The organism is Methylophilus sp., from assembly GCF_008015755.1.
In the GTDB taxonomy this organism is placed as follows: domain Bacteria; phylum Pseudomonadota; class Gammaproteobacteria; order Burkholderiales; family Methylophilaceae; genus Methylophilus.
The window spans coordinates 1-49,070 of the sequence record NZ_SSGF01000014.1 but is presented as its reverse complement, the minus strand read 5'-3'; the positions used below and the strand labels follow the sequence as shown (position 1 = coordinate 49,070).

Annotated in this window: 47 protein-coding genes; 26 read left to right on the top strand and 21 right to left on the bottom strand. The window is 49.7% G+C overall.

The window, feature by feature from the left end:
* A partial coding sequence (locus E6Q52_RS05985) for a PQQ-binding-like beta-propeller repeat protein (RefSeq protein ID WP_292819749.1) occupies positions 1-1,238 on the bottom strand: 1,238 nt, incomplete at its 3' end.
* A 306-nt stretch (positions 1,239-1,544) separates the two neighbouring features.
* On the opposite strand from E6Q52_RS05985, the gene pip reads away from it, so the two are divergent.
* The 3 genes from pip to E6Q52_RS05970 all read left to right on the top strand — a co-directional run bounded on the left by pip (position 1,545) and on the right by E6Q52_RS05970 (position 5,430).
* A complete protein-coding gene (pip, locus tag E6Q52_RS05980; protein WP_292819746.1) occupies positions 1,545-2,498 on the top strand; it encodes a prolyl aminopeptidase in 954 nt (317 codons plus the stop codon).
* A gap of 24 nt (positions 2,499-2,522) precedes the next feature.
* Positions 2,523-3,815, top strand: coding sequence for a YhjD/YihY/BrkB family envelope integrity protein (locus tag E6Q52_RS05975; protein WP_292819744.1), 1,293 nt, complete (start codon positions 2,523-2,525; stop codon positions 3,813-3,815).
* Positions 3,816-3,924: 109 nt separating this feature from the next.
* Positions 3,925-5,430, top strand: a complete 1,506-nt coding sequence (locus E6Q52_RS05970; protein WP_292819741.1) for a tetratricopeptide repeat protein — start codon at positions 3,925-3,927, stop codon at positions 5,428-5,430.
* An 88-nt stretch (positions 5,431-5,518) separates the two neighbouring features.
* Here the strand turns inward: E6Q52_RS05970 and E6Q52_RS05965 are convergent, their stop codons facing one another.
* On the bottom strand, positions 5,519-5,674 hold the full coding sequence (locus E6Q52_RS05965; protein ID WP_292819738.1) for a hypothetical protein: 156 nt from the start codon (positions 5,672-5,674) through the stop codon (positions 5,519-5,521).
* Here E6Q52_RS05965 and E6Q52_RS05960 point away from each other — a divergent pair, their 5' ends adjacent.
* The 5 genes from E6Q52_RS05960 to E6Q52_RS05940 all read left to right on the top strand — a co-directional run bounded on the left by E6Q52_RS05960 (position 5,675) and on the right by E6Q52_RS05940 (position 11,296).
* Positions 5,675-6,202, top strand: a complete 528-nt coding sequence (locus E6Q52_RS05960) for a YfiR family protein (RefSeq protein ID WP_292819735.1) — start codon at positions 5,675-5,677, stop codon at positions 6,200-6,202.
* Between the two features lie 6 nt (positions 6,203-6,208).
* Positions 6,209-8,287 (top strand): bifunctional diguanylate cyclase/phosphodiesterase, encoded by a 2,079-nt coding sequence (locus E6Q52_RS05955; RefSeq protein WP_292819732.1) that lies wholly within the window; start codon positions 6,209-6,211, stop codon positions 8,285-8,287.
* Between the two features lie 81 nt (positions 8,288-8,368).
* A complete protein-coding gene (locus E6Q52_RS05950; RefSeq protein ID WP_292819729.1) occupies positions 8,369-9,640 on the top strand; it encodes an OmpP1/FadL family transporter in 1,272 nt (423 codons plus the stop codon).
* Positions 9,641-9,832: 192 nt separating this feature from the next.
* On the top strand, positions 9,833-10,381 hold the full coding sequence (locus tag E6Q52_RS05945; protein ID WP_292819726.1) for a hypothetical protein: 549 nt from the start codon (positions 9,833-9,835) through the stop codon (positions 10,379-10,381).
* Positions 10,382-10,393: 12 nt separating this feature from the next.
* Positions 10,394-11,296 (top strand): porin, encoded by a 903-nt coding sequence (locus E6Q52_RS05940; RefSeq protein ID WP_292819758.1) that lies wholly within the window; start codon positions 10,394-10,396, stop codon positions 11,294-11,296.
* 65 nt (positions 11,297-11,361) lie between these two features.
* On the opposite strand, the gene E6Q52_RS05935 is transcribed toward E6Q52_RS05940, so the two are convergent.
* The 6 genes from E6Q52_RS05935 to E6Q52_RS05910 all read right to left on the bottom strand — a co-directional run bounded on the left by E6Q52_RS05935 (position 11,362) and on the right by E6Q52_RS05910 (position 18,585).
* Positions 11,362-12,288, bottom strand: a complete 927-nt coding sequence (locus E6Q52_RS05935; RefSeq protein ID WP_292819723.1) for a choice-of-anchor A family protein — start codon at positions 12,286-12,288, stop codon at positions 11,362-11,364.
* A gap of 123 nt (positions 12,289-12,411) precedes the next feature.
* A complete protein-coding gene (locus tag E6Q52_RS05930; RefSeq protein WP_292819720.1) occupies positions 12,412-15,048 on the bottom strand; it encodes an EAL domain-containing protein in 2,637 nt (878 codons plus the stop codon).
* A gap of 187 nt (positions 15,049-15,235) precedes the next feature.
* The gene (locus E6Q52_RS05925; protein WP_292819717.1) at positions 15,236-15,895 is read right to left on the bottom strand and encodes a pyridoxamine 5'-phosphate oxidase family protein; all 660 of its coding nucleotides are present in this window, start codon (positions 15,893-15,895) and stop codon (positions 15,236-15,238) included.
* 148 nt (positions 15,896-16,043) lie between these two features.
* Entirely contained in the window at positions 16,044-16,844 is an 801-nt protein-coding gene (locus E6Q52_RS05920; RefSeq protein ID WP_292819714.1) for a hypothetical protein, read from the bottom strand.
* Positions 16,845-16,927: 83 nt separating this feature from the next.
* Positions 16,928-18,271 carry a diguanylate cyclase gene (locus E6Q52_RS05915; protein WP_292819711.1) on the bottom strand — a complete coding sequence of 448 codons (1,344 nt, stop codon included), beginning with the start codon at positions 18,269-18,271 and terminating at the stop codon, positions 16,928-16,930.
* A 146-nt stretch (positions 18,272-18,417) separates the two neighbouring features.
* Positions 18,418-18,585: a DUF3309 domain-containing protein gene (locus tag E6Q52_RS05910; protein ID WP_292819708.1), complete on the bottom strand. Its 168-nt coding sequence runs from the start codon at positions 18,583-18,585 to the stop codon at positions 18,418-18,420.
* Between the two features lie 398 nt (positions 18,586-18,983).
* Between E6Q52_RS05910 and E6Q52_RS05905 the strand changes: the two genes are divergently transcribed.
* Positions 18,984-20,612 carry an EAL domain-containing protein gene (locus E6Q52_RS05905; RefSeq protein WP_292819704.1) on the top strand — a complete coding sequence of 543 codons (1,629 nt, stop codon included), beginning with the start codon at positions 18,984-18,986 and terminating at the stop codon, positions 20,610-20,612.
* A gap of 42 nt (positions 20,613-20,654) precedes the next feature.
* Here the strand turns inward: E6Q52_RS05905 and E6Q52_RS05900 are convergent, their stop codons facing one another.
* Positions 20,655-21,125, bottom strand: a complete 471-nt coding sequence (locus tag E6Q52_RS05900; protein WP_292819701.1) for a hypothetical protein — start codon at positions 21,123-21,125, stop codon at positions 20,655-20,657.
* Between the two features lie 564 nt (positions 21,126-21,689).
* On the opposite strand from E6Q52_RS05900, the gene E6Q52_RS05895 reads away from it, so the two are divergent.
* Positions 21,690-23,915, top strand: a complete 2,226-nt coding sequence (locus E6Q52_RS05895; RefSeq protein WP_292819698.1) for an EAL domain-containing protein — start codon at positions 21,690-21,692, stop codon at positions 23,913-23,915.
* A gap of 91 nt (positions 23,916-24,006) precedes the next feature.
* Here the strand turns inward: E6Q52_RS05895 and E6Q52_RS05890 are convergent, their stop codons facing one another.
* The 3 genes from E6Q52_RS05890 to E6Q52_RS05880 form a co-directional block, all read right to left on the bottom strand.
* Positions 24,007-26,655, bottom strand: a complete 2,649-nt coding sequence (locus E6Q52_RS05890) for a methyl-accepting chemotaxis protein (RefSeq protein ID WP_292819695.1) — start codon at positions 26,653-26,655, stop codon at positions 24,007-24,009.
* 199 nt (positions 26,656-26,854) lie between these two features.
* Positions 26,855-27,649, bottom strand: coding sequence for a hypothetical protein (locus tag E6Q52_RS05885; protein ID WP_292819692.1), 795 nt, complete (start codon positions 27,647-27,649; stop codon positions 26,855-26,857).
* 106 nt (positions 27,650-27,755) lie between these two features.
* Positions 27,756-28,163 (bottom strand): hypothetical protein, encoded by a 408-nt coding sequence (locus E6Q52_RS05880; protein WP_292819689.1) that lies wholly within the window; start codon positions 28,161-28,163, stop codon positions 27,756-27,758.
* Between the two features lie 169 nt (positions 28,164-28,332).
* On the opposite strand from E6Q52_RS05880, the gene E6Q52_RS05875 reads away from it, so the two are divergent.
* Positions 28,333-28,581, top strand: a complete 249-nt coding sequence (locus E6Q52_RS05875; RefSeq protein WP_292819686.1) for a hypothetical protein — start codon at positions 28,333-28,335, stop codon at positions 28,579-28,581.
* 82 nt (positions 28,582-28,663) lie between these two features.
* Positions 28,664-28,999: a multidrug efflux SMR transporter gene (locus E6Q52_RS05870; protein WP_292819684.1), complete on the top strand. Its 336-nt coding sequence runs from the start codon at positions 28,664-28,666 to the stop codon at positions 28,997-28,999.
* Between the two features lie 31 nt (positions 29,000-29,030).
* Here the strand turns inward: E6Q52_RS05870 and E6Q52_RS05865 are convergent, their stop codons facing one another.
* A complete protein-coding gene (locus tag E6Q52_RS05865; RefSeq protein WP_292819681.1) occupies positions 29,031-29,372 on the bottom strand; it encodes a PilZ domain-containing protein in 342 nt (113 codons plus the stop codon).
* 184 nt (positions 29,373-29,556) lie between these two features.
* Between E6Q52_RS05865 and E6Q52_RS05860 the strand changes: the two genes are divergently transcribed.
* Positions 29,557-30,264: a hypothetical protein gene (locus E6Q52_RS05860; RefSeq protein ID WP_292819678.1), complete on the top strand. Its 708-nt coding sequence runs from the start codon at positions 29,557-29,559 to the stop codon at positions 30,262-30,264.
* Positions 30,265-30,498: 234 nt separating this feature from the next.
* On the opposite strand, the gene rnk is transcribed toward E6Q52_RS05860, so the two are convergent.
* Together rnk and E6Q52_RS05850 are read right to left on the bottom strand one after the other, a co-directional pair.
* Positions 30,499-30,858 (bottom strand): nucleoside diphosphate kinase regulator, encoded by a 360-nt coding sequence (gene rnk, locus E6Q52_RS05855; RefSeq protein ID WP_292819675.1) that lies wholly within the window; start codon positions 30,856-30,858, stop codon positions 30,499-30,501.
* Positions 30,859-31,008: 150 nt separating this feature from the next.
* The gene (locus E6Q52_RS05850; protein WP_292819672.1) at positions 31,009-31,914 is read right to left on the bottom strand and encodes a LysR family transcriptional regulator; all 906 of its coding nucleotides are present in this window, start codon (positions 31,912-31,914) and stop codon (positions 31,009-31,011) included.
* A gap of 125 nt (positions 31,915-32,039) precedes the next feature.
* Between E6Q52_RS05850 and E6Q52_RS05845 the strand changes: the two genes are divergently transcribed.
* Positions 32,040-32,369 carry a hypothetical protein gene (locus E6Q52_RS05845; protein WP_292819670.1) on the top strand — a complete coding sequence of 110 codons (330 nt, stop codon included), beginning with the start codon at positions 32,040-32,042 and terminating at the stop codon, positions 32,367-32,369.
* 45 nt (positions 32,370-32,414) lie between these two features.
* Here the strand turns inward: E6Q52_RS05845 and E6Q52_RS05840 are convergent, their stop codons facing one another.
* Positions 32,415-32,951: a DUF2127 domain-containing protein gene (locus E6Q52_RS05840; RefSeq protein ID WP_292819667.1), complete on the bottom strand. Its 537-nt coding sequence runs from the start codon at positions 32,949-32,951 to the stop codon at positions 32,415-32,417.
* Positions 32,944-34,479 (bottom strand): SulP family inorganic anion transporter, encoded by a 1,536-nt coding sequence (locus E6Q52_RS05835; protein WP_292819665.1) that lies wholly within the window; start codon positions 34,477-34,479, stop codon positions 32,944-32,946. The genes E6Q52_RS05840 and E6Q52_RS05835 overlap by 8 nt, the downstream gene beginning before the upstream one ends.
* Before the next feature lie 364 nt (positions 34,480-34,843).
* On the opposite strand from E6Q52_RS05835, the gene E6Q52_RS05830 reads away from it, so the two are divergent.
* From E6Q52_RS05830 to E6Q52_RS05795, 8 genes are all read left to right on the top strand, one after another.
* On the top strand, positions 34,844-35,101 hold the full coding sequence (locus E6Q52_RS05830; protein ID WP_292819662.1) for a hypothetical protein: 258 nt from the start codon (positions 34,844-34,846) through the stop codon (positions 35,099-35,101).
* A gap of 146 nt (positions 35,102-35,247) precedes the next feature.
* Positions 35,248-36,510: a putative Na+/H+ antiporter gene (locus E6Q52_RS05825; protein WP_292819659.1), complete on the top strand. Its 1,263-nt coding sequence runs from the start codon at positions 35,248-35,250 to the stop codon at positions 36,508-36,510.
* 104 nt (positions 36,511-36,614) lie between these two features.
* Complete coding sequence (locus tag E6Q52_RS05820; protein ID WP_292819656.1) at positions 36,615-37,880, top strand: chloride channel protein; 1,266 nt, start codon at positions 36,615-36,617, stop codon at positions 37,878-37,880.
* Positions 37,881-37,980: 100 nt separating this feature from the next.
* Entirely contained in the window at positions 37,981-39,351 is a 1,371-nt protein-coding gene (locus E6Q52_RS05815) for a TIGR00341 family protein (RefSeq protein WP_292819654.1), read from the top strand.
* 228 nt (positions 39,352-39,579) lie between these two features.
* Complete coding sequence (locus E6Q52_RS05810) at positions 39,580-39,852, top strand: hypothetical protein (protein ID WP_292819651.1); 273 nt, start codon at positions 39,580-39,582, stop codon at positions 39,850-39,852.
* A gap of 93 nt (positions 39,853-39,945) precedes the next feature.
* Complete coding sequence (locus E6Q52_RS05805; RefSeq protein WP_292819648.1) at positions 39,946-40,317, top strand: thioredoxin family protein; 372 nt, start codon at positions 39,946-39,948, stop codon at positions 40,315-40,317.
* 7 nt (positions 40,318-40,324) lie between these two features.
* Positions 40,325-41,047 carry a cytochrome c biogenesis CcdA family protein gene (locus E6Q52_RS05800; protein ID WP_292819645.1) on the top strand — a complete coding sequence of 241 codons (723 nt, stop codon included), beginning with the start codon at positions 40,325-40,327 and terminating at the stop codon, positions 41,045-41,047.
* A gap of 159 nt (positions 41,048-41,206) precedes the next feature.
* A complete protein-coding gene (locus E6Q52_RS05795) occupies positions 41,207-42,481 on the top strand; it encodes an MFS transporter (protein ID WP_292819642.1) in 1,275 nt (424 codons plus the stop codon).
* A gap of 113 nt (positions 42,482-42,594) precedes the next feature.
* Here the strand turns inward: E6Q52_RS05795 and E6Q52_RS05790 are convergent, their stop codons facing one another.
* Positions 42,595-43,011: an ester cyclase gene (locus E6Q52_RS05790; RefSeq protein ID WP_292819639.1), complete on the bottom strand. Its 417-nt coding sequence runs from the start codon at positions 43,009-43,011 to the stop codon at positions 42,595-42,597.
* A 182-nt stretch (positions 43,012-43,193) separates the two neighbouring features.
* Between E6Q52_RS05790 and E6Q52_RS05785 the strand changes: the two genes are divergently transcribed.
* Positions 43,194-43,631: a helix-turn-helix domain-containing protein gene (locus tag E6Q52_RS05785; protein WP_292819635.1), complete on the top strand. Its 438-nt coding sequence runs from the start codon at positions 43,194-43,196 to the stop codon at positions 43,629-43,631.
* Between the two features lie 73 nt (positions 43,632-43,704).
* Here the strand turns inward: E6Q52_RS05785 and E6Q52_RS05780 are convergent, their stop codons facing one another.
* A complete protein-coding gene (locus tag E6Q52_RS05780) occupies positions 43,705-45,828 on the bottom strand; it encodes a TonB-dependent siderophore receptor (protein WP_292819633.1) in 2,124 nt (707 codons plus the stop codon).
* 231 nt (positions 45,829-46,059) lie between these two features.
* Between E6Q52_RS05780 and E6Q52_RS05775 the strand changes: the two genes are divergently transcribed.
* A complete protein-coding gene (locus E6Q52_RS05775; RefSeq protein ID WP_292819630.1) occupies positions 46,060-46,737 on the top strand; it encodes a PepSY-associated TM helix domain-containing protein in 678 nt (225 codons plus the stop codon).
* Between the two features lie 11 nt (positions 46,738-46,748).
* On the opposite strand, the gene uraH is transcribed toward E6Q52_RS05775, so the two are convergent.
* On the bottom strand, positions 46,749-47,150 hold the full coding sequence (gene uraH / locus E6Q52_RS05770; RefSeq protein WP_292819755.1) for a hydroxyisourate hydrolase: 402 nt from the start codon (positions 47,148-47,150) through the stop codon (positions 46,749-46,751).
* Between the two features lie 269 nt (positions 47,151-47,419).
* On the opposite strand from uraH, the gene E6Q52_RS05765 reads away from it, so the two are divergent.
* Entirely contained in the window at positions 47,420-48,220 is an 801-nt protein-coding gene (locus E6Q52_RS05765) for an EAL domain-containing protein (protein ID WP_292819627.1), read from the top strand.
* A gap of 295 nt (positions 48,221-48,515) precedes the next feature.
* On the opposite strand, the gene E6Q52_RS05760 is transcribed toward E6Q52_RS05765, so the two are convergent.
* The gene (locus E6Q52_RS05760; protein ID WP_292819624.1) at positions 48,516-48,920 is read right to left on the bottom strand and encodes a PEP-CTERM sorting domain-containing protein; all 405 of its coding nucleotides are present in this window, start codon (positions 48,918-48,920) and stop codon (positions 48,516-48,518) included.
* A gap of 50 nt (positions 48,921-48,970) precedes the next feature.
* Here E6Q52_RS05760 and E6Q52_RS05755 point away from each other — a divergent pair.
* A partial coding sequence (locus E6Q52_RS05755; protein WP_292819752.1) for a transposase occupies positions 48,971-49,070 on the top strand: 100 nt, incomplete at its 3' end.

The following is a 49,070-nucleotide window of genomic DNA, read 5'->3' as shown; positions in this document are numbered from 1 at the left end:
GGCACACCTGTTTTCAGGTCAACATCAGTTGCCCAGTTAACGAATGGGTGTACTTTTTCAGCAGCAACTAAAGAACCGTTGTGTGCGTTCCATGTGTAGATGAAACCGTTACGGTCATGGTGCCATGCGTAAGTTTTGCCACCTTTGTCGAACAGGATTACTTCGTTAATACCATCGTAGTCCCACTCATCGTGTGGAGTCATTTGCATGCCCCATTTAGCCACGCCAGTGTCCAAATCACGAGCAAAAATTGTCATAGACCATTTGTTGTCGCCTGGACGTACATCTGGGTTCCATACGGATGGGTTACCAGTACCGTAGTAAACCAGGTTTGTACGTGCATCATATGGCCACCAGCCCCATACGGAACCGCCACCATGTTGCCAGCCATCTTTAACAGCTTGTGGTTTCAACCAAGTACGTGTACCCAGTTCTTTTTCACCAATTTTCAGGCTGTCGTTAGCTGCTTTTTTGAAAGAACCACCTTGTTTGTTACCGCCGTTTACATCTTCGTAAACTGACAGAGCGCTGTAGGATGGGTTTTCTTTGTTGAAGTCAGCACCGATCATCACTTCACTGTCTGGACCTGTAGAGAAAGCTTTCCATGCCAGAGAGCCGTCTTTCAGGTTGTATGCAGCGATAAAGCAACGTACGCCGAACTCAGCACCTGAGCAACCGGTCAATACTTTGTCTTTGATTACGTGTGGCGCGTTAGTGTTAGTTGCACCAACTTTTGGATCGGTGTTTTTAACATCCCATACTTTAGCACCGGTTTTTGCATCTAAAGCAACCAACATACCGTCGTTTTGTTGCAGATAGATTTTACCGTCGCCGTAGCCCAGACCACGAGAAACGTTGTCACAGCACAGAACTGCTTGAACGCTTGGGTCTTGTTTTGGGAAATAAGACCAAACGATTTTTTGATTGTCGTTCAGATCCAAAGCGTATACGTTGTTTGGGAAAGCTGTGTGAACGTACATCATGTTGCCAACAACAACTGGTGAACCTTCGTGACCACGGTTTACACCGGTTGCGAATGTCCAAGCTGCTTTCAGGTTTTTAACGTTGCCCTTGTTGATTTGTGCCAAGGCGCTGTAACCGTTGTTATTGTGTTGACCACGTGGATGTGCCCAGTTGTTGGCATCTTTCAACGCGGCTTCTTGGTCAGCTGCTGCGAAAGCAACCAATGGCAATGCTGCTACCAGACCCAAGGCCAGTTTGATTTTGTTAACTTGCATATTGATCTCCAAAGTTAGTACTAAGGGTTTAATATTAAGTACACGTTAAATTCTGCCACCACTAGGATTGGCAAACCAAATTTCCCGCATACTTTTCACTCCAGAGACAAGGGAAAAACTCCTGAAACACTTTAGAATTTATCACTTGCCGCATGTGAGGATTGCAATATAGAACAATTTGTTTTCAATTGCAACAGTTTAGTTACAAATTGGTTACAAATAGTTCTAAATATTTTTGGTTATTTTATCGCGAGCTTACGATAAAATAAATTATCATTAAAAATCATATAGTTAAGAAAACATTTCATGAGCACACTCTGTCTTTATGCTGAATGCCAGCCGTTTACAAATACACATATTGCTGTCAGTTCGTTACATTCTATTTATGTAGAACAGTGTGGCAACCCGGATGGCGTGCCTGTTATTTTTTTGCATGGTGGCCCTGGCAGCGGCTGCAATCCTGGCCAACGGCGTTTTTTTGACCCCAAGCACTATCACATTATCCTGTTTGACCAACGCGGTTGCGGCCGTAGCCAGCCACCAGGTGAAACCACTAACAATACGACCGCAGACCTGGTCGCCGATATAGAGACCATACGCCAGCACCTGAATATTCAGCGCTGGCATGTCTTTGGCGGCTCATGGGGCAGCACATTGGCATTAGCTTATGCCAACAGCCACAACGAACACGTGCTCAGCCTGACGTTGCGCGGCATCTTTTTGAGCAGGCAGCATGAAATTGACTGGTTTTTGGGCCAAGTGTCATTATTTTTCCCAGAAGCTTGGCAGACCTTACTGGCACCGGTGCCGACCAACCACCGGGAGAATGTCCTGGGTTACTACGCCACGCAGGTGTTTGATGAAGATACCGCCGTCAGTATTCCGGCTGCCATTCGCTGGAACGCGTTTGAATCCAGCATCATGAGCCTGGTCCCCAAAGCAGACAGCGCCGAAATCAATGGCAACGTCGAGTTAGCGCGTGCGCGCGTACAGATTCACTATATTCAGCATTTATGCTTTGTCGATGGCGCGCAAATGTTACAAGCAGCCGCGCAGCAGTTGCATTCGATTCCGACCACCATTGTGCAAGGACGTTATGACATGGTCTGCCCGCCCCAAACGGCGTGGGAGTTGAGCCAGGCATTGCCACAGGCAAACTTGATCATGGTGCCTGATGCCGGCCACTCGGCGATGGAACCTGGCACGTGCCAGGCGTTATTGCATGCAACGGAACAATACAAGCAACTCAGTCCCCAATAACGACCCCCAATGAAAGCGGAGTGTATGTCAGCATTATGGGCGACAGTACAAACACAGTGGCAAGCCCTGAAGCAACAGTTCTCAGCCTATAGCTACTGCACGCCGCTGTTCGTCCTCAAAACGACCTGGCAAGGTGTGGCCAGGCACCGGCTGATGGGGCTGTCTGCCGCGCTGTCTTTTTACGCCTTGTTCGCGCTGATCCCACTGATTGTGCTGATTTTCTTTTTAATCAGTCATTTGGTCTACTCATCAGACTACGCCATTGTGAAGCTGGCGATTCTCACCAGCAACCTGCTGCCTGAATTTAGCCAGCGCATCATGATCGAGGTCTACGACAACACGCGCACCAAGGCCGCCTGGGGGGCCGTCGGTTTTTTTGTGCTGCTGTGGACCATCACGCCACTGGCTACACACATGCGCGCCAGCTTTCACCTGATTGCCAGTCGCAATGACGTGCCCTCTTTCTGGCATAAAAAATTACGTGATGTGTTGGCTGTGCTGGGCGTGTTGCTGGTGTTTTTTCTGTTTACAGCCGCAGGATTCCTGCTGGAGTCGATTATTGTGTTCCTGGCCAACCACATGCCATCAGCCTTGATCAATGTGGTTGGAATCTTGTTGTCACTCATCTTAACCACGTTACTGATTGCGAGCTTCTATCACACGTTTTGTCCGCTCAATGTGGATTGGCGCCACCTGTTGTTATCCGCACTGCTCACCGCAAGTGTGTGGATGTTGATGCGCCCGGCCTTCGGCCTGTTTTTGAGCGTGAACAAACATTTTGGCGCCGTGTTTGGCAGTATGAAAGCCATGTTTGTGTCCATTAGCTGGCTCTACCTGAATTTTGCGGTATTTTTGCTCGGCATAGAACTAATGGTCACGCTGAGGCAAAAAGACGTGCTGCTGCTAAAAGGCCTGTTTGAAGACATTCCGAATCAGCAACACTATCTACAGGCATTGCTGCGCAAATACGGCAAAACTTATGTGCAAGGCAACTATGTGTTGAAACAGGGAGAGACCAGCCAGCACTATTATATGGTGGTTAATGGCACCCTGCATTTGACGCAACAGCAGGCTGATGGTAGCGAACACACCTTACGCATTTTGCAATACGGCGATTTCTTTGGCGACATTGCGCTGTTTTCGGCGCAACCCGTCACCGCCAGCGCAGTCGTTGTCTCAAAAGAGGCATCCGTGATTGAGATTTATGCCGAGTGCATGGAGAACTTGTTGCAAGAAGACCCTTATATTGCTGTGCGATTGCTCAAGCAACTCTCGCATCATGCGCAAGTGAAAAATGTGTTTATGCCCGCCGAATAAGGCATCAACAAGCCGCGATTACCAACATTTGCGCTAAATCAACGCACACAGTCATTGCAGAATTGTAAGATGTGTTACAAAATTGTAACTATCTTTGGAATTTTGCACGATGGCACGCTCACTTTCGCAAGAGATCAACACCCTGATACAACAGTTAAATCACGGACAATTTGTGGCTGTGATTGAACGCGCTCGCCCATTGGCGGCACAACATCCGCGAGAGTTTGTATTGCACCATTTGTTAGCGCTGTCACTAGATCAAACGCAGCAATATGCTGAAGCCGCCAAGGCCTATGAAACAGCGCTGCAACTCAACCCGCAGGCCGCAGAACTGTGGTTTAACTATGCCATTGTACAAACACAACTTGATGCACTCACTAGCGCCGAACAGGCTTATCGCAAAGCCATCGCACTGAATCCGCAATTTTTTGAGGCACATGGCAATCTGGGCACGGTACTGCAAAAACAAGGCAAACTGGACGAAGCTATGGCCAGTTACCAGCAGGGATTGCGCATCCAGCCACAAGATGCGCGTGGCCATTTCAACCTGGGCACGGTCCTGCGCGACAAAGGGCAATTACAGGCCGCCGTGCAAAGCTATGAGCGTGCCATTGCGCTGTTTCCTAACTACACCGACGCTTATAACAATCTGGGCGAAACCTGGCGCGACCAGGGCGACATGACCAAAGCAGTGCAGTATTATCAGCAGGCATTACAACGCAATCCGCAACATGCGGGCGCCAATTACAATATGGGCGAGTTTTTATATCTGGCCAAACGCTTTGAGGAAGCGATTCCTCACTTCGAGGCCTCGCAATTAGACGATTGGCAGTCGAGGGTGCTGTACTGCCTATACCGCGCAGAAAAATTTGCCGCCTTTAAACAGCTCAGAGATCGCATCATCCACCAGGGGCCGCATACCGCGCCGTTTATTGCCACCTTGTCTACCCATTACAGCCTCAACCATGGAGAGGCAGACCCCTATCAGTTTTGTCCTGATGGTCTGTCATTTGTGTATCACCGCAGCTTGCCAGAACTGGCGCCTGGCAGCCCCTTACTGGCAGAGTTACTCACGCATATTGCACAAGCAGATATTGCCGAACGCAAACAGGCACGGCTGACCAATGGCAAACAGTCTGCCGGCAATTTGTTTAAACGTCCGGAAGCGGCATTCAGAACGCTAGGCGAAGTGGTTAAACGTGAGCTTCGCCAGTATCAGGCGCGATTTAGCCAGGCCGATTGCGCCTTGATCACGCATTTTCCGGAGTCACTGGAATTTACCAGCTCCTGGTATGTAAAAATGCAAAAAGGTGGCCATCTGGATGCGCACATTCACGAAATTGGCTGGCTTAGTGGGGCGGTTTACCTCGCCATGCCCGAAACCGCAGACCCGCAAGAAGGGGCTTTTGAATATGGCACCCATGGTGACCAATACCCGCAATTGCATCAAAACTTCCCGACCCGTTTTATCAAACCCGCCATCGGCGATATTGTATTGTTTCCGTCATCGTTGTTTCACCGCACCATTCCTTTTCATGCCGAGGCAGAGCGCATTTGCGTCGCCTTTGATTTAAAACCGGCCGCCTCCCTGCCAGTCGCACGCAGCCAATATTAAGCCTAGACAAGCGGCTGCCATTTAAGCCGCCTCCAAACAGCATCATGGGCTTATCAAACTGATACAGAATTTATCAAAATTGCTGATTCTAGATTGCATGGCGCAAGGTATGATGACTGATGAGGAATGGCGCTTTTTGCGACGGCCTAGACAAGCTATCCGTGCAGTCACCATCCAGGCCCATCACATTGCAGCTTGCCTCATATTGCGTCACCCCAACCAACCCTGACGGAGTCGGACTCATATGACTGCAGTGCGCCGGACATGTTTAATACTGCCCCTGCTTGGCCTCAGCATCACCGGGCTCTGCCAGGCCGGCCCCGAGCAAACGCGCGAAACCAAAAGTGAGCTGCTGTTTAACCTGGCCCTGCTCAGCCAGATGCCCAACCGCCAGACACAAGACACCTATGCAATTTGTGCCTTTGAAGAAGATATCGGCCACTTAAAGGCGACCGCGCTAGAATCGCAAAAACTACAAAACTTGCAGATCTTTTTAGTCACAGTTAAAGCCCCAGCTGACGTCAAGCGCTGCAATCTGTTATATATTCAAGACTACAGCACGCAAAAGCCGCTAGAATTACAACAAATCATTCAGAAAGAGTCTGTCTTGACCGTTGTATACAACGGTAATAAATTTTCTGAATACGGTCATGTAGAAATCAGTGAACAAGACAAACACTATCAGTTTGCCTTAAACCTGAGCTCGGCGAAACAAGCTGGCATTGTGTTTGACACCCGGCTGATAAAACTGGCAACCAATATCATTAATTAATCCTGTATGTTAAGACTGCTACCTCACCTCAAAATTGCACACAAACTGCTGCTCACCGAACTGGTGATGACCTTGAGTATGTTGCTGGTCTTTATTGTGTTTGCCTTCGGTAGCCACTACCACAGCCTGCGCTCCCATCTCGTTCGCGACATCCTGGTACAAATGAACGTGGTGGCTAATTCTGTTGGCCCTGCCGTGATGTTTGGCGAGGTCAGTTCTGCCGCCAAGACCCTGGAGCCACTCACCGACAACCAGAATATCCGCAGCGTGGTGATTCTTAACCCGCAACAGCACCCACTGCAAAGCCTGCATCCGCAACACCCCAAAAACCCGGCGGCCTGGCAGTGGCTATATCCTTACTTTAGCGACATGGAAGTCACCACGCCGATTGTGGTCAATGAAAAAACAGTCGGCAGCTTGCACGCTACCATCAAGCAAGATCAGATCGTTGATGTGTTAATCGGCTTTGCCTGGTCGAATGCCATTGCGGTGCTAGCCGCAGCCCTGGTTGGCTGCCTCATCATGTGGCGCCTGAACCGCAATATTGTGGACCCTATCCACGCGCTGCACAGTTTTGTGAGCAAAATCACACGTAATCATCATTACGACCAGCGTATCAATGTCACCAGCGCCGATGAAATCGGCCTGTTGAGCCATGATATTAACAACATGCTGGAAAGTATTCGCCAGCGGGATGCGCAGTTGCAAGCAGAGCTTGAGCATCGCAAAGTGATTGAAGAAAAACTGCAGTTTTTAGCGCACTACGATAAAAATACCCAGTTACTCAATCGCCACGCCTTCGAGGAAGCAATCACGCGCAAAATCACCGCTGCGCCCGATGACCGCAAACATATTTACTTGCTGTTACTCGACCTGGATCGTTTTAAAATCGTGAACGACGCCTTTGGCCATAACACCGGCGACAAATTGCTGCTGCAAGTCGCGCACAGGCTGCGCGGCAATATGTCGCAAGAAGATGCGATTTTCCGCCTTGGCGGCGATGAGTTTGCGATTTTGCTAGATGCACCTGGCCGTGCGCTGATTGAGCAGGTCTGTAAACGGATTATCCAAACCATTTCTGCGCAGTTTATCGTCGATGATCATGAGATTCATATTGGCGTCAGCATTGGTATTGCGCTATTGCGGCCAGGCTTTGACTCCAAAACCGAGGTGATGAAAAACGCAGATGTGGCGCTGTATCAAGCCAAAGATGCCGGGCGCAATACCTTCAGGTTTTATAGTGAATATGATGAAGCCACCACCTCGGAGCTACGCAACCTACGTGAAGAGCTGCATTTTGCCCAACAAAACCAGGAGCTGGAGCTCTATTACCAGCCGATCATCCATACCCAGCTGTTGAAAACCATCGGTTTTGAAGCCCTGCTCAGATGGCGTCATCCGACCAAAGGCTTGCTGACACCGGACCAGTTTATCCACCTGGCCGAAGGCTCCGGACTCATCATCAGCATTGGCGCCTGGGTGATTCACCAATCGCTCAAACAATTGGCAATGTGGCAGGAAATGTTCGACCGCGACCTGTTCATGAACGTCAATATTTCATCACGCCAACTCGATGATGACAGTTTGTCAGATACCATCCGTCACGCACTCGACTTCTACCGCGTGTCGCCACGGACGCTCAATCTGGAAATCACAGAATCCATGGTCATGCGCAACATCGAGGCGGCCAAACAAATTCTGTATTCACTCAAACAATTGGGCATAGGCATTGCCATCGACGATTTTGGCATTGGTCATTCGTCGATGAATTACCTCAAGCAATTGCCGGTCGATATCCTCAAAATTGACAAGCAGTTTACCGCAGGCATCCCGCAAGACAAGGTCGATATTGCCATTGTCGATGCTCTGGTGGCATTGGCCGTCAGCCTCAATTTGAAAGTGGTTGCAGAGGGCGTAGAAAGTGCCATTCAGTTTGAATATCTGCAATATAAGCTCTGCCACCATGTACAAGGTTATTTATTCAGTGCCGCCTTGTCTGCCAGCCAGACAACCGCATTTATGGCCGAGTTTCCAGAAAGCATTCCGGCTAATTTCCGCAAAATTGCTAATCTTGATGCAGGATAAAGGCTACTTACGTTAAAATATATTTACAATAGCTCACAAACAACAATTACAAATCATCATATTTCAGCCAGGGGGCGTCACATGCGTTATTCATCAACACGGCTTTTGATCAGCCTGTTATTTTCTAGCTACCAGTTACAAAGCCATGCTGCAGGCTTCGCGTTGTTTGAGCAAGGTGCCAGCGGCCTGGGCAACGCGTATGCCGGGGCCTCTGCTGTGGCAGAAGACGCCAGCACCATCTTTTTTAACCCGGCTGGGATGACTTATCTTGAAGGCCGCCAAATCGTTGGCGCGTTGCATTTGATTAAAACCAATGGTGACTTTGATAACAGAAACAGTCAGCCTGCGGGGTCTCGCCCCTTTGGTAATGAAGGCGGGGAGATTGGCAGCCTGGCGGCCATCCCTAATTTTTACTACAAACAAGATATCAGCGACCAGCTCAAAGTGGGGCTTGGCATAGGCACCCCTTTCGGTCTGAAAACGGAATATGATAAGAACTGGTCAGGCCGTTTTCAGGCGATCAAATCAGAACTCAAAACCGTCAATATCAACCCATCCCTGGCCTGGAAACTCAATGATCAATGGTCGCTTGGCTTTGGTGTCTCGGCCATGTGGGCACAGGCCGAACTCACCAGCGCAGTTAATCTAGGCGCGGCTGAATCCTCAATCAACAATAAAGGCAAAGACTGGGGCTTTGGTTACAACTTAGGCGCCATTTATCAAGTCACGCCAGACACCAGGCTAGGCCTGGCATTTCGCTCAAAAGTGGAACAGCATTTAAAAGGCGATGCGCGCTCACCCTTTACTGGCTTAAACGGTATTCCAGGCAGGACATTGAACACCGACATCACCGCGGACCTGACGCTGCCAGAAACACTATCCTTCAGTAGCTTTAGTCGTTTAGATGATCGCTGGGACTTACTGGCCGACGTGACCTGGACGCGCTGGAGCCAGTTTAAGTCGCTCAGCATTGTGCGCGACAATGGCACCAACTCCATCATCGGCACCACACAAGAACACTGGAACAACACCTTACGCTATTCAATCGGTGCTAACTATCGTTACACAGACCGCCTCAAATTGCGTACAGGCGTCGCCTACGATGAAGAAGCCATCGATAACAATCATAGAACCCCGCGTATCCCTGGCAATGACCGCATCTGGCTATCATTTGGCGCCAGCTGGCAATATAGTCCGCAGACTACCTTCGATGTCGGCTATGCGCATCTTTTTATCAAAGATGCCAGAATTCATGATGATCAAACCGCACTGGTGCCAAGTAGAGGGCTCGTTGATGGCAAATATGATGGTAGTGCCGATATCCTCAGCATGCAATTCACACACCAGTTCTAAGCCGCGCCAGGCTTAAAAAAGCAGGCGCCAGCCGTGATAGCTTATTGCATCACGGCTGATTTACCTGAACTGCTATCGGCACATATTTCAGCGTGTAAGTTTCGTGTAAGCCGCTTGTCATTTAATCTTCATCTAACGCCTTGAAAATGCCTGTCTTGAAACACACCGACACACCGCTTTTTAGGATAGAAGATGAACATAGCGCACTTTTTCAAACTGGCATTATTACCACTGGCGATTAGCCAGGCATTCGCCGCCCAGGCTGACCAATCCACCACCACGAGTTCACAAGAATCTCCTTCTTTGGTGTCGCGTTTTATGAATGACGACAACCCTTTTCGTATCAATTTTGACCTGGGTGATCATCCTTCTTACTTCCAGGTGTATGGTTTGGTGGATATTGGCCTGACGCATATCAACCACTCTTTGCCAGAGAACTATGAGTTAGCGAATAACTTTTATCCTTACTCTGGCGCCAAAAAAACAGCCAGAACCACCTCTAGAACCAACTGGGTCAATGGCGGCTGGCAAGGTTCACGTCTGGGCTTCAAAGGCGAAGTGGCCAAGCTGCAAGCGTGGGATCATGACTTTAAATTTATCTACCAATTTGAAGCGGGCTTTAATACGCTGGACATGCGCTTGCATGATGCGGCACAAACGCTGGCGGATAACTCCGGCACCAATGCTAACTCCAGCGTCAGCGCCAACTCGTCCATGAACGGTGAATTGTTTACCCGCTAGGCCTGGGCAGGGATTGATGGTGGCTCATGGGGTAAGTTGACCTACGGTACGCAATACAACCCGTTCTTTGAAATCACCGTCACTTATGACCCTAACGGCAAGGCAGACAGCTTTTCACCCTTGGGTGAAAGCGGCACCGTAGGCGGTGGTGGTGGCGTGTCTGAAAACTCACGCATGAAAAACTCACTTAAGTACGGGAATACTTACGAGTTAGAGAGCCACGACAAAATCAACTATGCCGTGATCAACCAGTTTGGTAACTCTGCGGGGACTTCGCACGGCAATGGCTACACCACGCAATTGGGCTACGAAAGCAGTTCATTCGGCGTGCAATTGGCTTATGACAGATTTTTTGACTCAGTGAAGTCAGGCACGGCGGCGCCGGGTAATCCTTTGGCCAATGACACCATTGCGGTCTCTCTGTATAACACGCAAGCGGTCTTGCTCACCGGTAGATGGATGCCGACCAAAGACCTGAAAATCATCGGCGGCATGGAGTGGTACCAGTTACAACCTTCCTCCTCACGTTCGATTGATTACCACTCGATCTACGATCAAACCGTGTTTGGCGGCGTGGCAACCTCGGCTTTAAAACCAGGCTTCAAACAGGATAACTATGTGTATTACCTGGGTGCCAACTTTGACTTTGCGCAGCGTGTGCCAGCTCTGGCTGGCCTGACCACCTCTATCGGTTACTACCTGACCAAGGCAGATGCCATTGACGGCCCAACCGTTTCAACCAACTCACAGGGCAAGATTGATACCTGGACGGCGATGGTGGACTATAAGCTGAACAAGCGCTTTGATACTTACCTGGCTTATACCACCAACCATTTTTCAGGTGACAAATACCCAAGCGCTTCAAACTATACTAACGTGACCAGCTATGGCGCCGGTTTACGTATGAAGTTCTAAAGCAGGCGTTAAAACAAAAAGACTCAAGCATATGCTTGAGTCTTTTTTTATGGCGGGCGCAGAGATTAAGCGAGAAATTTGCGTCTGCGCGCCAACACACCCACAAACGCCAAACCAGCCAGCAACATGCCATAGGTTTCTGGCTCTGGCACTGGGGTAACCACCAAGCCAGTAATGTCTGTTGGCTTAAACATGCCAGTCACATTGACCTGGGTATTGGTGTTCCAGCTATTCGCAATCACGTTACCGTTAATGGCTGCATAACCACCGGTAATATCTGCCAACGGTGCCAGAATTGTACCCGTCGCACCAGAGCCGGTCGTCAAGGCGGTGGCTTCGTAAAAGTTATACACCACATTGAAACCATACTGACTAAAGTTAGTGCCAGTGCCGCCATTAAAAGTCAGGCCATTGCCAGAAATATTCAGAATAATGGTCTGGCCGTTTGAAAAGCCACTGAATGTGGTGTTATTTCTAGAGTTAAACAAACTGCCATCAATATCAAAAATCTGCGCGCTGCTATTGTTGCTCGCAGTCAATTGCAAGCCGCTATAGTTATAAGTCGCTGTGCCGGTATTCGCCAGGGCGTTGAGGCTGGTAGACAGGTTTTGCAGATAGGTGCGCTCATTGGCGAAATTGATTGGGTCGGTATCTGTATAAGTGCCGGTAAAGCCAAAGTTTGAAGTCGTGCGGCTACCACCCACATCAATATTCCCATTCTTCACGCTACCATTGTTGAAGTTCAGGTTGTTTGCTACCACCAGCGCATTGCCAGCAACGGCTTTATTGAGCTCATTGACAGAGTAGCTGCTCGCATTAAAGCTGCCACCAACGGCCACGGCACCCTCAACATCAGAATTGCTGCTGGTAAAGTTGTTAAATACAAACACATTAAACTGACCGGCCACACCGAAATCTAGCACATCGGCTGAGGCCGTCATGCTTTGCATCGTCAGTATTGCGACGATTGTACTTTTGCACATCCAATTCATAGCGCACCCTTATCATAGACAAATACTTATCATCATAAATAATATTCAATAATGATATAACTGATTTATAACAGTTTTACCTCTGGCAGTGGATGGCCCGCTTGGGCGCATCGACGGGGAGAATCAGCGGGTAGTGGCAGCGGCCTCGCGCGATTGTTGTATCAGCATTTGCTCAAACGCCTCAGCAGGCACCGGCGGCGAGTAGAAAAAGCCTTGTGCATAATCGCAATGAATGTCTATCAGTAAGTCGCGTTGCAGCGCTGTCTCTACGCCCTCGGCAATCACTTTTAAGCCGAGTTTGTGCGCCATGACAATAATGGCTTCGCAGAGTACATAACTCTCATTACCCACATTGAGGTGACGCGTGAATGACTGGTCAATTTTGAGGTAGTCAATGTCAAATTTGCTGAGATAGGAAAGCGAAGAATATCCGGTGCCAAAGTCATCAATAGCCACCTGAATGCCCATGTCCTTCAATTGCATCAAGCGCTGTTCAACCACTGGGTCTGGGTTAAGCAACAGGCCTTCGGTAATTTCGACCACAATGCGTTTCCCCTCAAGCCCCATCTTGTGTAGGGCATTGACCCAATCACTATTGGCACTGAGCTGCTCGACAAATTGTACCGGAGACTTATTGACGCTGATCGCAAAGTCGTCGCCCATCAGGGTCTGCCACTGCATGGCATGTTGCGCGGCCTGAAGAAAAATCCAGTCGCCCATGGCGATGATATCCCCAGTTTCTTCCGCCACCGGAATAAACAAAGCGGGGCTAATCAAGCCGCGCTCAGGATGTTGCCAGCGCATCAGGGCTTCTGCCTTGATAATCTTGCCATTCGCCAAGCTGACGATAGGCTGGTAATAAACACGCAGTTCGCTATTCTCAAGCGCCACGCGTAAATCACGTGCCAGATTGAGCCTTTGCGACAGCGCGTCCCTGATGGCAAGCGAAAAGAAACGCGCACTGTTACGTCCGCGACTCTTGGCTTCATACATGGCAAGATCGGCATGCTGAGTCATTTCTTCGGCATGTAATGCGTCTTCAGGATACTGGCTGATACCAATGCTCACCGTGACGAATACACGCTCGCCGCCAAGAATATACGCTTTAGAAATCTCCTGCATCAACTGATGGCATAACCCTTGAAGATCGGCATGCAAACCTGCTGGCAAAATGATGGCGAACTCATCACCGCCTAACCGGGCAACGGTCGCCGCAGCAGAGAGAACCTTCAGAATGCGCCGACCAACCTCAATTAACAACTCATCGCCATGTCGATGGCCCAGGCTGTCATTCACCTCTTTAAATCGATCCAGGTCCAGCAACAGCAGAGTTAAGTGCTGCTGTGTGGTCGCGGCGGCGGTGATCGCCTCTTTTAATTGATGATTAAAGTAATGTCGATTAGGCAGTTGCGTCAGGCTGTCATAATTGGCCTGTCGCCAGATCGCGGCATCGGCCTGTTTTTTATCTGTAATATCAATATGTGTGCCGCGCATCATCGCCGGCTCACCAGCGTCGGTGCGTGAAATCAAGCGGCCGCGATCTGCAATCCACACCCAATGCCCTGCTTTGTGCCGCATGCGGATATCACACTCATAAAATGCAATTTCCCCCGTTAAATGACGGGACACCAGCGTCATCGAGCTGTGCCAGTCATCCGGGTGTGTCAATCGTTTTGCAGTCTCTACATTGTGCGGCACCAGTTCATCAAGCGTATAGCCCAAGATCTCTGCCCAACGCTGGTTAAATTGGCAGAGGCCTGTTTGCACATCCCACTCCCAGGTGCCGGCACGGGTTGCATCAATAATGTCTGTGAGGCGCAGACGCTCAAGCTCTAACTCTGCGCGCTTGCTTTGTATTTCGGCCGTTTTTCTCTTCACCGCTACCCGCAGCATAAAAATCAGCAACAGCAAGGTTAAGCCAACCACCAGCAATAATGCCAGCGTCAGCATCACCTGCTTGGAGTACTCATTACGTTGTAAGGAGCTGCCTTTCCATTTGGATTCTAGCGCAGTTAATTCTGCGGGACTAATGGCCGCGGCGCCTTGCTCTACCAGGGTTAACATGCGCCCATTGCCTTTTTTGACGGCACGGTGAAACTGCCCTTGATACAAGGTAAACGCGCGCAAAATCTGGCTATCTGCATTTAAACGATATAAGTAATAATGCGCCGGGTAATCGTCCATGCAGACGATTTTGACTTGACCGTTTAAGGTGGCCTGAATAATTTCTTCGTAATTGTTGTAGAGGCGAAACGATTTCACCCCTGCTTCTTTTAATTTAAAGATGCACCCATCGCCCTTTTGTACACCCACCGTAAATCCGCTCAGCGCAGCAGGCGCCGCCAGGCCGCTGATACTTTCATGCGCATAAATACCCACCGGCAGCGAAGCATAACTGGCCGAAAAATCGTACTTCTGCTCGCGCTCCGCATCTTTAAATATCATCTCGATGACGTCAGCATGGCCGCTCAGCAGTTGCTGCTGCGCTTGCTCCCATGCCGTTGACACCAAGGTCACCTTGACACCAGTCTTTTGCTCCCACAATTTCCAGAAATCCGCCACAATGCCTACCGTATTGCCGTTGGCGTCTTTAAACAAATAGGGGGGATAGTTATCGTCGCTAATCACCGTGATCGTCTCTGCCGACGCTGAACTCAGCGGCAGGCTAGCGCATAGCAGCAAAGCGGAAACCAACCGACCAAGCGAGGTCATGATGAGACGCAACGAGCGTCTTGCAAACATGGCTGCAAAGTTATTCATGGGTAGTCAAATGTAAACGCCGCAATTGATCAAAAGATGCTCTTTGTTGTTATCGACAGAATCATACAAACATTTATGGCAATTGTCTTTTGATCAATGGTCAGCCATTGCCCATTGAGCATAAAAACATACTGGCCATAAAAAAAGCGCCTGGGAGACCCATGCGCTTGTGTGTTGTGTTTAAGTGCTAAACATCCGGCGCGCCCGCCTTGATTTTGGCCACCCAGTCTTCGACTTGAATAAACCCGGCTTCGCGCGCTTTCTGGGCATCTGCGTCAGAGATCACATCTTGTACAAACTCCAGACGTTTCCACTCTGCCAGCGGCGTCTGGCATTCTGCCACCGGCACATAACGCGAGCTGCTGTCACGCGTATAGCGGTGAATGTAGCGCGGACAATTTTGCCACAGCTCAGATAACGTCACTTTGACGACAAACTCGGCCTCTTGATACATGGCGAGCAAAGCGGGCTCATTAGAGACACTGCTCACCCCTTGCAAGCGAATACGGTGTGGCCGCTCAAATGAAATAAACAGCATCCCAATATCCGTATTTTCGATCATATTACCCACTGAAAGCTGCATGCCATTGCCATCATAAATCGGGAAAATCAGCGTTTTGTCGTCGATGACACGCACAAAGCCAGGAAAGCCACCTTTATAAGAAACCGTTGGGCGGCCTTGATGATCGACCGTAGACAAAAAGAACATATCCAGCGACTCAATAAAGCCTTTGGCATCTTCATCTATCTCGGTCTTGCAAGCGATCTCTTCAATACGATCTGCCAGCTTGCGAGTGCCTTGCTGGTCCTGTACTTTGCGGTGTGTTTCTCCAAACAAACGACTCATGTTTCCCCCTCAGGTGTGATTCAGTGGTTGTTGCTGTCCTGCGCTTAACCGCGCCTTAAAACGATGCCCGCGTGGGCAGCGTCTGTGCCATGCGAGTCAACACGCTATCCAAGTGGGTGTATTGTAGGTCGTTCATACACCGCTGTCATTAAAACACCTTGATCAGGCGAATACTCCATAGCCGCTGCGTTTTTTCCGGGTGATCCAGCGTCGACCAGGCGGTGCCAATCTGCACGGTGTAATATTGGCTGGCATCATAATGTAGCTGTGGCGTCAGCCGATAACGCCAGGTGCCACCGCGGCTGATTTCCTGATTCAATTCCAGCCCCAGCGTCAACCGTGACGAGACATCATAAAAAACCGTATTGTTGAGCAAATAATCGACTTGTGCGCTGCGATTCATATTATGTACACGCACCCCCAGCATACTCAATGACGACCACTGGTCTGCCCATTGCTGCGCATGGATAGCCGTCGCGTCAGCAGACACGGCCCTGGTATGCTTATTCACATCTACAAACGCTTGCCAACCATAGGCAGCGCCTTGGGCATCGTCGATGCCCAGTGTGTGCTGAATCGCTAACTTATAGCGCTCATGGCTGGCATTCTCAAAGGGCAGTTCCACCTCAATCGCCCAATCATCGGCCAAGCCATACTCTAACTCCGGCGCCCAGCTCAGATCGCCGTTATAAGGGTTATAGTCTCCCAGGGCATTGATCTCCATTTCCCCCTGCCTGACGCCCAAAGGACGCACCAGGTCATACACCATCGGTTCTGGGATGTTTAATAGGCGACTACTTTGGGCAGCATCAGGCTCAACAAAGGCAGATGCAGTGCTAATTTCTGTCGCATGCGTGAGTGGGATGGTGGCGAGAAGCAGTGATGAGCCAAGCACCGCATGTGCGTATGTCATTAATACATTTACATCAATAAAATTCCATACTAACACGCCAGGTGCCTGTTAGAAACTAAGGCGCGAATGAGAAACCTAGATGCGTGTTAGAAAACATAGACGCCTAATAGAAAAGCTGCTTACCTCCAGACGCTGTAAGTACTCCTGCCGCTTTGCTTGGCTTTGTAAAGCGCCATATCTGCTTGCTTGAGCAGTTGTTTCAGCGTGACTTCTGATGCAGGCTCATACAAAGTGAGGCCGATGCTCAGACGCACGGCGATTTCGCGATCATTAATGAGCATGGGCACTTTGAAAACATCCAATAATTTGGTCGCGACTATCACCAGCCCCTGCTCAGACAACTGATCTTTAAGCACAATGACAAACTCATCGCCACCCAGGCGGCTGACCGTATCCATCTCGCGGATATTCGACTTCAATCTGGCGGCGACGGCTTTAATCACTTCATCACCGACATCATGGCCATACTGGTCGTTAATGTCTTTGAAATGATCCACATCCAGCACCATGATGCCGAATCTTTTGTGATCACGCTTGGCTTCAGCGTGAATATAACTTAGCCGACTGTCGAGCAACCGACGATTGGGCAAACCGGTCAGGCTGTCCATCAGCGCGCCCGCCGACAAATAATAGCGCTCCTGGGCAAAAAAGTAAGCAATGCTGCCAACCAGCAGGCTGATCATCACACTCAACACCACGCCAAGGCCGCGACCAGGCAAGTCATGACGCAACTGATTGTCGATGGCCCATTCCCACACCCCGTTAGGTACTTCGCTCTGCTGAATAAAGATGTTTTTCTGAGCAAACAATGTTGGATCACCAAAAAACACCTGTTTCTGATCTGCCGTTCGGATGGCAAACGCGAAGTGAGGATTGCTGGCATCTTTAAACGCCGCTTGCAAAAAGCTATTGGTATCAATCACCGTCGACATCATGCCCCAGTAATGGTGATCAACAAAAATTGGAAAGCGATAAATCATGCCATTACCGCCCTGTATTAAATTCAAAGGCCCATCCAGCACGCCTTGACCAGAATCAATCGCCAATTTCACCTTGGGCCATTGCGAGGGGACTTCACGATAATCGACACCAATCATCTGCTCATTGCCCTGCTCAGGGTAAATATAAGCGAGCTTGTAATTGACGGCCACGGCCAGGTTTCGGACATGATGAGCATTGGCCCAGAGATCGGCCAAGATCGCCTGCATCTTCTCTTGCTTGAGTTCGTTGCGATAAACCTTGATAAAGCTTGAAAAGCCGTTAGAAATAAACAGCAGAGAGTTTAGCTCGCGGTCCAACTCAGCGCGCAACAAGCTGCCATAAGAGGCAGACTCGATATAAGCTTCACTTTCACTTCTTTCACGCTGGTAATCAAGCAAGAACTGACAGAAGATAAAAGCCAACAGGGTGACCACCGCAGCAATCAACTGACTTTTAATGGTTTGACTTAATTTTCGAGGCACATGCTCAGCTCATAGTAAGGTCTACGAGGCATCTTAAGGCAGGCAGCTGGTTTTCTTTCACCCAAAAAACAGTAGATTTATAGGCTATTTATCCAAATAATTCACGCGATACTCAATTGCGTTGTTACATGCTCAAAGAGTCGTCGTCAGTCCCATTCCACAAAGCCGATAGCAAACGCCAGAATAAGCAGCACAGCCACCAGCACACTCAAAGCCCGGCACGGATCAATACTGCCGTTGACTGGCGACAAGCCTGTGCGCAAAACGTGTATGAAAGCCAGCACAACCAACACAATCAGCAATGTACCAAGCATGTCATTCTCCTCCAGCAATCATCCATCCGGGGCAATCAACTCGTCGATCTATCAGCCACCAATCAATCATGCACCTAAGCCTCTAATCTTGCGAGGCGGTGCAGGCTGAATCTGCCGTAGGAATCATCAGACAATTACGCTAGACTCCTCGGCGTCAGCCAAGCGATGCGCGATAGCTGTCTGCCCGGCATTATTCATCACGATAAGCAACAATGAATTAAATCAAACTAGCTGCTATTCTCACGTTAAAAATACAACACTGACATGCCACGGCCAGTCATCAGGAATGTGCTGCCGATGACATGCGCGTGCAACGAGAGATGCATCGACCAGTGATGCAGCACACTCTTCGCGCGGTTGCAGATCGCGATGACAATGATGATAAGAAAGAAGCATGCATGGATGACGCACTCAAAAAGGGGTGGAACAAAAATGTAGTGACGGGCACGATGACCCTGCTGATGATTGCAACCGCCTGCATTTCGATTTTTTTATCGGTCATGATCGCCCACAACCAGGCCATCGTCAAAGAGACCAAACACTTGCGTGACATGACCCAAGACGTGTTGATGCGTATGAATAGCACGCGCGCGCAGTTCACCGAGATTGTGCAGGTATTTTCAGCCGTGGCTGAAAAAGACGCCTGCCTGCCACCACACATCAAGCGCATGCAGACGTTCAGCATCAATGGCTTGTTTTTGCAGGGTGTCGCCCATATTCGGGGCAACCGTATCGCATGCTCTTCTATCTCAGAGGTGTTCGATGGCATGGCGCTGGGCGAACCGTTGCGAACAGAAGCGGATGGCACACGGGTGTGGGCCAATATTCAAATCGCTGACTGGCCAAATCAACGTCTAGTGATGCTTGAACGGGCAGGCTGGGCGGCCATTTTCATTCCCAGCCATGCATTACAGGCATTGGGAAGCGCCGAGATTTCGGTTGGCGTATTTGGCATACAATCTCACCAGCTATACACCGCCAGGGGTGATATCAATCCACTTTGGATAAAAAGGTACAACGGAGAGCAAGCACTCACTTTTATAGACAAAACACGTCATATGCTGGTGTACATTGCGCCGAATGCGCTGCACCTGAGCGCGGTGGTCGCCGCAATACCACTCAAAGACATCAACGACGATATGGTGGCCTTTATTCAAATCCTGATACCACTGTCGCTGATTGTTGGCTTGTTACTGGGGGGCGTGGTTGTGTACATGCAGCGTACCCGCTACTCGACAAAATCAGCCATTTTACGCGGGCTGGCAAAGCACGAGTTTTACCTGGAATACCAACCGATCATGCATCTGCAGAGCCGTACCTGTATCGGTGCTGAAGCCCTGATTCGCTGGAAAACTGCCGATAACACCTTCATCAGTCCAGACATATTTATTCCTGCCGCAGAAGTAGCAGGCGTGATCTGCCAGATTACGCAACGGGTGTTTGAGCTGGTAAGCAGAGACATGCAGCAGGCATTCAATACACATCCAAGCTTTTATGTCGGCATCAATATTTCTTCACATGACATTCGCTCAGGCGCGCTATTAACGCTGATTCAACGGCTCATCACCAGCACCGGCGCCCAAGGCCAGCAAATTCTGATCGAAGTCACCGAGCGCGGCTTTCTGGATGATGATGACGCGCTGTCCACCATCAAACAAATCCGTGATTATGGCGTCCGCGTCGCGATTGATGATTTTGGCACGGGCTATTCCAGCCTGGCCTACCTGACCAAATTTCAACTGGATTACCTCAAAATTGACAAAACGTTTGTCGACTCCGTCGGCACCGACGCTGTCACCAGCCATGTTGCGTTCCACATCATTGAGATGGCAAAAACACTGTCGCTGAATATGGTTGCCGAAGGGGTAGAAACCACCCATCAGGCCGACATTTTGCAAGCACGCGGCGTCCACTATGTGCAAGGCTGGTTATTCTCAAAATCGCTCAAGCCAAAAGCGTTTTATCGCTACCTGGAAAACCATGCATCGCTTTCAGCCACTGGCGAAGATCCAGCACCGCCTGCCTGATGCAGGCGGCGGCTCAATTCTCTTAGGATAAAGACGCGACGGTTATGACTTGAAAAACTGAATGGGAATGCTGCGTTTCTGGTCATCCACGCACAAACCATCGCCAATCACAAATACACTACCAAGCAAACCATCGCCTTCAATATTGACTTTAAAGTCGCAATTCAGCACCGCTTTTTGATTGGCGAGTAAAAAACTCTTGCCGGCATAAGCGCGGCGGCTCACCGCTTCAGATGGCGCATCAGAAGGCCGCGACTGAGCAACGGTGGTCACCGTACTGGTCGCCGTCCATTTGCCGCTCAACTTACCATAAGGCGACTCTTCAAAAGCGATATCGCCATCATTACTAATATCATTGATCAAGATAGTGCCCGCATAGACGGTGCCATCCAAACCAATCAATTGCGCCTTATTCTGATACACACCCAACTTCACCATATTGACCGAGCAAGCTGGCAGCATGCATAACACCGCCATCAATACGCCAAAACACTTCATTCCCTGAACTCTCATCCCTGCCTCACATGATTTCAAATACTGATAGACTACCGTCAACATATCATCCCCTCGTGACAGCCGACCCTTTTCTTATATCGCCACCACAGCTAGTCAGCGCGCGGCTACTGCATCGTCTGCGCCAAACAACCTTCCTTCCCTCACTCTCCCAGTCGCCTTGCCCAAGCGTAGGCCAATCAACGAAGCGGGGTTTTAAAACAGAGAACGCAACTGAAACGCGCGGAGACGGTCTTAAAAGCTGTGAATGCGGCTTGATTAAGACCATTTATCACACTTTTTGAGTGAGATTGCAACTCTAATTAATATTGCCCACAAAATTAATTTATGAAAATGTTAATCTGCGCTGATAGCTTGTTTGTTGTCTGCGATCAAGACACCTCTCGGTCAGCGATGTGTGTTTAGCAAGTCTGATTGTCCATCGATCAAGCCGCGCTTGGATTGCGCCTCATCAGAAATAATGAATACCGCTGCAAAATAACCGTTAACCCTTGATAGCAATCCTCTTGTTATCAAATACAATTTAATTTACATAAAATAGATAGAATGCTGGGAGATAGGTGAATGTCGTTGCAGCGTTCAATCATGGGCCATATCAGGATGTTCAAGTCTTTCATCTGGGTCATCGGCATGTGTCTTACCTGGCAGCTATCGGCACAGGAGATATTACCCGACGGCGCGCAAGCCGCAGAACCGCTGCATCCATTATCATTGACAACTCAAGAGCGTCTCTGGATAAAACAGCATCCCACAGTAGGTGTCGCTGTCAGAAACGGCTGGATGCCAGTGGAGTTTCAACTGGAAAACCAGCGACACAAAGGCGTGTCGATTCAATATCTGCAAAAAATTAGCCAGCTGACCGGTTTAAAATTTACGATTATTGATTATCACGATGACATCACAAACGCAGAGGCGTCAGTGATGACTGGCATACGCGGAAACCAGCTCACAGCAACAGGATTCAAGCGGCTGTCCACGCCTTACCTGGACACGCCTAATGCGATTTATGTCGCGGCCCATCATGGTCTTTACCAAAGAGCGCTGACCCTGAACGATCTTGCCCATCAAACCGTGGCGGTGTTCAGAGGTGGCCCACTCGCCCAAAGACTGAAAGCCAGCGTGCCCGGCATCAAAATCAAACTGGTAGATGTTGCGGATGAAGCTTTTGAGTATCTGGATGCGGGCCTTGCAGATGCTTACGTGGGTAATGAACTGGTGCTGGATTACCATCTGGATTTTCATAAAATCAACTCTGTAAGAAAAGTCGGCATGACGCCGATCACCAGTCCAGTGTATATGGCTGTCAGCCAGAACGACCCTGCGTTGGAGGGTATTTTAAACAAAGCCACGTTGCACATCGGCACCAATCCGCCAGAGCTGATGGAAACCTGGCAGAGAAGTCCGGATCATCCTTTGATGAAGTACCAGCTCGCAGCGCTGGCATTTTTTGCGGTGTTACTGCTAATCCAGTTACTCAAACAATACAAGACCAATAAAAAACAGGCGGTGGCGGCTCAGCATCAGATCTGGTTTCAGGCCAACCATGATTTTTTAACCAAGCTGCCTAACCGGTTTCAACTCAAAAATGAGCTGCATCAGGCTTTGCAAATCGCGGCGCAACGCGGCACGCGCATTGCCGTCATGATTATGGACCTGGATAACTTCAAGGAGATTAATGATACCGCCGGTCATGCGGTGGGTGACGAGGTGTTGATCGCGGTGGCTGAGCGTATACAGTCTGTCATCATGCCGCCGAACATCACCGCCAGATTCGGTGGTGATGAGTTTTTAATCGTGGTACAAGAAGATGCCAGTGAGGAAAAACTGCGCACCCTGTGCACGCGGTTGATTACCACCATGGCGAGCCCGCTTAAGCTGCAACAAAAATCATTTACGGTGTCAATCAGCATTGGTGTGGCGCAGTTTCCGGATCATAGCCAACAGGCGGATGAATTGATTATGTTTGCCGACCAAGCGCTCTATCAGGCCAAGCGTACAGGCAAAAACAAGTTCATCCTGTTTAATGAAGGCATGCATGATGTGTTTACCAGGAGAGCCCAACTCAGCAATGCGTTAAGGTATGCCGTGCAAAGAAACCAGCTGCATCTGCAATATCAGCCCATTTTCAACCTCACCGACTTGCAATGCGAAAAAGTAGAAGCGCTATTACGCTGGCAACACCCCGAATTCGGCAGCATTTCACCCGCCGTCTTTATCAGCATTGCCGAAGAGTATGGCTATATTATTGAGCTTGGAGAGTGGGTTTTCCAGCAAATCATGCGTGATTTCACCAAGATCAACCGCCAATTTGGTCAAGTCGAAATTTGCATCAATATCTCACCCCTGCAATTTTCACAGCCCGCGCCCATTCAGCAATTTATCTCGACCCTGGCTTCGAACGGGATAGCCGGCGCACAGTTTTGTTTTGAAATCACCGAAGGCCTGCTATTGGAGGCGTCTGGTAACGTTATTGAGACGTTGAACAGCCTGCAGGCGCAGGGCATCAAACTGGCGATTGATGATTTCGGCACTGGCTACTCATCACTGGCTTATCTGAATAAATTCAACATTGATTACGTCAAAATTGATCAGTCTTTTATCAGACACATTACTGACAATCAGAATGACCAGGCCTTGTGCAAAACCATCATATTCATGGGTAAGCAACTCAATATCAAACTGATTGCCGAGGGCGTGGAAACCCTGGCACAAGAAGTCTTGCTCAAGGAAATGGGTTGCCAATACTCTCAGGGCTACTACAGAGCGCGCCCGGTAGACCTCAGCGCCTAGCTAGCCGTCATTAGAGGCCCGATAGCCGCCAAGCCCAACATTGACTGGACTTGGTGGATACTTGGCGTGAGGGTGAAGTCTGCCCGCTTGATCAGGTGCCTGTGCGTTGCAGCAATCGTCCCGCTTGCGTGCCACGTGTTGTTGGCTCCAGCTTGAACTGACTGATCACTTCCGCCAGTTGATTCGCCTGATCGACCAGAGACTCTGCCGCTGCTGCGGCCTGCTCAACCAGGGCTGCATTTTGCTGCGTGCTGTCGTCCATGCTGGTGACCGCTTGATTCACCTGATCAATGCCTGCGGTTTGCTCGGTAGACGCGGCTGAAATTTCATTGATAATGTGCGCGACACGCTGCACAGCGCTGACCACTTCATCCATGGTGATGCCTGCATTTTCAACCAATCGGGTGCCCTCTGAGGTCTTGGTCACAGAGTCAGTAATCAGTACTTTAATTTCTTTGGCCGCACTGGCAGAGCGTTGTGCCAGGTTACGCACCTCGCCTGCGACCACGGCAAAGCCGCGCCCTTGCTCACCCGCACGTGCTGCTTCGACCGCCGCATTCAAGGCCAGAATATTGGTTTGGAAAGCAATGCCATCAATCACCGAGATAATATCCTCGATTTTTTTCGCACTTTCGTTAATCGCACCCATGGTTGAAACGACCTCGTTCACCACTTTGCCACCTTTGATCGCAATGTCTGAGGCCTCTAGCGCCAGATGATTGGCCTGACCGGCATTTTCCGCATTCTGTTTCACAATCGAGGCCAACTCTTCCATGCTGGCAGCGGTTTGCTCCAGGCTGGAGGCCTGACTCTCTGTGCGCGATGACAGGTCTACGTTTCCACTGGAGATTTCATTGGCGGCCGTTGTGATTGTTTCAATCGCCTGCGTCACGGCGACAATCGGTGCCACAATCAGGTCCAGCGTATTATTGACGCCCTCCACAATCTCACGGAAATCACCAGCATGCTTGGTCGCATCGGCACGCACGGTAATACGTCCTTCACGCGCCGCATCGGCCAGCAGGTTGACGTCGGCCACCAGATCATTCACAGCATCAATACATGTATTCAGGTTGTTTTTGATCTCGTTAAAATCGCCCTGATAAGGCGTGGTGATTTTGGCCGGAATCTGGCCATTAGAAATATCGGCGACGCATTGCGCGGCGACATTGAGCGGGCCAATCACCGAGTCCAGTGTGGCATTGACGCCCATGACAATTTTTCTGAAGTCGCCCTGATGCCGCGTCACATCGGCACGTGTCGACAAGCGGCCCTCTATCGCGGCGTGCGAGAGCAGGTTCACATCCGTGATCAGCGTATTCACGGCGCCGATACACTGATTCAGGTTGTTTTTAATGGTATTGAAATCACCATGATATTCGTCCGTGATTTTGGCCGGAATCTGACCTTGCGCAATCTGCTCCACATATTTCGCCGCCACATTCAACGGCGTAATCAAGGCATCCAGAATCTGGTTAATGCCCTCGCCAATCTGCTTCACAAAGCCAGCGGGCAACTGCTCGATATTGACGCGCTGCGCCAGGTTGCCTTGGGCGGCTTCTTGCACCAGGCGGAACACCTCCTGCTCACCGATCGCCTCAGCCGTGCGGTCTGTCCACTGCGTCATCCGACCCAGATAGTCGCCTTTGGCACTAAATACCGGAACGATCAGCACCTGTATTTTCTTGCCATACATATTCACTTCCGCAAACTCAGGCTGCGTGAATGTGGTTTTGAACAATTCGGGTTGATCAGAGTATTCGAGATACTTGCCGATGCTGCTGCCTATCATATTGTCCACGGCATAATCTGGAAATTTAGCGGCAATCTCTGGGGCCATTTCCGCCCACACCTTTCTGGCAGCATCGTTCATGTATTCCAGATTGTGCATGCTGTCGCCAAACGTCAGCGCCACAGCACTCTGGTCTAGCGCAGACTGCAAACGGCGCGTCTGTTCGGCCATCTTTTTCGCATCGTTAACATCAAAGCCGATTTTGATTTGCATGCATTTAAGCATTTTCATGATGGCGCCAAACTCATCGTCGCCACGCGTATCGATACGCACCTCCAGATTGCCACCCGCCAGACCATTCACGGCATCTTGCATCACCTGCAAGGCATTTTTTATCTTAAATGCGCACAGGGCAACTGCCACCGTCGCTGTGCCCAGGCCTACCCCTGCGCCCAGCCAGGCACCGGCATGACCGGCGGAGACCGCATAAGCCGTCATGGCCGCCACTGGCGTCAATACAGCCGTCGCCAGCTTATACAGCATCGGCAGATCATGTATGCGTGCCGCCCATTGTGCTCGCCAACCGGGCTTGGGCAACTTACCCTCGCGCATGAACGCATACAGCTTTTCCGCATGTTCAATTTGTGCACGACTGGCCAGCGAGCGCACAGACATATAGCCAATGACCGTGCTGCCTTCACGAATCGGTGCGACATTGGCCTCTACCCAATAATGGTCGCCATTTTTACAGCGGTTTTTGACGATGCCGTTCCACGGCTTACCCGCCTTGACACTCCGCCACAAGTCTTCAAACGCCGCAGCGGGCATATCCGGGTGGCGGATAATATTGTGGTTCTTGCCAATCAGTTCCAGCTCAGAAAAACCACTGATTTCAATAAAGTCGCGATTAATATAGGTAATTGCCCCTTTTAAATCGGTTTTGGAAACAATGGAAACGCCTTGTTTCAGGACAATCTCTTGTTGTGTCACGGGCAAATTAATCTTCATAATATCGGCGCCTTTTCAGCAAAAATGTCGCTTTCGCAAGCGTTCAATCTACGCTGTTTTTTGTCTTCAGCATGTGCCGATCACATCGCCTTTTTGCCAGTAATTTAAGCATTAAAAAAGCCCAGGGGATTCCCTGGGCTGATCTGTGAGTGCGCGAAGTGAATCGTCTCAATCGGTGAGCACTGCGCTTGCCTAAACGTTATACACCGTGCGCGCTCAGTTTATCCAGCTCCACATTATTTTCTGCCGCATGACATTCCAGAATCTCCACATCGCCTTTGCCAAAATTCAGCTTTTCTACCGAGTTAATATTGCTGGCAAATTTGTTGTCCAACTCGCCACATTTACGTGAACGTCTGCTGACAAAATTCAGATAGTCTTTTTTTCTGCTTTCTAACTGCGGCGCGGGCACATCGCTATCGTTCATGAAACTTGCGTAAGCACTTCTCAACCGCAATTCGGACACACTCCAGATATTAAACACAATGATTTTGGTGGGCGGATTTTTGGGGGCAAGCTCTTCAACCGCCGGCTGTACCGGACTGGTTGAATGCTCGACGACAGGCGAACGCCCCTCTAGAACTTGCTCTGCTGTCACTTTTGCTTTTGCTTTTTTGCGTGCAGGCTTTGCTTCAGTGGCAGTGACCGCTGGGGTGACTGCTTCAGGCATGCTTGCCTCTGTCGTCTCTTGCTTAATCTCATCGTGATCAACCACAGTCGCGGCCAATGCCACCGGTGGCATTGGCGCGGTTTGGACGTCAACCTGAGTTTGGGCGCGCACCGTTTGATGGGAGAAACTGCTGTTGCTCTCTTCTTTAGAAAGCAAACCCAACAAAATCACCACCAGCAAGCCAATCAAGATCAGATTGACCTTGCCAATATCCGTTGCCCCGCGCTCGGATTTCTGCGACGTCGCAGCGTACTGCGCGTCTTCATGCAAGCACATTACATCGTGGCTGGCATGGATATTTTTAGCAGGAAACAGATGCCTCATAAATTCAGTCGATTGTGTGTTGATGCCAATAGATCATTCAATGTTGAACAATGCCCTAAAAATGCACAAGATTCAAGCCGGACAAGCCGGCCTGCGCTGCAAGTCGTCAAATATACAGGCCATGCGCCTGTTGTGGCCAGACTGATGCGGGGGTGACCATGTCAACCTTACGCATCCTCTGCCCTGTCAGCCATGTGCCACTCTCAGCAGGGGTCGCTGTCTGGCTGCGACGCGCTTCGCGCAACAATGCATCCATGACATGCGCGCGTTCAGCCGTCTGAAGATGCTTGCGATCAGTGAACCCGTCAGGACTGGCCACGACGATCGCCGCCACACCCTTGGCTGCACCACGCGCATCGGCCTGCACATCCATGGGTGTCGTCGTACCAATCGAAATTGCGGTCAAAAACAGTCCAACAAACATCAGCAGCAATGCCGCTGAGGCAGCGCCAGCGGTAATTGCAATCAATGACATCGCCGTCGTCGCACCATCAGGTGAATGCGGTGTTTTCATGGAAGCCTCCCCGTTTAAACTTGTGTTCACATTTAGACAGGTGCCATCATGCGGTATTCAGACTGGTTTCTCTATGTCACTAGCGCTGAATTTAGTGTAGGAATTATCGGACAAAGCAGAATGTCTTTATAATTGATTGGTCGCAATTAAATACTTGCCAGGCGCCTATATGGACTTCAACGTACTCTCCGCTTTCTATCTCGTCCCGCTGTTCATTTCCGCCATCGGCGGCTTGATTGAATTTAGAAATTGCAGCTTTGAAACCCCCAGGCACGCTTTGAGCAAAGCTTTTTTCCTCAGTTTCAGAAGCCTGGTGCCGGTGCTCAATATCTTCTCGGCCATTTTGTACCTGATTACTTGCGGCACCTTTACATGGAAAAGATGTGCGTGGAAAAGCGGGTCACCACCGAAAAATTAAGTGCTATTGAAACAATCAGCGTCTGAAGAAAGAGGCCATGGCAAACGTTGGCTCTCTCAAAGCACCATCAAGGAAAATATAGATGCTTAAATATTGGTTATTTCTGTTCGCGGCCATTGTGAGTGAGGTGACGGCGACCTCGTCACTCAAAGCAAGCGCTGGGTTCAGCAAACTCTTGCCTTCGGTGGTGGTTGTGGTTGGCTATGCCTTGTCGTTTTACTTTTTATCGCTGGTATTAAAAGCGATTCCCATCGGCATTGCCTATGCAGTGTGGGCGGGGCTGGGGATTGTGCTGCTGGCGCTGGTAGGTTGGATTGTGTTTGGTCAGGCGCTGGATACCCCGGCGATGATCGGCATTGCACTGATCCTGGCAGGCGTTATCGTCATGAATGTGTTTTCAAAAACAGTGGTCCACTAGTGGCTGGCAACAAGCCGAGTGTGAGTGACCACTAGCTTGCCATCACCGACTGAATCAATGCTCTGTTTTCTGTAGAAACCTCCAGAAATTCCAGGTTTGTTCTAAAGCCCTGCAAGCCGCACAGAGATGACAAAATCACCCGACAATGAAACTGGTAATGTCTTAGTGTTGCCCCTGCAAATACCGGCACATTCACTTTACATACCTGCCCTGGCTGATATTGCTTATCGACAAAAAGGCTCATGCCGCTATGTGAAATGTCGTGGGTGAATCCCTGATACTGAGCGCCCATACTATCGACTAACTGCGATTTTTTGTGCCACGAGCGACGATTGTTGTCTATTGAGGGATTGTGCCAACGACTGGAAGACATGGGGAACTACTGCTGACTGAATTGCTCTGCATTATATGATAGGCCTCAGTTAAAAAGACTGTATTTTCTGCTTAGGTAAATCAACTTTACGCATGCTATCTGGTCATCACACATTCATAAACAATGCATTAAACTATCGATTGTTTGTCTTTCGCTGCAATCCCTGACTCTATAGAAAAGAAACATGCATCGCACGCTGACTCCATTTTTACCTATCCCTCTGGCAGCACTCACCGTGGCTATACTGGCTGCCTTGGCAAACACCAGTTTGGCCGCCGATGATACACCTCAACCATCAACGATCCGGCTGCCGGGCATTTATCACGTATGGGGCAAAGACACCGCAGACATGCCCGCCATCACATTCGATGCGTTAGAGCAATGCATGAGTGCTGACGCCACCATCAGGCAGCAATTCGACCGTTTTCAGCTTGAAACCAAGAAGATGAATGATGAGGTACTCAACGCCGAAAACCTCGTTCAGGCCAATCAGTATGCACGGCAGGCGCTAGAAAAAGAGGGTAGCGGCCTGCAGGCAGACATTGTGGCCATGAACGCACGCAATGACGCGCTTGCTCAAAGGAAACAGGCGCTCGCTGCGCAAACCCGGCAGAGAGTCGATGCGGCGACCGCCAAAAAAATCAATCAACAGGTTGATCAGTTTAATCAAGACACGCTGCAATTTAATGCCGACTCATCGGCGCTCAGCGAAAAAGCGCAGCAATTAAAAGCCAAACAACAGCAATTTAATGACAGCCTGCCAAGCTTAAAAAGCCAGCTGGATCAAGTCAACAGCAGCACCAGTGAATTTAACGAACGAAAAAAGAATTTTAATAATACGCTGGCGGCTTACAAAGACAAGTGCACAGGCGAGCACAAGCTAGAAAAGTAAAAAGGCACCTCGGAGGAGATGCCTTTTGCATTGAGATCAATATGCGTTAATCGAATGCGGGTAGGGAATGTTTTACCCCGTTTAAAATAATTAGCGCAAATTTCACGCATCAGTTTAAACGGTCCTAGTGGCAAAGCACGCCCTGAGCAACATCATGCCGCCAAGTGCCCATTTTTCCTATGGGAGATTTTCCCTTATCTGCCGGGAACGCATGAAATATCCGCATGTACACGCTCAAGTCGGGTGAATCACCCGCACCACCTGTAGCCGCCGCGATTCGCCATTAGGAAATGGCCAATCAATTTCGTGCCCGACCTTTAACCCTAGCAAGGCAGAGCCAACCGGCGAACAGACAGAAATCTTACCCAGTTTTAAATCGGCTTCTTCCGGAAAACACAGTTGCACCTCGCGTGTTAAATCGTTGCTTTTATCCAGGTAAACCACGCGCGAATGCATTTTAACGACATCCGCTGGCACTTGCTCGGCAGCCACGACCACGGCACGTCCCAGCTCATCGCGCAACAAAGCATCATTGGCAAGCACGGATAAGCGTGCATAGTCCTGATCCGACAATATTAAGTGTTCAACGTCCATATTCCTCAACCATCTCAATGCTTATTAACCCTTGGGGCAAGCGGACAGAATAATCGGGACAGCGAGGAAAAATAAGCCTGTCAAAGAGAATATGACTGTTTCTTATATGGCTACAATCATATGACCATTTGCAATGGTCTAAGCGCGGTACTAGTCTTGGTCCCAGTAAGGCTCAGCCCCAAAACGCTCAGACAGATAATCGATAAATAGCCGGGTTTTTAAAGGTAAGTTACGTTTAGGCAAATACAGCGCATAGACGTGTTGCTCTACCGGGATATATTCAGACAACACCGATTTCAGCCGCTTGGACTGCAGGTCTTTGCCGATGATAAATGTCGGCAACAGCGCCAACCCAAAGCCACCCAACACCACTTGAGAGAGGGCTTCATCATCATTAATCCGTAACCTGCCCGCGACATTCACCGTGACCTCACCCGCAGGCCCGTTGAAGCGCCACTGGCCTTTATCGCCCGAGTGAATATAATCTAGGCAATTATGGTTGACCAGGTCTTGCGGCATCACCGGGATGCCATGCTGCTCAAAGTATTTTGGCGTGGCGCACAGATTGCGCCGAATCGGCGCCAGCTTTCTGGCAACTAAACTTTGCGGCAGGTCTTTCGTGATCGCAATCACCACGTCGTAGCCTTCTTCAGTCACATCCACCTGGCGGTCGGTAATCGTCATGTCGATTTCCAATTGTGGATGGCGATCCATAAACGCAGCAATCGCAGGCGCAATATGCAAGGTGCCAAAGGCCACCGAAGCCGCCACTTTCAGCACGCCTCTGGGCTGCGCATTCAGGCTTTCTATCATTTGCTGCGCTTCCTCTGCCTCCTCGCGGATGCGGGTGCAATAGTCGTAAAAGCTGGCGCCAATTTCGGTGAGGCTTAAATGGCGGGTGCTCCGATTCAATAGGCTGGCGCCCAAGGCATGCTCCAGCTTGGCCACCGCTTTACTCACGGATGACTTGGTCATGCCCAGCTTTCTGGAGGCGGCCGAAAAGCTTTGTTCATTCACCACATGGGCAAAAATGATCATCTGATTTAAATCATACATGCCTTGATTGTATCCCAAAAAGAAACAGTTAAATGCGCTTTAGATGGCTAATTTTATGCCCAGAAATCTATACCATAGGATAAGAATCATGTGTAACGTGAAATCCATACTGAGGATGTTGAGCCATGTATCACGCATTGTTAAAGACTAAATTGTTCCTCCTGAGCTATCTCGTGCTGGTGTTGCCGACGGGTTTAGCGGACGCTGGCATCATCGCACACAACGCCATACTGTATGGGTTGTCCATGGTGGGGATCTGGGCCATCTGTCTGATCAGAGGCCACATCATCGGCAAATACTGGCTGGTCGCCATCCCCTCCGTCGCCTTTGTGTTCGATTTGATGCCCGCATTGGCAGCGATTGGCTTGGTGCCTTACTTGTACCATCTGCTGGCCATGGTGATTGGTGCCGCCTGCTTGGCTGACGCGCCGCCAGCGAGTGACCTGACCACCTGAGAGGAAGTCAGCCCCCAAGGCATGCAGATTGCACAGCTGCTGATCTTAATGAACGGCGCGTCGATTAAAAAACATCAATAAATACACAACAATCCCTGTATTGATGAGCAACACGATCAGTTTGAAATGCGTATAGTGATTGAGCAGCGCATACACCTCGTATGGAATCAGCACGCCAATACTGGCGATACCCAATGTTCTTCCCCATGGGCGCTGGTGCCATAGACCAATAGACTCAGACAGTTTGATAATCACATACAAAAAAGCACAAACGCAGGCAGCGATCAGCTCGCCTTGGCTAAAGTGGGCCGCCAGCATGAGCAGCATACTGACGTAATGATTTTGAGGATTGATATGCAGCTCACCGACAAGCGCTTCTGCCAATGCACCAGCATTGAGATGAAAAACAAAAATAAAAACGAGTAAGGTCATCAACATCAGCAAGGCCTTAGCACCTTCAAACAATGCGATGACTCTAAGACCTAAGCTATTTTGAAGTTTCAATCCTATGCTCCTGTGCCCAATGCGTTGTTGAATGACTGTTGATCTCTCATAGAAACACGGCAATCCATTTTTAGCCAAGTTTATCGTCTGAGATTCTGTATTTTGGGTCTTCAAGCAAGTTGACTTCGATCACAGCCTTCGCATTTTCCAGCAACTCCTGACAATCGGCACTCAGGTGTTTCAAATGCAATGTTTTTCCTGCTGCTTTATATTTAGAGGCCAGGTGGTCAATCGCCACGATCGCAGAATGATCGACAATACGCGCTTGTTTAAAATCAATAATCACCTGTTCCGGATCGTCAGCAATCTCGAACAACGCCTGAAAGTTGGCCACAGAAGCAAAAAACAAGCTGCCATGCAGCGCGTAGACTTTAGCCCCGGCGTCATTTACTTCGCTGTGCACGGCTATTTTCTTTGCATGTTCCCAAGCAAACACCAGCGCAGAAACAATCACGCCAGCAATCACGGCGATTGCCAGGTCAGCCACAATTGTCACCGCGCCTACCAGCAAGCCGACAAAAATATCTTGTTTGGGCACTTTGCCAAACAGTTGCAAGGTGCCCCACTCAAACGTTTTTTCAGCCACCACAAACATCACACCTATCAAGGCAGCTAATGGAATCATTTCAATCCATCTGGAGGCAAAAAGGATGAATGAAAGCAGAAAGAGGGAGGTGGCAATGCCTGATAGCCGCTGCAAGGCGCCATTACCGATATTAATCATGCTCTGGCCAATCATGGCACAGCCCCCCATACCGCCAAATAATGCGGTGATGATATTAGCCGCCCCCTGCGCGAGTGCCTCTTTGTTCGGGCGACCACGCGTGTCTGTCATTTCATCAATCAGATTGAGGGTGAGTAGTGTTTCAATCAAGCCCACTGCGGCCAGGATCAAGGCATAAGGAAAGATGATATATAAGGTTTCCAAAGTCCAAGGCACTTGCGGGAGGTGAAAGCTTGGCAAGCCGCCTGCAATCGAACCCAAGTCGCCGACCGTTTTCGTGTCCAATCCAAAGTAAATCACGCTCAGCGTCACCGCGATAATCGCCACCAGGGTTGAGGGAACGGCTTTAGTGAACCTTGGCAATACGTAAATAATCGCCATGGTGGCGGCAATTAAGCCGATCATGACATATAAGGCACTGCCGGTGATCCAGACGACCCCACCGTCGGCGTTCGTCGTTTTAAAGTGACCAAACTGTGCAAGAAAAATCACAATCGCCAATCCATTCACAAAGCCAAGCATCACCGGATGCGGCACCATGCGGATAAACTTGCCGAGTTTGGCCACCGCAAACAAGATTTGCAACAGCCCCATCAAAACGATGGTAGCAAACAGGTATTGCACGCCATGCTGCACCACCAATGCCACCATCACCACGGCCAAAGCGCCTGCCGCGCCCGAAATCATGCCAGGCCGCCCGCCAAATGCCGCGGTAATAAACGACACTAACACGGCCGCATACAGGCCGGTTAACGGTGAAACATGGGCAATCAAGGCAAAGGCAATCGCCTCTGGCACCATGGCCAACGCCACGGTTAAACCACTTAAAAGGTTCACCTTAATCTCATCAAATCGAGTGGGTGAAGGTTGTATCGACAACATGCGAAACTCCAATCAATCTTTAATCCCAAGCGTACGCGCATGGCATCATGTCATGTGAAAAACAGAAAATAGCGGTGATTGCGCAGCCTGGAAAATCGGGCCTAAAGCAGAGGGATAAGCAATTTACATGGGTATCGCGCTTGATTGTTTAGCAGATTATAAACGTGACGCATGTCCGTGACAAAATCAATTCTAAGCGCCAACCATGCGTCTGCTTCATCCAGACGAGCCACATGTGCCGTCAAACGCATCGCCTTTGAATTGTTTGTATGTCTGCAGCATTATTTGATATATTTATATAAATAAGTTAGTCAATCAAGCGTGTAATGACTCTATGACAACCACGCGAGACTTCTGCAGTTGCATGGATAAAGCCCCCAAAAGGGATGGCATGGAGATCGAAAAAATGCGGTTTTTGAATGAGAATGTGCTGTTCTTCACCATACTCAGCTTTATTTTAGGCGGCGTATTAATGTGTGCTTATGCCATTGAAGAGAATCAAGCACTGCCCAGAAGCGCAGATATGCCCCAGCCAGCGCGAATGGAGCATGCTGCTGTTTCTTTAGAGGCCCATTCCCTTGATCAGGCAGATGATCACGCGGCCCAGGCCATGCCACATTAAGTGCACGCGTCGCCACACCAAGGCTAGTCGGTCATTCTTAGGACTGAGCATTCAAGCCCACAAGCATGGTGCTAAAGATTTTTACGGCCTTCTTTTGAGACCGTGTACACTAAAAATATTGATTCACGTTCAAGAAAACATTATTCATGCCGACCAACTTCATTTCACTCAATGTCTGCGCCGCGATTATTTTCGCATTGGCATTGATACATACCTTCAGCGCCAAATCGATTGAGCATTTAGGGCACCGGTTTCCTAAGCACAGCGGGGTATTTCATTTGCTCGGCGAAGTCGAGGTCGTGTTCGGTTTCTGGGCATTTATATTGGTCGCGGTCATGGCCAGTTTTTATGGCAGTGAAGAAGCCATACACTACATAGAATCCAGACATTACACCGAGCCATTATTTGTCTTTGTAGTGATGGTGGTGGCGGCGTCCAATCCCGTGTTATCAGTGATCCGTCAAACTGTGTTATCGGTCTCGCGCATACTGCCTATTCAGTCAATAATCGGCCAGACATGGCTGGGCCTGGCGTTGATCCCCTTGCTAGGCTCATTGATTACAGAACCTGCTGCCATGACGTTGGCGGCGCTGTTGCTGGCGCCGTTGGTGTTTAAGCAAGCCTTGCCAGAATGGCTGAAATATCTGGCGCTCGGCGGGTTGTTTGTCAATGTGTCGATTGGCGGCACGCTGACCTCTTATGCCGCGCCGCCGGTGTTAATGGTCGCGACGACCTGGCAATGGGATACGTTGTTTATGGCGGTAAATTTCGGCTGGAAAGCGACCATCGCCGTGTTTATCAATGCGACGATCATTGTGCTGCTATTGCACAAACACCTCAAGCATCTGTCTGCCAAAGAGGTTGCCCGCCAGCCCGATGTGCCGCTGGCCATCAGCATCATCCACCTGTTATTTTTGTTTGGCGTAGTGGTATTTGCCCATCATCCAGTGATTTTTATTGGGCTATTCATGCTGTTTCTGGGATTCACCCAGGCCTACGAACGCTACCAAACCCCCTTGATTCTTAAAGAAGGTCTGCTGGTTGGATTTTTCCTGGCAGGCCTGGTGGTGTTGGGCGGCTTGCAGGACTGGTGGCTACAGCCCATCGTTTCCCGCCTGCAACCTGTGGCCTTGTTTTTAGGCACCACCGCATTGACCGCGATCACGGACAACGCAGCATTGACTTATCTGGGATCCCTGATTACGCCTATCTCTGATGAAGCCAAATATATGCTGGTTGCCGGTGCGGTCTCAGGCGGTGGCTTAACAGTGATTGCGAATGCCCCCAACCCAGCAGGCGCTGCCTTGTTAAAGAGCGGATTCTCTGAGGAATCGATTGGCGCAATCGGTTTGCTGTTGGGCGCACTGCCACCGACACTGATTGCCATGAGCTTGTTCTTTTTCTTTTAAGCAACATGCGTGCAAACCACCCTAACCTTGCGCTGATTGTTATCAGCGCATGTTGAAGCCTCAAGCCCAGTATGCTCAAAGCATTCAAGGATCTCTTTTCATCAATGCCGCTGGTGAACTTCCACGTCTGGATAGGCAGGATGATTGTCTGGTCGGCGGCGGCAGTCACAGGGTTAGTCATCGTATTGTTTGCCCGGGCCACCGAGCGTGCGACTGCATTTTTTTATGACACACAATTAGCCCTCTGGTGGCTCCCGCTGTGTATCATGCCCGCAGTCGGCATATTGATCGTCTGGTTCACCCGCACATGGGTATCCGGCGCGGCAGGCAGCGGCATCCCGCAAACGATCGCTGCCTTGCAATATGAAGAACACCAATCCATCAGTCATTTGGTGTCAATCAAAATTGCGCTCACAAAAATGCTGTTTGTCTCCATGGGGCTGGCCGCAGGTTTCTCGGCAGGGAGAGAGGGCCCTTCGGTGCAGGTCGGCGCCAGCATCATGCATGCGTTTCGAAAATACTTCCCGGCCCATTTTTATGTAGATCCTAAACATCTGATTCTGGCTGGCGGGGCTGCCGGAATCTCAGCGGCATTTAACACGCCCCTGGCAGGCATTGTGTTTGCCATTGAAGAACTCAGCCGCAAATTTGAACAAAAAACCAACGGTGTGATGATTACCGCGATTGTATTGTCGGGGTTGGTCTCCATGTCATTGCAGGGCAATTACACCTATTTTGGCAGTTTAAATGTCGGGGCTATTCATACTGAGATCATGCTGCCCGTCTTGATTTGCGGGCTGGTCTGTGGGGTGTCCGGGGGGATGTTTAGCCGAACAATCATAGCGTTCACAGAACAATTACCAGGCAGAATCACTACATTCAGAACCCGCCATCCACTCTACTGGACAGGCGTCTGCGCACTGATAGTTGCGAGTTTGGGGATTGTCAGTCACGGCGCTGCTAATGGCTCAGGCTATTTACTCACCAAAGCCATGCTCAATGGCTCGATTAATGAAACCTGGTATTACCCGCTGGTTAAATATCTATCCACGATGTTCACCTACCTCAGTGGTATCCTTGGCGGCATATTTGCCCCGGCACTTTCAATTGGTGCAGGCATCGGCTATGACTTATCTTCAGTGCTGCAATACCACGACATCGCAATTGCTTTCAGTGCTTTGTGTATGGCAGGCTTTCTGGCGGGCGTCACGCAAGCGCCTATTACCTCTTTTATCATCGTGATGGAGATGATAGACGGACACGAAATGGTGATTAGTTTAATGGCCGTTTCGCTCATGGCCACCGTGACTTCAAGAATATTCAGCCGTCCCCTCTACTCAATCCTAGCGATTCAACTTGTCAAAAAATAGCCCTGAGTGCACTACGTGAGTGAACCATTTTAAACAGGCTATACTTTATCAGCCTAGTATCAACCGCCAGGGCCTCCTATCAATATTTTTGAAGTCAACGATGATGCATATTAAACAACTCAACTCTTTCGGCCTGCGTGAATATTTTTCAACCCTGTTGAGCTTGAGAGAAGACAAAGCCGAAGACGCAGAGATTGATCAAGGCTTGCGCAATGGGATCAGTATGCGGGGCAGCAATCTTTGGGTGCTGATGTTCGCCATTTTCATTGCAGCGATAGGGCTCAATGTCAACTCAACCGCTGTTGTCATTGGTGCAATGCTGATCTCACCATTAATGGGGCCTATTATGGGCGTCGGCTATGGCGTTGGCATTTATGACTTTGACTTAATCAGAGCCTCGCTCAAACATCTGGCGATTGCTGCAGTCGCCAGCCTGCTAACCTCCACGCTTTACTTTGCGATCAGCCCGCTCACGCAAGCGCAATCGGAACTGCTGGCGAGAACGACGCCGACGATATGGGATGTACTCATCGCATTGTTCGGCGGGCTGGCCGGCATGGTTGGCGCAACGCGCAAACAGAAAACCAATGTGATTCCCGGCGTCGCCATCGCCACAGCGCTGATGCCTCCCTTGTGCACAGCCGGATACGGAATTGCCAATGGCAATTGGGCTTATTTTGGCGGTGCTTTCTATCTATTTACCATTAACTGTGTGTTCATTGCATTGTCATCCGCGGTGGTCATTCGGGCGGTTCATGTGCAGAAAAAGCGGTTTGTGGATGAAAAAACCACCACGCACGTCAAACGCTATGTGTTTGCTGTCGCACTGCTCACTCTGGTTCCCAGCATTTATTTAGCTTATGTACTGGTGCAAAATGAGGTATTCAAAACCCAGGCAGCGACTTTTGTGCAGCAAAAAATTGCCAGCGAGCAAACTTATGTCACTCAGTCTGAGATTGAGCCTAAAACCAAAACGATTGAGATCACCGTGATTGGGGAATATCTGAGTAAACCCAAACTGGCGGCCATTTCTGCACAGTTAGCGGAGGCTGGTTTAGCGCAGGCCAAGTTGATCGTACATCAGCAGGCAAACCAGCAACACATTGATGTCACGACCTTGAAGACTGGCGTGCTCAATGATCTCTACCTTGCCAGCCAGCAATCGCTTGAGCAAAAGGACAAGACCATTCAAAAGCTATCGGCAGCACTGGCGCATCAACAAGGACTGCAGGCTCAGATGCAGCAGGTGCCGCATGAGTTGCGTACCCTCTACCCTCAAATTGTTGAGATATGGTTTTCACAAGCCACACACTGGAGCGAGAAAGATGGCGTGAGCGATGATGTGGTGATGGTACTCAATATCAGTACATCAAAAGCGCTTACAAAGCGGGACCAAGCCAGGATCAAAGCGTGGATTCTAGCGCGCATGAAAATCAATGCCATCAAGTTGGTGGTCGAAATGCATCATTGATTTTAAAAAAGACGTGCAGTGTCTAGCGGCATTGCGCGCTAAAACAGCAAAATCATTTGTACTGTCTGTGTGATATTGATCACGTAGATCAATACTTGGTGACGGATGTTACCAAGCCCCTGTTCATCTCCCCCGTATGCTGGACCTGTGTGTGAAGTCAGCCATCATTGCAACCTGCCGTGCCATTGACCATCACATACCCCACTCAATGACACTCAGGAGAAAATCATGCATAAACTATCCCCTCTCACCTTCCTCGCCTTCATGGGCTTAAGCCTCTCGGTCAACGCAGGCGAATTTGGAAACCGTTGTACGACCGGACTCACCAAAGGTGTGATCGTCAACGCTGATTGCACCATCAATGAAACGTTTAAGGGCAACACGCTCTGTTTTGGCAATGCAGAAGCAAAACAGGTTTTTCTAGACAGCAAAGACAAACAAAAATTTGTAGACAAGGCAGCGGCTTTTTATCCCAAGGTGCTCAACGGCAGTGTCAAATAAATTCGGCAAAAGCGTCTCAAAATGAGACGCTTTTTTTGTAAGGATGCTCTGATTGAAGCGACCAATACTCACATACACCCAGAGGAGAATCATATGAAACCTTTTTTATTGAGCGCGCTGCTACTATTTTCTAGCTTGGCTCAGGCTGAAGTAACCCCCTTTAATGCTGCCGAGTTTGACCAGAAAATGAAAGCCGGTGAAGCCATGGTTGTTGCGGCGCATGCGCCGTGGTGCCCCACCTGTCGCGCGCAAAAACCCCTGCTCAAAGCATTGAGCCTGCAACCCGAGTACCAGGCACTCACCATTTACGAAATAGACTTCGATAGCCAAAAAACAGTATTAGCTGGCCTAAAAATCAATCGTCAAAGTACGATTGTGGCCTTTAAACATGGTAAAGAAGTCTCACGCAGCATCGGTGCCACCAGTACCAGTGCGATTGCGTCTGTGCTCAAAGCAACAGAATAAGCCTGACATGCATACCTCTCACTTATTACTCAGCCTCCTGGCTGGCATGCTGTCCACACTCTCACCCTGTGTGCTACCACTGATTCCCATCATCGTCGGTGGGTCTCTGAGCACCCATCGAGCAGGCCCTTGGCTAATTGCCGCTGGACTCACCAGCGCATTCACGCTGATCGGCATTCTGCTTGCGAGCGTAGGCAGTAGTCTGGGGTTCAGTCAGGAAACCTTCCGCTGGACCGGAGCACTGGTGATGATCGTGTTTGGGGTCTTGTTGTTATCTGGCGGCCTGCAAGCCCGTTTTAGCAGTGGCTTGGGCGGCCTGAGCCAATGGGGCAATAGGCTACTTGAGCGGATATCAGGCCAAAGTCTGGCCGGTCAATTTAGTTTGGGATTGCTGTTAGGATTAGTGTGGACGCCTTGCATCGGCCCGGTGATGGGGGCAACCCTCGCCTTGGCCAGTCAAGGTGGACACTTTGCCCAAGTAGCCCTGAGCATGTTGCTGTTCGGCTTGGGCGCAGGCATACCGTTGGTATTATTAGGATACACCTCGCGCAGCACCCTCAACCGCACCCGTGGCAAATTGATGACCACTGGTCAGTGGGGCAAAAAAGTACTGGGGGTGCTGCTATTGGTGCTAGGCACGTTCATGCTGACCGGCACTGATAAATCCATCGAAAACAGATTGTTAGATATCACGCCTGAATGGTGGACTGCACTCACCACCCGCTACTAAGTCTGACGCCGCACCATACGATCAACAGACGTGCCAATAACGCACAAGGCAGAGTACCCACAATCATAAGCGCTTCATTAAAAGGGATCTGTAAATAAAACTATCGTCAAGATAGATGCCCTGATATTGTATTTACTTAAATAAAGACAAATACACCTCTTGCAGAGCTCAAGCGTGAATACTCCCACAACAAGCCGTCACAATACACGCGCTTTAGACGCGCTCAACTTCTTTCTTGCGGATGTACGCGATGGTTTAGGCCCCTATCTTGCAATCTATTTACTGGCTGTGCATCATTGGGACCCTGCCAGCATTGGTTTGGTGATGTCGCTTGCCAGCGTCACGGCACTCGTCACACAACTCCCGGCGGGCGCGCTGATAGATAACACGCATCACAAACGCGCCGTGGTTGCGATCGCCGCTATATTAGTCACCTCTGGCTGCCTCATGTTGCCATTCGTTCATTCATTCAGCTGGGTGGCGCTCACTCAAACAATCAGTGCACTCTCTGCCGCCGTATTTGCACCCGCCATTGCGGCAATCACGCTAGGCATCACAGGCCCCAAAGCATTCGCACAAAGAACCGGTCGCAATGAAACCTTTAATCATGCGGGCAATGCAGTGGCGGCGCTTGTGGCCGGGATATTGGCTTATTTGTGTGGTCCAGTTGCCGTGTTTTATTTAATGGGCGCCATGGCAATTGGCAGTGTGATTTCTGTCAGTGTGATTTCGGCGACCGCCATTGATCACAACTTGGCGAGAGGGGCGGACGTTAGCAGCCTCTCGAGTGCAGAGCATCCGTCTGGAATAAAAGTATTGCTTACCAACAAATCGCTGTTCATTTTTGCCATCTGTTGTGCATTATTTCATCTGGCCAATGCCGCCATGTTGCCGCTGGTGAGCCAAAAGCTGGCTCAGCTTAACTTGCAACTGGCAACGCCCTTAACATCTGCCTGCATTGTAGCTGCCCAACTTGTCATGGTCCCCATGGCGATGTTAGTGGGATATCGCGCCGACAAATGGGGTCGTAAACCGCTCTTGCTGGCTGGTTTTCTCATTCTGCCGCTACGGGGTGTCTTATACATATGCTCTGACAATGCGTATTGGTTAGTCAGTGTTCAATTGCTTGATGGCGTGGGGGCAGGCATTTTGGGGGCGCTGTTTCCCATCATTGTCAAAGACCTTACACAAGGCACAGGCAGATTCAACGTTAGCCTTGGCGTGATCTCGACGATCTTTGGATTGGGAGCTGCGCTCAGCCCTGCGTTAGCGGGTCTCGTTTTGCAAACGTCTGGTTACAATGCCGCCTTTCTGACACTGGCAGCCATTGCAGCACTTGCATTTGCTTTGCTATGGATAGCGATGCCTGAAACAAAAGCGCTCTCTGGCGAGGTTAACGCGCATGCAACTTCCCATGGCTCAACAAGGCTTTAAGCGCGTTCAATCAGCAACGTGATCATACTTATTGATAAACACAAACAAGACGCAAGGGGTTCGCCTTGCGTCTTGCGATTAATGCCGGGCGTGTTGTCCGCCAAGCCAGCGCACTACTCAATCACGCCTAACTGTTTGAATAAACCATAAGTGTCTATCACGTCCCAGTGTTCGGCCAATTTACCGTTTTCAATACGAAAAATATCCACCGCATAAATGCTGTAATGCTTGCCCGTCGCTGGGATACCTAACCACGCACCCTGCTGCGTACCCGAATACACGCCATAGGCCCATACCGTGTCGCCTTCAGCGACGATTTTCTCCAGCCGATATTGCCAGTCCGGTACGGCTTTGAACCAGTCTGCAAAAAACTGCTTAAAACCTGACAATCCCTGTGGCACGATTGGATTGTGCTGGATATAGTCGTCATGTAAATACTGTTGCAAATGGGTAAGGTCTTTTTGCACAAAGACCTGATTGGCAAAGTCTGCCAATAACTGTTTGTTCTGTTGTGATATATCTTGGGCCATCGCGGACACTCCATCAATAAACAATAAGTAAACAATAAATGCACTTGGCATCATTTTTAATAGCTTCATAAACACTCCTTTAAATGCGTTCTTTCAAACGAAATCCATCATGGAGTTGCGGATATTATTCCCATTAGTTACTATTAGTAAGTAGGCACCTAAAAGTAACCAAAAAGGGCATCATGAGTGATCAAGCAGAAAATGTACTGAATATTTCCAATAGCTGGAACGCCTATCACGCGCAATGTCCAACGCGCCTGATGTTGAATAAAATTGCGGATAAATGGACGGTATTACTGTTGGGATTGCTGGAGCAGGAGACCAAGCGATTTAGCACCTTGCAACGAGAAACAGGCGGCATCTCTCAAAAAATGCTGACGCAAACGCTGCGCAGCCTGGAGCGGGATGGTTTAATACAACGCACGGTTTACGCTTCCGTCCCGCCGAGAGTGGAATACAGTATCACGCCACTCGGCGCCACCCTGGTGGCGCCTTTGGCTGCCATTCGAGTGTGGTCAGAGAAACATATTGAAGAAGTACTGGCTGCGCAATCGGCTTATGATCAAGTCCAAAATACAGCACAGCAGCACCCCAATGTACGTAAAATCGTTTTTAAATAATCTGGATTGCGCCACAAACCAAAAAAGCCCAAGGCATGACCCTTGGGCTTTTTCATCCATCCGCACCTAAAGACTATTTAAAAGCGTAATGCGCTGTAAGCATCACCGTGCGCGGGTCCCCGGGGTAACATTGATTAATGCTGGCACACCCGGCCATATACTGTTTGTTGGCAAGGTTTCTGGCATTCAGTGCAAATCGCCAGGCCGCAGTATTGTAATAAATGGCCGCATCAAACAAAGTATAAGACGGCACCTCGAAAGAGTTTTGAGCATCCCCGGCCTGGTCTCCAATATATCTGGCCCCTGCGCCAATCCCTAGACCTTGTACCCAGCCGGTTAAATCATATCGTAACCAGACATTGGCCATATTTTTGGCCACTAAAATGGGCCGTTTGCCCAAGGTGTTGGTGGTGCTTTTGGTGATTTCTGCGTCTATGTATGAGTAAGTCGCAATCACATTCAATCGATCCGTTAATTGACCCGTGGTTTCAAACTCAATCCCTTTATGACGCTGTTCACCAGTTTGTATACTAAAACTCGTGTTGTTAGGATCAGTGGTGGTGACATTTTGCCGCTTTAAGTCATACACCGCGAGCGTGCTACCAAATCGGTGATCCGGGGATTCATATTTAATCCCAGCCTCATGTTGCTCACCGGTTTCCGGTTTAAATGGGGTCCCCTCTGCCGTATTCCCGGTTAAGGGCAAAAATGACTCACTGACACTGATATAAGGTGACCACCCATTTTCAAACGCATACAGCAGCCCTGCTTTACCGGTCGTTTTGGAAGGGTCAGATTTGGTTAGAGTATTATTGATGCGGGTTTGCACTAAATCCGTCTCGTCGTGGCGGGCGCCAAGTTGCAGATGCCATCCATCACCAAATTTGATCAGGTCTTGAAGGTATAAGCCCGACTGTGTGGCCATGTCACTGCCGGTACTGCCTGGCACGACGACTGGTGCACCAACCACTGCGGCATCATAGTTTGGCTGATACAGGTTAAGCGCCGTCACACTGCGATTGCTAAAGGTTCTATCCATGTTGTAATGCAGCATGTCCGCCCCCACTAACAAATCATGTTTCAATCCCAATGTGTTGAAATGTGCCGCCAACTGGTTATCCACCGTCCACATCTGCGCAGATAAGTTGCGTACGTTCACACGACGCTGATAGTTGCGTTTATTGGCAGTGAGTCCGTTGGTTGTATCAGTAAACGCACCATCCACATTAAAAGTGTTGTATCTGACATGTTGCCTGAAGGTCAACGTGTCATTGAACATATGAGAGAACTCATATCCAAACAATGAAATCTCAGTGTCGTATTGATCGAGGCCAGGCACACCGACAAAGCGACTGAGCGGGAGTTTGCCATTCGGGTTCGACAGAATCGTCCCTTCTGCTGGCAACCCCCGCACGGGCACATAGCGACTTTTTTGATAGCTCGTGAGCAACGTTATACTCGTGCGATCACTGATATCCCAGGTCAGTGATGGCGCAATATAACTGCGGCTACGGTCGACAAAATCGACCTGATCATTACTTTCGGACGTTAAAGCCACCAAGCGATAACGCAGCGCGCCATCCTGATCCAAGGCATCAGAAAAATCAGCGGTCCATTGCTGCTGGTCATAACTGCCTAACGTCAGCCCAATGGCGGCTAAGGGTTGATCGGTTGGCCGCTTACTCACCACATTCACAAAGCCGCCAGGACCCGTTTGACCATACAACACCGAAGCCGGCCCCTTCATCACCTCCACCCGCTCAAAGCCAAAGGGCTCAGCCTGTACCCAGGCCGTGTCGTAAAACAGTCTCATGCCGTCGCGCAATACATAATCGCTTTGTACAAATCCGCGGATAGAAAAATCATCCAGACCGCGCCGACCACGTTGCCCAGCATCCACGCCAGCCACAAACTTCAGCGTATCGGCCAGGGTTTGAACGCTTTGGTCGCGTATTTGCTCGCTAGTCACCACTGAAATAGATTGCGCCGTTTCATTGATGGCTGTGTCTGATTTTGTCGCTGTGCGTGCCTGCGAGGCTTTGTATTTATGGATAGGCCCAGTGGCGGATTCCTTGGCTTTCTGGGCACGAACGGCCACTTCAGGCAGGGTATCTGTTTGTTGATCAAGTGCTTGCGCAACGGCATCCAGGCAGGGGCAAGACAGCATCACCGCCAGACAAGCGGATTGAATTTTCATTTATAAACCTTTATGATAATGTTAACGATTCTCATTAACATGCATTGTAACATTGTGGCGTGCAAGGATGGCCTGCATCGCGCTGGCCACGTATAATTTTAGGTAAAGGTCGACTATGCGGTTGGCCTTTGCCGACGTTTAAGCGTATTGATCCCCACGCACTTTCAGCGCTTGGCAACACAGCGCCGAATACAGCCCCCTCAACTCATTTTTAGCGATCCCTATATCCGCATGACTTCGACGATCACCCACCAGGCAAAAGCGCTTCCAGCAAAATCTAATCAAAGATCACGGCGTAGTGCTTTTCTAAAACTGCTCAGAGATATTCATGGCTGGATTGGTCTGTGGGGGGCGGTGCTTGGGTTGCTATTTGGGGTCACCGGCATTATTCACAACCATAGAAGCGTACTGAAGATTGAGCTGGCTAAACCCGCCACGCAGGAAATCAGATTGCCGGTGCCGGCCATCGCCAAGCAGCATCCCGCAGCGATGAGCGCCTGGTTACGTGAAACACTGACTATGGACAGAGACGCACGCATCAAAACAGAAAAAGCGGAGATCGTCTCCTGGCATGGCCTGGATGTGAGCCAGCCAGAACATTGGGATATTCGCTTTGTGGCCCCGCAGTACAAAGTGATTGCTGACTACTGGGTGGGCTCAAATATGGTGAGCATCAAACGCACTGACGAAACCTGGGTTGGGACGATTGATAACTTTCACCGAGCCAACGGCGCAGGCATCGGCTGGGTGCTACTGGCAGACAGTATCGGTGGCAGCATGATACTGCTCTCGCTCACCGGCATCTTGCTGTGGACAGAGCTAAACCGCAAAAAAACAATCGGTGCCATCGTCTTTCTGACATCCATCACCGCGGCGATCATCATCGCCGTCAATACCATGTTTGCCTAAGACGCGCAGCCTTAATTACCGCGGTAGGTGGCATAACCGTAAGGACTGATTAACAGCGGGATATGATAGTGCGGCACGGTGCCATCGACTTGAAACACCACAGACGCCTCAGGAAAAAACGTCTGCTCGCCTCGTTGTTTAAACCATTCCCCGGTATTAAACGTCACGCGATACACCCCGCTTTGCATGGGTTGCTGCGCGGGGTATAACGCCTGCACCCGGCCATGCGCATCAGTGGCGGCATGTGCCAGCGGTCGCCACTGCCCATCCACTTTCTGGTCCAGCGTAACCGCCACATCCGCAGACGGCAAGCCGGTGCTCGTGTTTAACACATGCACACTGAGAGGATTGTCCTCTGCTAAGCAAGCATAAGTCACCATCATCGCCAAAACTACACCCGCCAGTTTTCTCATCACGCGCTACTCCAATAAGACAATCAATCACAAACCAATCTCTTTGACGATCTTTGGCTAGAAAGTTTCATCAATGGCAGTTTAGAACATCAGCCACAAAAAGTGACACTCCCAAGCATCCAACAGTTAACAGCCGCTCTGAGCCCATGAAACATTGTCGGCAATTTATCTATTGCGTATACTTCTTTTATAATTTTTTTAAGCGGGTTTAAATTGAGCAGTCTAGTCAATAGAGACCGCTTAACCACTGATGTGCGGAGTAGATGCGAATGATAGAAGTTGCAAATTTTTCACCGATTGGTTGCAAAGAGTGCCGCGATAAAACCAAACTTGGGATCGACTTCACCATGGCTTTTCAGCCGATTGTGGATATTTCCAACCAAAGCATTTTTGGATATGAGGCCCTGGTCAGAGGCATCAACAACGAAGGCGCCGCTTCTGTCCTGTCACAACTCAATGACAGTAACCGCTATCGCTTCGACCAAGCTATTCGTGTCAAAGCCATCGACCTGGCTAAGCGCTTAGGCCTGCAAGGCATGCTGAGCATTAACTTTCTGCCAAACGCCGTCTACAAACCAGAAACATGCATACGCGCCACTCTCGAAGCCGCGGCCGAAATGGACTTCCCCACAGACCGCATCATGTTTGAAGTCACCGAAGGCGAAAAAGTCCTAGACAACGACCATTTAAAAAGTATTTTTATTGAATATAAAAAACACCGCTTCACCACCGCCATTGACGACTTTGGCGCCGGTTATGCAGGCCTGAATTTATTAGCCGACTGGCAACCAGACATCATCAAACTGGATATGTCGTTAACCCGTAACATCAACAACGACAACGTGAGACGCGCACTGGTTTTTGGCATTATTGCAATTTGCAAAGAACTCGGCATCAAAGTCATTGCAGAGGGCATAGAAACCAAAGAAGAATGCCTCACTTTAATCGATGAAGGCGTGACCTTGTTCCAAGGCTATCTATTTGCCCGCCCCGGTTTCGAATCCCTGCCAGTTGTTCCCAACGAAATCTGGCCATTGGTCAGAAATCGCCGGGCGAAAGATAGGCGCTAAAAACCTCATATCGCCCTGCGGCCAACAATCTCGCTGGGCTGCCGATCAACCAACCCTCAATTGCCTGCCTACGGCTCAAGATGTAAAACTATGAGCAGGTTTGAGCGTTGCGATTGGGTAACTTTCGGGAACGGTTCGAGCATAGCTAACCTGAAAATCGCCACATTCACGACAGGCTAAAAAACTGAAATCTGCAGCTATGTTCAGTATTGAGAAAAGACGGCTCACATTTCTGCGAGCCGTCTTTGATGTTTTAAACTGAAATACTCAGAGAATCGGAGACGAGTACTGCAATTTAAGGGCGAACCATCCTGTTATTCACATGCTGTTGCTTACGTCTGGCGATCACTCCCAGCAAACCTAACCCTGCTAAAAGCATCGAATACGTATTAGCCTCAGGTACAGGATTGACCGAGAAGAACAAATTATCTGCATAGCCATCATTTGCAGAACCTTGCTCGCGCTGCATTTGAAGTAAAAAGCCGATCTGAGTTGTACCCACTGGCGTCAACCCTGAAATTTCTTTGAATAGAAGTCCAGTCGCCCCTCCCCGCTCTCCAGGCGTTGTTGATCCAAAAGTGACAGATGAAATCTCAGATGAAGTGGCATCCAAGAATTTAATGGTCAGTTGAGAGTAATCCGTTTGCCCTCCGAACCCACCAAAATAGCCAGAAGCATAAAATGCAGCATTGGACTTCACCCGCTCTGCTAGACAAATCATAATGTCTAAAACAGAACGGAGTAAGTTACATGAAGGGTATCAGATACACGGACGAGTTTAAGTTCGAAGCTGTAAAGCAAATCACAGAACGCGGTCATGATGTCGCGGATGTTGCTCAACGCCTTGGCG

Excerpts from the sequence above, each read along its gene's own strand:
- pip (WP_292819746.1), top strand. The coding sequence starts at position 1,545 with ATGAGCACACTCTGTCTTTATGCTGAATGCCAGCCGTTTACAAATACA.
- E6Q52_RS05975 (WP_292819744.1), top strand. The coding sequence starts at position 2,523 with ATGTCAGCATTATGGGCGACAGTACAAACACAGTGGCAAGCCCTGAAG.
- E6Q52_RS05970 (WP_292819741.1), top strand. The coding sequence starts at position 3,925 with ATGGCACGCTCACTTTCGCAAGAGATCAACACCCTGATACAACAGTTA.
- E6Q52_RS05965 (WP_292819738.1), bottom strand. The coding sequence starts at position 5,674 with ATGAGTCCGACTCCGTCAGGGTTGGTTGGGGTGACGCAATATGAGGCA.
- E6Q52_RS05960 (WP_292819735.1), top strand. The coding sequence starts at position 5,675 with ATGACTGCAGTGCGCCGGACATGTTTAATACTGCCCCTGCTTGGCCTC.
- E6Q52_RS05955 (WP_292819732.1), top strand. The coding sequence starts at position 6,209 with ATGTTAAGACTGCTACCTCACCTCAAAATTGCACACAAACTGCTGCTC.
- E6Q52_RS05950 (WP_292819729.1), top strand. The coding sequence starts at position 8,369 with ATGCGTTATTCATCAACACGGCTTTTGATCAGCCTGTTATTTTCTAGC.
- E6Q52_RS05945 (WP_292819726.1), top strand. The coding sequence starts at position 9,833 with ATGAACATAGCGCACTTTTTCAAACTGGCATTATTACCACTGGCGATT.
- E6Q52_RS05935 (WP_292819723.1), bottom strand. The coding sequence starts at position 12,288 with ATGAATTGGATGTGCAAAAGTACAATCGTCGCAATACTGACGATGCAA.
- E6Q52_RS05930 (WP_292819720.1), bottom strand. The coding sequence starts at position 15,048 with ATGAATAACTTTGCAGCCATGTTTGCAAGACGCTCGTTGCGTCTCATC.
- E6Q52_RS05925 (WP_292819717.1), bottom strand. The coding sequence starts at position 15,895 with ATGAGTCGTTTGTTTGGAGAAACACACCGCAAAGTACAGGACCAGCAA.
- E6Q52_RS05910 (WP_292819708.1), bottom strand. The coding sequence starts at position 18,585 with ATGCTTGGTACATTGCTGATTGTGTTGGTTGTGCTGGCTTTCATACAC.
- E6Q52_RS05905 (WP_292819704.1), top strand. The coding sequence starts at position 18,984 with ATGGATGACGCACTCAAAAAGGGGTGGAACAAAAATGTAGTGACGGGC.
- E6Q52_RS05900 (WP_292819701.1), bottom strand. The coding sequence starts at position 21,125 with ATGAGAGTTCAGGGAATGAAGTGTTTTGGCGTATTGATGGCGGTGTTA.
- E6Q52_RS05895 (WP_292819698.1), top strand. The coding sequence starts at position 21,690 with ATGTCGTTGCAGCGTTCAATCATGGGCCATATCAGGATGTTCAAGTCT.
- E6Q52_RS05890 (WP_292819695.1), bottom strand. The coding sequence starts at position 26,655 with ATGAAGATTAATTTGCCCGTGACACAACAAGAGATTGTCCTGAAACAA.
- E6Q52_RS05885 (WP_292819692.1), bottom strand. The coding sequence starts at position 27,649 with ATGAGGCATCTGTTTCCTGCTAAAAATATCCATGCCAGCCACGATGTA.
- E6Q52_RS05880 (WP_292819689.1), bottom strand. The coding sequence starts at position 28,163 with ATGAAAACACCGCATTCACCTGATGGTGCGACGACGGCGATGTCATTG.
- E6Q52_RS05875 (WP_292819686.1), top strand. The coding sequence starts at position 28,333 with ATGGACTTCAACGTACTCTCCGCTTTCTATCTCGTCCCGCTGTTCATT.
- E6Q52_RS05870 (WP_292819684.1), top strand. The coding sequence starts at position 28,664 with ATGCTTAAATATTGGTTATTTCTGTTCGCGGCCATTGTGAGTGAGGTG.
- E6Q52_RS05865 (WP_292819681.1), bottom strand. The coding sequence starts at position 29,372 with ATGTCTTCCAGTCGTTGGCACAATCCCTCAATAGACAACAATCGTCGC.
- E6Q52_RS05860 (WP_292819678.1), top strand. The coding sequence starts at position 29,557 with ATGCATCGCACGCTGACTCCATTTTTACCTATCCCTCTGGCAGCACTC.
- rnk (WP_292819675.1), bottom strand. The coding sequence starts at position 30,858 with ATGGACGTTGAACACTTAATATTGTCGGATCAGGACTATGCACGCTTA.
- E6Q52_RS05850 (WP_292819672.1), bottom strand. The coding sequence starts at position 31,914 with ATGTATGATTTAAATCAGATGATCATTTTTGCCCATGTGGTGAATGAA.
- E6Q52_RS05845 (WP_292819670.1), top strand. The coding sequence starts at position 32,040 with ATGTATCACGCATTGTTAAAGACTAAATTGTTCCTCCTGAGCTATCTC.
- E6Q52_RS05835 (WP_292819665.1), bottom strand. The coding sequence starts at position 34,479 with ATGTTGTCGATACAACCTTCACCCACTCGATTTGATGAGATTAAGGTG.
- E6Q52_RS05830 (WP_292819662.1), top strand. The coding sequence starts at position 34,844 with ATGGATAAAGCCCCCAAAAGGGATGGCATGGAGATCGAAAAAATGCGG.
- E6Q52_RS05825 (WP_292819659.1), top strand. The coding sequence starts at position 35,248 with ATGCCGACCAACTTCATTTCACTCAATGTCTGCGCCGCGATTATTTTC.
- E6Q52_RS05820 (WP_292819656.1), top strand. The coding sequence starts at position 36,615 with ATGCCGCTGGTGAACTTCCACGTCTGGATAGGCAGGATGATTGTCTGG.
- E6Q52_RS05815 (WP_292819654.1), top strand. The coding sequence starts at position 37,981 with ATGATGCATATTAAACAACTCAACTCTTTCGGCCTGCGTGAATATTTT.
- E6Q52_RS05810 (WP_292819651.1), top strand. The coding sequence starts at position 39,580 with ATGCATAAACTATCCCCTCTCACCTTCCTCGCCTTCATGGGCTTAAGC.
- E6Q52_RS05805 (WP_292819648.1), top strand. The coding sequence starts at position 39,946 with ATGAAACCTTTTTTATTGAGCGCGCTGCTACTATTTTCTAGCTTGGCT.
- E6Q52_RS05800 (WP_292819645.1), top strand. The coding sequence starts at position 40,325 with ATGCATACCTCTCACTTATTACTCAGCCTCCTGGCTGGCATGCTGTCC.
- E6Q52_RS05790 (WP_292819639.1), bottom strand. The coding sequence starts at position 43,011 with ATGGCCCAAGATATATCACAACAGAACAAACAGTTATTGGCAGACTTT.
- E6Q52_RS05785 (WP_292819635.1), top strand. The coding sequence starts at position 43,194 with ATGAGTGATCAAGCAGAAAATGTACTGAATATTTCCAATAGCTGGAAC.
- E6Q52_RS05780 (WP_292819633.1), bottom strand. The coding sequence starts at position 45,828 with ATGAAAATTCAATCCGCTTGTCTGGCGGTGATGCTGTCTTGCCCCTGC.
- E6Q52_RS05775 (WP_292819630.1), top strand. The coding sequence starts at position 46,060 with ATGACTTCGACGATCACCCACCAGGCAAAAGCGCTTCCAGCAAAATCT.
- uraH (WP_292819755.1), bottom strand. The coding sequence starts at position 47,150 with ATGAGAAAACTGGCGGGTGTAGTTTTGGCGATGATGGTGACTTATGCT.
- E6Q52_RS05765 (WP_292819627.1), top strand. The coding sequence starts at position 47,420 with ATGATAGAAGTTGCAAATTTTTCACCGATTGGTTGCAAAGAGTGCCGC.